Here is a 52,864-nt window from a genome sequence, read left to right as displayed (position 1 = left end):
CGGGCAAGGCGTGTAGCCAATGCTGAAGAAACATTTTTAAACAAGTAGCGCAGGTATTGCCTGCCGCCTTGCTCATCCCGCCTATCGGGTTTCACATGAAAACACCGCCGGAAATCTCCAGCGGTGCTAAAACTGTTTGTGCTTTCAGTACTCAGCTCAGTTTGAGCTGAGCTGTTTGTGCTTTTGCTTGAGAGCATAGAGCGCTTCCTGGGCCTGACGCGGTGTCATATCATCAGGATCAAAGGTCTCCAGCAGTTCAACAAGCTCATTGGAAACAAAGGCTTCCTCTTGCTCTTCCGGTTCCGGAATGGTTTCCAGAGGCTGCGAGAAGGATGCAAAGAGCGGCAGATCATCCAAAAGCGTCTCAGCAGGCTTGTTGGTGTCTTGCTCTTCCAGCTGCGTCAGGATCTTTTGCGCGCGGCTGACAACAGTCTTCGGCAGACCAGCTAGTTTTGCGACCTGAATACCATAGGAACGATCAGCAGCGCCTTCGACGATTTCGTGAAGGAAGACAACATCGCCTTTCCACTCTTTCACACGCACGGTCGCGTTGTTGAGACGCTCCAAACGCTTTGAGAGTGCTGTGATTTCATGATAGTGCGTCGCGAAGAGCGAACGAGAGCGGTTGGTTTCGTGCAGATGCTCAATGGCAGCCCATGCAATGGAAAGACCGTCAAAAGTCGCTGTTCCGCGTCCGATTTCATCCAAAATAACCAGAGAGCGGTCCGTTGCCTGATTGAGAATGGCAGCCGTTTCCACCATCTCAACCATAAAGGTTGAGCGGCCTCTGGCAAGGTCATCAGCCGCGCCAACACGAGAGAACAAGCGATCTACAATGCCAATGTGAGCAGTCGTTGCAGGAACGAAACTACCCATTTGAGCCAGCACTGCGATCAATGCATTCTGGCGCAGGAAGGTTGATTTACCGGCCATGTTGGGACCAGTGATCAGCCAGATCTGGCCGTTTTCATAGGTTTCCTGCGGGCCAAGATTGGCATTGTTTGCCACAAAAGGTTCGCCAGATTTGCGAAGGGCTTGCTCCACCACAGGGTGACGACCGCCTTCAATCGTAAATGCGAGCGAGCCGTCTACAGTTGGACGGATGTAGTTTTCCGCTTCTGCCAAAACCGCAAGAGAGGTTGAAACATCCAGTATGGCGAGAGCTTCAGCTGCTGCTTTGATCTGGCCACCGGCTTCAACAACAGCTTTGGTCAGCTCGTTGAATATTTCCAGTTCAATCGCAAGGGCACGCTCTCCAGCGCTTGCGATTTTGCTTTCCAGATCAGCAAGATCGGTGGTCGTGAAGCGCATGGCGCCAGCCATAGACTGACGGTGAATGAAGCGAGCAGGGTCATCCTTCATCGGATCACACTGCGCGGTCGGCGCTTCCATGAACCAGCCAAGCACGTTGTTGTGCTTGATCTTCAGTGAGCGGATTCCAAGCTCCTCAGCCAGATCCGCCTGCATCTGTGCGATGACTTTTCGGCTCTGATCGCGAAGGGCTTTGAGCTCATCAAGGTCTGGATGATAGTTATGCGCAATGAAACCGCCGTCTCGCTTGAGAAGTGGCGGTTCTTCTGCAATTGCGACGCTAAGCTTTTCACCCAACGCATGCGGTGCCTGCTCCAGCTTTTGCACGGCAAAGCCAACTTCCTGAGGGACGGCGCCGCCAGAGGCCAGCAAACCTGCGATTTCTCGCGCAGATTTCATTGCAGACGCGATGGACTGCAAATCACGCGGGCCACCACGGTCCACTGCAAGACGGGACAGTGCACGAGACATATCCGGCGCGGACTTCAGCAGGCTGCGGATATCCTCACGCTGCATGGTGTCGGACGCAAAAAACGCAATGGTGTCCTGACGATGACGGATTTGTTCCGGATCCGTAAGGGGACCGGACAGACGACTGGCGAGCAGGCGAGAACCCGCTCCGGTCACGGTTTTATCAATGGCGGACAGCAAGCTGCCTCGACGTTCGCCGGACAGCGTACGGGTCAGCTCAAGGTTGGCGCGGGTTGCCGGATCAATCAGCAACTGGCCTGCAGCGGCTTCTTTGACCGGAGGATCCAAAGGAGGGCGCTCGCCGAGCTGAGTTTTGTCGATGTAAGCCAGAATGCCGCTGGCTGCGATCAGTTCAGCCCGGGTGTAGTTGGCGAACCCGTCCAGCGTGCCGACGGAGAAGTAGGTGGAGAGGCGATCCTGAGCGTTTGCGCCATCAAAAAACGTGCGAGGAACAGGAGAAAGGGCAGCGCCAAGTCCTTCGACTGTCGCTCGCAACTCGGTTTCCTGAAGAAGTGCGTCAGCAAGCACCAATTCTGATGGATCAATGCGCGCCAGATCAGCAGCAAGGCGCACATCGTCACTTTCAGCCACGCGGAACATGCCCGTGGACATGTCAATCCAGGCGAGACCATAGAGGTTTCCGTCAGCCGTGCTTCCGCCTTTGACCCGCGCTAACGAGGCAAGGAAGTTGTTTCGTCTGGCATCCAGAAGGCGGTCTTCCGTGATCGTACCCGGTGTCACCAAGCGCACCACATCGCGGCGAACAACAGATTTAGAGCCACGCTTTTTGGCTTCTGCCGGATTTTCCGTCTGCTCACAGACAGAAACGCGGTGGCCAAGGCCGATCAGTTTTTGCAGATAATCATCAGCGGCATGCACGGGAACGCCGCACATGGGAATATCATCACCATTATGCTTGCCACGTTTGGTGAGCGTAATTCCGAGAGATTGGGATGCAACTTCTGCATCTTCAAAAAACAGCTCGTAGAAATCACCCATTCGGTAGAACAGGAGACTGTCCGGATTTGCCGTCTTAATCTCAATATATTGCGCCATCATGGGTGTGACGCGGCCTTTTGCTGGGGAAGGCTTTTCAATATCTGCTGTAGTCATGGCGCAGACACTAGCAAATGGTTCTATGTGTTTCACCCGTGTCAGTTTAGTTCACAGCTTGAGAACGAGATTTTACGGGGATAATGTCGTCCAGTGATATTTGAAAAGAACACTGCGCTTGAGGGTGAGGAATTTTTCGCATGCCAACCACTGATAAAACAGCAAGCTCGCAGGTCAGCTTTACTGACCAAGACGCGTTAGCCTTCCATAACGAAGGCAAACCGGGCAAGCTTGAAATCTCGCCAACCAAGCCAATGGCCACTCAGCGCGACCTGAGCCTGGCCTATTCTCCTGGCGTTGCTGTTCCTGTGCTGGCAATTGCAGAAGACGCAAGCAAGGCATACGACTACACCACCAAAGGCAACATGGTTGCGGTTATCTCCAACGGTACCGCTATTCTTGGCCTCGGAAACCTTGGCGCATTGGCTTCCAAGCCAGTGATGGAAGGCAAATCAGTTCTCTTCAAGCGCTTTGCTGATGTGGATTCCATTGACCTTGAAGTGGACACTTCCGACGTTGAGGAGTTCATCGACTCTGTAAAGCACCTCGGCCCTTCCTTCGGTGGCATCAACCTTGAAGACATCAAGGCGCCGGATTGCTTTATCATCGAGCAGCGCCTTCGTGAGATCATGGACATTCCGGTGTTCCATGATGATCAGCACGGCACAGCTATTATCGCTGCTGCAGGCTTGATCAACGCAGTTCATATGACAGATCGCGACATCAAAGATGTGAAAGTGGTCTGTAATGGCGCGGGCGCGGCTGGCATTGCTTGTATCGAGCTTGTTAAAGCGATGGGTGTTCCGCATGAGAACGTTCTTCTCTGCGATACAAAAGGTGTGATTTATCAGGGTCGTGAAGCTGGGATGAACCAGTGGAAGAGCGCCCATGCTGTGAAGACAGACAAGCGCACCCTTGAGGACGCGCTGGATGGTGCCGATGTGTTCTTTGGTGTTTCCGTCAAGGGTGCTTTGACACCTGACATGGTGAAGACCATGGCGCCGGACCCAATTATCTTTGCGATGGCGAATCCGGATCCTGAGATTACGCCGGAAGAAGCCAAGGAAGTTCGCCCGGATGCGATTGTTGCAACGGGTCGTTCTGATTACCCGAATCAGGTGAACAACGTTCTTGGGTTCCCGTATATCTTCCGCGGTGCGTTGGACGTTCATGCAACAACCATTAATGATGAGATGAAAGTTGCCTGCGCTCAGGCGCTTGCTGAGCTGGCTCGCGAAGATGTTCCTGATGAAGTGGCAGCAGCTTATCGTGGCAGCCGTCCTCGTTTCGGTCCCGAATACATCATTCCGGTTCCGTTCGATCCGCGCCTGATTTCCCGTATTCCTCAAGCAGTTGCACAGGCTGCGATGGATAGCGGCGTGGCACGTCGCCCGATCGTGGACATGGATGCTTATGGTGCGCAGCTACAGGGTCGCCGAGATCCGATTGCCGGTACTTTGCAGCGGATCATCTCCAAAGTGCGTCAAAATCCGAAGCGCATTGTGTTTGCGGAAGGGGAAGAGCCAGCGGTTATTCGTGCAGCTTCCGCCTTTGTTGCACAAGGGTTGGGTGAGGCTATCCTTGTTGGCCGTGAAGATGAGATCCGCGCCAATGCGACATCTGCCGGTATTGATGTGAACCGCCCAGGCATTCGCCTTGAAAGTGCGCGATCCTCCACCCGCAATGCAGATTACGCGGAATATCTGTACTCTCGCCTGCAACGTAAAGGCTACCTGCAACGTGATTGTCAGCGTCTCGTCAACAATGACCGTAACTACTGGGCGTCCATTATGGTTGCGCGCGGTGATGCTGATGGCGTTGTAACGGGAACAACACGAAACTATTCCGTTGCGCTGGAAACCGTCAGCCGCTGTATCGATACCAAACCGGGGCACCGCGTGATTGGCGTTTCACTTGTTGTGACACCGGGCAAAACCGTTCTTGTGGCCGATACGGCTGTTCATGACATGCCGACCTCAGAGGAACTGGCGGATATTGCGGAAGAAGCAGCGCATGTTGCCCGCCGTCTTGGGTCCGAGCCTCGCGTTGCTATGCTGGCGTACTCCACATTTGGTCACCCGAAAGGTGAGCGAACAGAGCGTCTTCAGGAAGCCGTTAAGATCCTTGATCGTCGCCGGGTAGACTTTGAGTATGATGGTGAGATGGGTGCAGATATTGCACTTAACATGGAGAAGATGGCGGCTTATCCGTTCTGCCGCCTGAATGGACCTGCAAACGTGCTCATTATGCCTGCGTTCCACTCCGCTTCCATCGCGACGAAATTGCTGGAAGAGCTTGGCGGATCAACACTTATTGGCCCACTTCTGGTTGGTATGGACAAGCCGGTTCAGATTGTACCGATGGGTGCCAAGGATAGCGAGATCTTCAATATGGCAGCTATTGCGGCCTACAACATCACTTAGGTCTGACGGAATTGTGAGATCAGAAAAAGCGCCGCTTCTGCGGCGCTTTTTTATTCCCTAAGCCTCTGATGAAACTACACTTCTATCTGAAAGAAATTATATTAATTACAGATCTCTCAAAAATGGCCAAACAGTCTCAAACCTCTCTTCACCTTGCTATCTAAATGCATGCGAATTGGGTCCGTGTTTATAGATATTGTTGGCCTCAACATTGATAGCCTTAAGGGCCTGGGAAAGTTGGGAGTCGATCTATGGTTAAAGGTACGCTCGAAGTTACTGAGTACCAATGGGCGCAGAAGGTTTACAAGCAAAACTCATGGCCGTTCGATGCATATGACGGCGACCCCACTCCTGCTTCGATTGAGGCTCACTGCAAAAGTCGTTCTGCTCAATACAAAGCAGAACTTAAGAGTTACAAGGCGCTAAAACCCACTCTCCAAACAGACGCTCAAATGCAAACGTTTGATAGTCTTTGCGAGCAAACTCAAAGTCGCATGAAGAATGCAGACTATCTATTGCAAACTGGCGATTTTCTTGATGCGGATAGCACACTGGATGACATCGCAGCACTCGTTGATGGTATCGGAATTTTAGTAGGGAAGAGTCGGGCTTCCGAGCCGCAGAAAAATGGCATCGATGGCAAGCAAACCGCTGAAAGCGCAGCACCGCACGTTGATCCACTTAAAGCTCTGCAACAACGTGCAACAGAATTTTCAGCAAAGTTGAAAGGATACAAGGCTGAGCGAAAAATACTCGTTTCAAAAGATCAAAAAACCCTGTTCGATCAACTCTTCAAGCAAGCTGCTTCGACAATGACATACGTCACCAACCTGGTAAAAAGCGGAGATACGGCGGGCGCTGATCAGAGGCTTTTTGATGCGGAAGCGCAATTACAAGGCGTCCAGCAAGTACTTGAAATACAGAAACAGATTGTTCGCGAAACTGAAAATATTAAAACGGCTATTAAAGACACTAATACCCGTCTTTCGGAAGCCAACGGGCTGCGCAAAACCATTAAATCCCCACAGGAGCAAAAAGCATTCTCCGATTCTTCAAAGCGAGTAAAAGTACAAATTAAGCAAGTTGAGGGCTTGCTTAAACGACATGAACTTGATGCCTGTCAGACAGAGTTGAAGGTCCTCGGTAATCTGGTTGAGAAAGTAGAGAGCTACGTCAAATTTGTTCCCGTTGATCCAAGCCTTAGCAAGCAATTGAAAACGACACGGATTGAAATCCAATCTTGCTATCAGCAGGTAAATGAAGTTCCTGACAAAGCCCTCAAACGGGATTTTGAAAAGAACTATCAAGTTGCTATCAGCTTGCTAGCGGAGACAGAGGATCTCATTGAAGGTCATGGTCGTTCCTCTGAAGAAGCTATTGCAGCCAATTTAGCGACGCTTAAGAACTTAACTGAAGCATTGATAGGTTGCGTGGTCAGCGCAAAGGAAGCTGCAACACAACAAGCAACTAATCAACCGACAGGAAGACGGTCGCGGCCAAACTCAGCTTCGAAGAATGCAGCTCAAAATGCGCTAAATAAAGCTCTTTCCGATTGCACAGGATCTTTGGATGTGGCTCAAGCAAATCTCAACGAGCTTTTGAGGTCTGGGTCCGAGATCAAAGATGCTGCTCTTGCCAGCAGCTTTGCTCAGTATAACAGTGCGGCGCAGACCTATATCACCGAAGGCAAGCAGTATGTAGAGGATCGGAAACTTCAGGAAGCACGAGGCAAACTTGCTACTTGTGAGGATGCAATCAACTCAATGCGGTTCTTCTTAGAATCCGCTCAAGGTTCTCCCGATTTGCAGGCGCCAGAGCAGCAACCATCGCCTCACGATCAAACTGCCTCACCCAGTCAATCCGATCCCATAGCTTCACACCAAGAAGCTCAGCTTAATGAAGAACGTCTTTTAGAAGAAACAAGGCAAAGAGCTAGCTCTATTCGCAACGCATTGAAAGAAGCAAGAAAGAGGGAAAAGCGTCTGAAGCAGCAACAGGCATCGATCACTGACCAGCAGCTAATGGCACAATTTGTCTCGATGATTGAGCAAGCAGACAAAACAATCCGAGATGTAGGCGTTATGCTTTCTTCAAGACGTGACGGTCGTATCGAATACTCTGAGCAACGCTTACCCTTGATTGATCAGCTCTATCAAAAAGCCCAGGAAATCCTTGATCTGAATAATACTCCTCAACAACACCCCAAAACGCAGGGTGCTCAAAAAACTAGTGATGATGGAGCAAAACAGGCCTTAACTGATCAACTGAAACAGTTAAAAAATGTGATTGCAGTCTCGGTAGCGAATGAATCCACGATTTCAGATCCAAAAATCCTGGATGAAATTGCAACCTATAAAATGCTTTCTGATCAGATGGTTAGTCAGATTGAATTGTACCTGGAAAACAATGACACAAAAGCTGCCCGAGATACTCTGCAGCAACTTCAAGATGTCAGCAAAAACCTTCAGGCCTGTGTAAAGCAGCAGCCGGGATCGGCACAAGAAGAAAAGCGCGCAGAACCAGAACCCATCACTACTCCAAATATCGCTGAGGCCAAAAAATGGGCAAAATCCTTGAAGGGGTTGAAAGCAAGCATACCTAATGAAGACAAAATCCCAGTTTTTGAGAACTGCCAACTGTTGAGTTCAGAATTGATACCGATGATTGAACGTTCAATTAGATCAGGTAACATGGCAGAAGCAGAGGCTCTCCTTGAGCAAGTTGCTGGCTTAATGCGTGAAGTTCAAGAAATAATGTCGGAAAAGAAGTATATTCTTGTACCTTACAAGCATGCAGCCCCGGGCATTCTGAACAACGTCGACTCTCGCAAAACGCCTAGCGGCCCTAATCCAGAACTCTACTGCGAGGAACAAGACGGTAAGTTTTGTCTGAAGCATGCTCTTAATGCGTGTTTGGGTTTTGGAGCAGTATCTCCGCAAGACATGGAAGATGCTCTTTTACAAAATACCTGTGAAGGTTACAAAAACCAGTCCGATATCATAACTTTTGGGGAAGTACGCGAGTATTATCCTGGCTTAACAATCGAAGAGATGCGCCGTCAGATTTCAGAAGACGCTGATGGCTTTTTCCTTAAATCCGCAAAAAAGCAATTCGAGTTGCTCTACGAGGGAATGACACCTGAAGACTATATTCGAGAACGTGGAGCAGATCCTCATACTGGTATGGCCATAATAAAATCAAAACAACAACAACTCGGAGTGCCTAACCTAAAGGATACCCATCTTGATAAGCCTAACTCAGAAGCAGACCTTCAAGCTAATGTGAAGAAAGTCACAGACCTTACGAAAGACGGCACCGTAGATCGATTGATTGTAGGAGCAGGAGCTCATTTTATTGCTCTTCGAAGGAATACTGAAGGTGAGTGGTTTGAAGTGGATAGTAAATCCCCCACGGCGAGAAAAGTTGAACTAGAAGAATATGTTAGACTGAAAGCTAAGCAACACAAGGATGAAGCAATCACAATTATGCACTTTGATGGGGATGTGAACGCTGATGCCACCAAGGGAGCTTCTCAACCTAAAAGATAAGCTGAGAAGCTGACAAGGAAGAGTGAGTGCGTCGGTCAGACGCGCCGCATGTAGCCTTTGTAGACCCAGCCGATTTGTTCGGAGGTTTGGGCGTCGCGGATGCCTAGCCAGTTGCCTTTGCAGTCGGCGATGTTGATTGCCTGATTGGGGATGAGGCGGCCGATGACGTTGTAATTGGTTCCGGGGCCGGTACGGAGGTTAAGCACGCCTGACTTCAATGGCTTAACTGCATACGTGCCAGCGCATGCCTGATCAAACCCGATGGGCACTTGTGGCTGGTGCTGGTAGACTGTCTGTGCTGGGGAGCTGCTTGCAAAAGCAACGAGTGCTCCACATATACCAAGGGTCATCAGATGACCGCGATAAACTACAGATATTCTCATTGGTCCCGTCCAGTTGAGGTTCCATAAATGACCAGAACAGGGTGACAAACCCCGATAATTTTGGTCTAACGGTCATTCTGGTATTGCTTGAACACGGTGCAAATATGGTCTCTTCCGCTATGATAAAAATCTGCGGCATCTCTACAAAGGAAACTGCGGACGCGGTTACGAAAGAACAAGTCGATATGATCGGATTTGTCTTTTTTCCGAAAAGTCCGCGTTATGTTCCGATGGCTAAAGCCAAAGAGCTGGCAGACCATGTGCGCGGCAAAACGCAGATTGTTGCGCTTACTGTGAATATGGATGATGCAGGCCTGAAGGAAATTGTCGACACTATCTCACCAGATGTTTTGCAGCTGCACGGGAGTGAAAGCCCTGAGCGCTGTGCCGAAATTCGGGAGATTTTTGGTCTGCCTGTGATGAAAGCCTGCGGGATTTCATCTGCAGAAGACGTGGAGGCACTTGCGCCCTATGTTCCGCATGTAGATCGATTTCTTCTTGATGCAAAGCCACCAAAAAATTCCGATATTCCGGGAGGAAATGGTGTCAGCTTTGACTGGAAACTGCTACAAGGCCTAGAACTTGGAAAGCCTATCATGCTTTCTGGCGGCTTAAGCCCTGAAAACGTCCGCGAAGCTTTGGCAATCTCCGGAGTGAGTGATGTCGATGTTTCATCCGGCGTCGAACGCGAGAAGGGCGTTAAAGACATCGAGTTGATTGAGGCTTTTGTGCGTGAAGCGCGCAGCGTTGCCGAGTGAATTTGGGAAGAATTAATGAACCAGCAAGCCAACACATTGCGTTCCGGTCCGGATGATCGCGGCCACTTTGGTGATTTTGGGGGTCGTTTCGTAGCTGAAACGCTCATGCCTTTGATCCTGGATCTGGAAAAGGCTTACAGTGACGCGAAGGCTGACCCAGCATATGCGGCAGAGCTGGAAAACCTGAACACCCACTATACTGGTCGCCCATCTGCGCTTTATTTCGCTGAACGCCTGACAGAAGAGCTGGGCGGCGCGAAGATTTACTTTAAGCGCGATGAGCTGAACCACACAGGGTCCCACAAGATCAACAACTGTATTGGTCAGATCCTGCTGGCTAAACGTATGGGTAAAACCCGCATCATCGCGGAAACCGGTGCTGGTCAACATGGTGTTGCGACCGCAACAGTTTGTGCGCGCTTTGGTTTGCCATGCGTTGTTTACATGGGTGCAACTGACGTTGAGCGTCAGAAGCCGAACGTGTTCCGCATGAAACTGCTGGGGGCTGAAATTGTTCCCGTTACTGCGGGTGCTGGTACGCTCAAGGACGCGATGAATGAAGCGCTACGTGACTGGGTAACCAACGTGGATGACACGTATTACCTGATCGGTACAGCTGCTGGCCCGCATCCTTATCCAGAGATGGTTCGTGACTTCCAGTCTGTGATTGGGGAAGAAACCAAAGAACAGTTGATGAAAGCAGAAGGCAAATTGCCAGATGCTCTCGTTGCTGCAGTTGGTGGTGGCTCTAACGCGATTGGTCTGTTCCACCCGTTCCTTGATGATCCATCCGTTGAGATTTACGGCGTTGAAGCTGGTGGTAAAGGCCTTCAGGGTGAAGAGCACTGTGCCTCGCTGAACGCAGGTAAGCCGGGCGTACTGCATGGTAACCGCACCTATCTGCTGCAGGATGATGACGGACAGATCCTTGAAGGACATTCCGTGTCAGCAGGTCTGGATTATCCTGGTATCGGCCCTGAGCACTCCTGGCTGAAGGATACAGGCCGTGTGAACTACGTGCCTGCAACCGATGAGGAAGCTCTGGATGCATTCCAGATGCTGACCCGCGTTGAAGGTATCATTCCAGCTCTGGAGCCAAGCCATGCGCTTGCTCAGGTGATCAAGATGGCGCCTAAGATGGACAAAGACAAAGTGATCGTCATGAACCTTTGTGGTCGTGGTGACAAGGACGTCTTCACTGTTGGCAAGATCCTTGGATTTGACCTGTAAGTCATTTGATTTTCAAATGAAAAAGGCGGGCCTTGTGCTCGCCTTTTTTGTTGCCTGATATTGAAACGGACGTGAAACGATTAGCCCGTGGCAGCAATGCCATCCAGAACGCCGGAAACGCCAGCTTCCCAGCCCAAAATGGCGCGCTTACGAGTGATGCCCCAGTGGTAGCCACACATATTGCCCTTTGCCCCGAGGACGCGGTGACACGGAACGACGAAGGACAGCGGGTTCTTTCCGACGGCTGTTCCAACAGCACGAGAGGCTTTGGGATTACCGAGGTTATTCGCGATCTCCGAATATGTGGTAGCCTTGCCTAAAGGAATTTTCAGAAGTGTTTGCCAAACGCGGATTTCAAAGTCCGTACCAATGAAGACAACACGAAGCGGCTGATCTTCCTTCCATTTATTTGGTTCGAAGATGCGGGAGACGTAAGGAGCGGTGAGTTGCTGGTTCTCTTCAAACTCAGCAGCTGGCCAGCGTTCGCTCATGTCAGTAAGTGCTTTTGCCTCTTCACCAGCATCAGCAAAGGCAAGACCTGCCAGACCACGCTCTGTTACCATCAGCAGGACAATCCCAAACGGGCAGGGGTGAAAGCCCCAACTGATTTTTACGCCTGCACCACGCCGTTTGTAGTCGCCGGGCGTCATCGCCTCATGGGTCACAAACAAGTCATGCAAACGGGCAGGGCCTGAGAGGCCAACTTCGAGCGAGGCTTCCAGAATACTGGCAGAATCTTGCAAAAGAGCGCGTGCGTGATCGATGGTGATGGCTTGCAGGAACTGTTTAGGAGTAATGCCTGCCCATCTTGAAAACACCCGTTGAAGCTGAATTGGCTGAAGGCCAACGCTGTAGGCAAGCTCTTCAAGGGAGGGTTGTTCCCTCCAATTCTCGGAGATGCCTTGAAGGGTTTTCTGGACGACACGATAGTCCTCAAGAGCAGAACTGTCTTCTACAAACGTGCCATTTGCGAGATTGGCTGCATTAAACATCTTGATTCACGGCTCTTAGATTTCGTTTCTCATTAGGTAAAATCTAGATGATCCTCAGCCTGAGAGCCACCCGAAACGCGAGTACATGGAAACAGAGTATTTCAGGCTCAGGCGTGATCAAACCCACGATTGCGCGCGGAGTGGATTGCCTGAGAAAACGCAGAGGCGAAGCTTGTCCGGTCATCCGGGTTCAAAAACGCACCAACAATGAGGAAAAGTTGATCAGAACGCACCAAAATGCGCGTAACTCCAACATCATCATCCCGTTCGATATGGAGTTTCATGTGAAACGGATTGAGCACATACTCCTGCACGTCGCCTTTGTACGTGACGTGTTTCAATCTAACCTCAAGCGGGGAAACGCTGATTTCCTCATAGGTTTCGGCCGTCGCAAAGTTGTGCCTGAACGCGAGCCAGAGAAAGAGAACAGGTAATGATAGGAGGATAGGCGCGGGCCATAATCCCATCAGAACAAGCACGAGCGAATAAAAGCCAGCAATCAAGCCAGCGCACCAAAGAACGATGTTCACGCCCCGGCGGGACAGTGAGCGGTGCGGGGTTAGAACAGCCTGAAAGAAAGGGGGATAAGGCTCCCGCTTTTGAAGATCATGGGGCATTGGTGCTATTTCGCACTCTGTTTCATTGCTACTCTTTATCGCTTAAGAGTATAGAGCTTTCATAGCCTACGCAAAGTCACTTATTTCCTTCGAGAGTCCTATGGTTGACGCTACCAAAACAAAGAAGGTTGCATCTTCTTCCAGTACACGCAAAAAGCCGGTTTCCAGATCAAGGTATTCTAAAGCCGAGATCTACGAAATCTTTGCGGCATTTGAAAAAGACAATCCAGAACCGGAAGGGGAGCTTAATCATTCCAACGAGTTCACGCTGCTGGTTGCTGTTGTGCTTTCCGCTCAAGCAACAGATGCCGGAGTGAACAAAGCGACAAAACATCTCTTCCAGATTGCAGATACGCCAGAGAAGATGGTTGCTCTTGGAGAAGATAAGATCCGTGAAGAGATCCGCACAATCGGGCTCTATAAAAACAAAGCAAAGAACACGTTTTTGCTCTCTCAAATGCTGATTGAGCATCATGGTGGGCAGGTTCCGCAAACCCGTGAGGAGCTGGAAGCTTTGCCGGGTGTTGGCCGTAAAACAGCTAATGTGGTGTTGAATATCGCTTTTGGGCAGCCGACGATTGCGGTAGACACGCATCTCTTCAGGATTGCAAACAGGTTAGGGCTTGCCCCCGGCAAAACACCGCTGGATGTTGAGTTGAAACTGGAAAAGATAATACCGCAAGATTTTATGCAGCACGCACACCACTGGCTGATCCTACATGGCCGTTACATCTGTAAGGCGCGCAAGCCGGCGTGCGATCGCTGCATCATCTATGATCTTTGCAAAAGCAAAGAGAAAATCTTGAAAGAAGTTGCCTGAGAAAAAGCAGAGGCTCTTAATGCATCTGCTTTTTACGGAGACGAACAACCACTTCCACGCGGGAAATTTCCATTCCTTCAGGTGGGACTGGCAAGTTGTCTAGTGTCAGGCCACTGTCTGGAATGTCGATTACACGGTTCTCATCTTCCAGGAAGAAATGGTGATGCTCAGAAGTGTTGGTGTCGAAGTAAGTCTTTGTTCCTTCAACAGCAACTTCACGCAGCAAACCAACTTCAGTGAACTGATGAAGTGTGTTGTAAACTGTCGCCAGAGAGACGGGCACATTCGCAAGGATAGCTTCTTCGTGAAGGACTTCCGCCGAGATGTGGCGATTACCCTGAGAATAAAGAAGCTCAGCCAGTGCCACGCGCTGACGTGTAGGGCGCAGACCTGCGTCTCTTAGCATCCCTGTTACATCTTGATGTTCGTTAGCAATCTGCGAGCTCATTTTTTCCTACTTTAGTTCTTTAGGGTGCTGATGTTTTAACACCTACGCACCAATTCTACCAGCATTAGATTAAAAGCAACCTATTGACCTGCACCAAAGCACTCTCAATATAAGGGAGCATAACCCTTGATACATCAAGCTAAAACCAAGCAGGATTAACCGGACTGCTTATAACAATAATAAGAATAGTATAAGTTTAACACAACTGCGTACATTGAGCACACGCAAACTCACATACATCGCTCTTTCGATATTCGGGCTCGTGTGCTAGGAAGGCCCGAACAGTTAATACTTAGAACCATCGTTACGTTTAGGTAAGGTGAACCCTACGTTTTTCTGGCCTCAAACAAACGACAAATTATGCGGGAATAGAATGCACGAGAAGCGTTCAAGCTACGATAAAGAAGCTCTGCTGGCCTGTGGTCGCGGTGAGCTGTTTGGCCAAGGCAATGCACAGCTGCCACTTCCTCCTATGCTGATGTTTGATCGCGTCACCGAAATTTCTGAGGAAGGCGGCGAGTACGGCAAAGGCGTAATTCGTTCTGAATTCGACATTAATCCAGATCTCTGGTTCTTCGAATGTCACTTCCAGGGCGATCCTGTTATGCCTGGCTGTCTTGGTTTGGACGCTCTGTGGCAGATGACTGGCTTCTATCTTGGCTGGCTCGGCGAGCCAGGTCGTGGTCGTGCACTTTCTACCGGTGAAGTTAAATTCACAGGTCAGGTTACTCCTGACGTAAAAATGCTGGAATTCGGTGTTGATATGAAGCGCGTTATGCGCTCCCGCCTGAAACTGGCAATTGCTGATGGCTGGGTAAAAGCTGACGGCGAGACTATTTTTGTTGCGAAAGACCTGCGCGTTGGTCTGTTTCAAGACGAAGCAAAATAAGTAATCAAATTATGCGAGGGTTTGTCATGTGGAATGACGAACCCTTTTTTGGAATTGGGTCCGATTGGACCGCTTAACCCACGGGAGACCTTAGATGAGGCGTGTGGTTGTTACTGGTATGGGTATTGTTTCTCCTCTTGGCAACAATGCTGAAGAAGTGAAAGCAAGCCTTTACGAAGGTAAGTCCGGTATTGTTGCAGCTGAAGACTACGAGAAGCTCGGCTTCCGTTGTCAGGTTCATGGCGCACCTACCTTGGATCCATTGGAAAAACTTGGCCGTCGTACCTCTCGCTTTATGGGTGAAGGCGCTGCATGGAATTACATTGCCATGGAGCAGGCCATTGAAGATGCTGGTCTTTCCGAAGATCTGGTTACCAATGACCGCACAGGCCTGATCATGGGTTCTGGTGGACCATCCACCAAAGCGATCGTTGAAGCTGCGGATATCACCCGTGAAAAAGGCCCACGCCGCATCGGGCCGACCGCTGTTCCGAAAGCTATGAGCTCTACGAACTCAGCAACGCTTGCAACACCATTTAAAATTCACGGCGTCAACTACTCCATTTCCGCAGCTTGTGCGACAACCAATATCTGTATTGGTAATGCCTATGAGCTGATCCAATGGGGTAAACAAGACGTGGTATTTGCGGGCGGTGGCGAAGAACTGGACTGGACACTCTCCAACCTGTTTGATGCTATGGGCGCAATGTCTTCCAAGTACAATGACACTCCTTCTACTGCTTCTCGTCCATATGACAAGAACCGTGATGGCTTTGTTATTGCTGGCGGCGGCGGCGTGCTGGTTCTTGAAGAACTTGAACATGCAAAAGCACGTGGCGCAAAGATCTACGCAGAAATCGTTGGTTACGGCCAGACTTCTGATGGTCACGACATGGTTGCACCAAGTGGTGAAGGCGCAGCTCGCTGCATGAAGATTGCGCTTAAAGACGTTGATTGTGACATTGACTACATCAATCCACATGCAACCTCTACGCCTGTTGGTGACATCAAAGAAATTGAAGCGATCCGCGCCGTGTTCGGCGACAAGGTTCCGCCAATTTCTGCGACTAAAGCGCTTTCTGGCCACTCTTTGGGTGCTGCCGGCGTTCATGAAGCGATCTACTCTTTGCTTATGATGGAAGGCAATTTCATTGCGGCTTCTGCTCATATTGAAGAATTAGATCCGGATTTTGAGGATATGCCAATCGTAAGAGAACGCGTAGATAATGCAGAATTGAATTGCGTTCTTTCAAACGGCTTTGGATTTGGCGGCACCAACGCGACCGTCGTGTTTAAGCGATACAAAGACTGAGTTTGAGGTCCTGAGCTTGCTCAGCTCCTTTAGCTTTTGATTAAAGGAGTTTTCTATGAGCAAGCTTATGCAAGGCAAGCGTGGTCTGATTATGGGCGTTGCCAATGACCACAGCATTGCCTGGAGCATAGCCAAAACTCTTGCTGAACAGGGTGCAGAAATGGCGTTTACCTACCAAGGTGACGCCTTCGCCCGACGCGTAAAACCACTGGCAGACAGTGTTGGCTGCGACATGCTTCTTCCATGCGATGTGGAAGACATTGATAGCGTGGACAAGGTTTTCTCTCAGCTCCAGGAAAAATGGGGCTCCATCGATTTCCTCGTGCACGCGATCGCGTTTTCAGACAAATCTGAGCTGCGTGGCCGTTATGCAGACACTACCCGCGATAATTTTGCCCGCACCATGCAGATCTCCTGTTTCTCCTTCACAGAGATTGCAAAGCGAGCGGCTGATTTGATGCCGAACGGCGGTTCCATCCTGACACTAACGTATGGCGGCGCGACAAGCGTGATGCCAAACTATAACGTTATGGGCGTTGCCAAGGCAGCGTTAGAAGCATCTGTACGTTATCTGGCTATGGACTTTGGCGAGCAGGGCATCCGCGTGAATGCAATATCTGCAGGGCCAGTTCGCACACTTGCTGGCGCAGGCATCTCAGATGCCCGGTTGATGTTCAATTTCCAGCAGGCAAACTCTCCTCTGAAGCAGACTGTCACAACCGAACAGCTTGGCGGTTCTGGTCTCTACCTTCTGTCAGAACTGTCTGGTGGGGTGACTGGTGAGGTTCACTTTGTGGATTCTGGTTACAACATCGTTTCCATGCCACGCATGAAAGAGTTGAAGACTGCCGACAAGCTGATGCGCGCAAAGGAAACTGTCTAAGTTTCTTTTGATTGTTCAGGTGAAAAACAAAAAATGCCTCCAAGTTTCCTCAGAGGCTTTTTCTTTGATCTGTTATTAGTGCCGAGGTCAGTTGTTGATTGTCTCGTTCTTATAAACACCAAACAATCTGCTCTGATCAATCCAGCCTTCAAAATCTTTGCCAGAAACGCGGCAGTAGCCATCTGTGCATTCAACAACACCAGCAAGAACCAAAGGCTCAAGAAACGCGATGATCTCTTCATTCGGGCCAGGCCGCTTACGGAGAGGGGTGGTTTCAACGGTGTTTTCCAGCCAAGGCGTTACCAGTGCAGAGCGGTAGCCAGTCAGCAAGGTTTTGAAAACCCAACCGTCTTTGCCTTCCCAATCGCGAATGCGGCGCCAGTCGTCATATTCCTGAATGACTTCAACCGGCAGCCTGCTGCGAACGAAAGTCCAACCAATGTCGTGGTTTCTGCTTGGACCTTTGCGAACGTTCACTCTGTCAGATTTAAGACTGACAAAACGCGGAACTGGAAGACCAGATACACCAGAACCTGCAGACTGGGCCTGAGCGGTGATTACGAATGGGGAAACAAAAAGGAATAATAGAAAAGTAGCTGCAAGGGCACTAAGAGTACGAAAGCTTTTATTTTTCATAGTGATACCAAAACTTCCCGTAGGCTAATCCGTAATTTTCACTAAAATCGAGACACAAGTATCATACCTTAGATCTCGCGATTTCCGATAGTGGCTGCTATTAGATGTAGACGTGTTTGACAAGTCTTGTTTTCACCGGAACATTTGGTAATGAAACTTTGACAGCCTGTAAGACCTTTGAGTCATTGACTCATATGGTGATTAGGGCAGGGTTAAAAAACTTCGAATTTTTGACAGAAGGCGGGGACGATGCCAAAAAAGAAGCCTATTGTGGTTGTGACGCGGAAACTGCCGGATGTTGTTGAAACACGCATGCGCGAGCTTTTCGACACACGGTTGAATGAGCAAGATAAGCCGTTCACACAGGCAGAGCTTGTGGAAGCCGTCAAAATTGCTGATGTTCTTGTCCCCACTGTTACAGACCGCATTGACGCTTCGGTTTTGGCTCAGGCTGGCCCTAATCTGAAAATGATTGCCAACTTTGGTAACGGCGTCGACAATATCGACGTAATCTCTGCCAACAATCGCGGTATTGCAGTTACCAATACAGCTGGTGTGATGACCGAAGACACCGCAGACATGACCATGGCGCTTATTCTTGCCGTTCCGCGTCGTCTTTCTGAAGGCATGAAGAAGATTGAGAACAAGGAATGGGACGGCTGGTCTCCAACCTGGATGCTTGGTCGCCGTATCTGGGGCAAACGTCTCGGTATCATCGGCATGGGCAGGATCGGTCAGGCGGTCGCCAGACGCGCAAAAGCGTTTGGTATGTCTATCCATTACCACAATCGAATTCGCGAGCCTCTGGAGCTTGAAGAGCAGTTGGAAGCTACTTTCTGGGAGAGCCTGGATCAGATGCTTGCGCGCATGGATGTCGTCTCCATCCATTGTCCGCATACGCCGGGTACCTACCACTTGCTTTCCGCACGCCGTTTGAAGCTGATGAAGCCTGATGCGTACATCGTGAACACCGCTCGCGGTGAGATCGTGGATGAAAACGCGCTGATCCGTCAGATTGAGTCAGGTGAACTTGCAGGGGCGGCGCTGGACGTGTTTGAGCACGAGCCTGCGATCAACCCGAAGCTTGTGGCATCCGACAAGGTGGTTGTGTTGCCTCACATGGGTTCAGCAACAATCGAAGGGCGTATTGATATGGGTGAGAAGGTCATCATCAATATCAAAGCCTTTATGGACGGACATCGTCCACCGGATCGCGTTTTGCCATCTATGCTCTGATAACAGTTTGAAGCGCTTCAGAAATCTGGAGCGCTTTTTGTTTGAAACCTACTTCAGATACTTGTTCCAGGCAGGGTCAGATTTCATTCCAGCAAGGAATTTGGCGTGTGCCTCAATTTCTTCCTCTGACAGGTAAGGGGAGAGAGGGTTTAGGCGTTGCTTGGCTGCGACGCGCTTTTTGGGCTCATCATTGAGTTTATCTAGATCGATCGCTTCATCGTCTGGCACCAGACCAAGATTTTTCTGCTTACCGCCATTCATCTCCAGATAAACTTCAGCCAGCAGTTCCGCATCGAGCAACGCGCCGTGGTATACGCGCTTTGTGTTATCCACGCTGTAGCGCGAACACAAAGCATCCAGAGACACCGATCCGGTCGGGAACTTTCTGCGTGCGAGCTTTAGAGTATCCAGCACCTGCGTATTGGGAATTTTTGGTTTATTACAACGCCCAAGCTCCATGTTGATGAAGCCCATATCGAATGGAGCGTTGTGAATGACCAGACGAGAATCTCCTACAAAATCAAGAAATTCGTCAGCTACATCGACAAATAGCGGTTTGTCTGAAAGGAACTCAGCAGAGAGGCCGTGAATACGGAACGCTTCTTCTGGCATATCTCGTTGCGGGTTGACGTAGAGATGACAGGTGCGGCCCGTTGGAATGAAATTTATGAGTTCCACTCCGCCGATTTCAACCAGCCTATCCCCATCAAGCGGATTCAGGCCTGTGGTTTCAGTATCGAAGGAGATTTCGCGCATAATTACACCGTTCTAGAAGCGATAGAAGACACAGCGCGCATAATGGCACCCACTGCACGACGGGCCGGCTCAACGCCTCGGCCAGTGTCGACAATAAAATGCGCTTTTTTGCGTTTTTCTGCGTCGTTTAACTGTTTTGCGTAGATAGCCTCAAATTTCTCTTCTGTCATGTCTGGTCTTTCAAGAACACGCTGACGCTGCACATCATATGGTGCAGAAACCACGACGACTGCATCAACAGCCTTGTGTTTGCCGACCTCGAAGAGGAGAGGGACGTCGAGAACAACGACCTTACGACGGTCTAGTTTTGCTTGGTGCAGAAACTCAGTTTCAACTTCCTGAACGAGCGGGTGGATGAGGCTTTCCAGAAGCATCATCTTTGCTTTGTCGTGAAGGACGATTTTACCGAGGGCTTCGCGGTCAATCCGTCCATCTTTAGCAGTACCGGGAAAGGCGCTGCCAACAGGTTCAACAGCTTTGCCAGTGTAAAGCGCATGGACGGCAGCATCTGCGTCATAAACAGCAGCTCCAGCCTCTGCAAAGAGCTTTGAGGTGGTTGATTTCCCCATTCCAATCGAGCCAGTCAGACCGAGAATAACCATTCAGGTAAGTCCCATTTCTCTCAGGATCATCTCACGAAGCTCGTCAGTAACTTTCGGACGAACTCCAAACCATTTTTCAAAACCCGGTACAGCTTGGTGAAGTAGCATTCCCAGACCATCAACCGTCGAATTGCCACGCTGAGCAGCATTGCGAAGCAGTTTGGTTTGTAACGGAGAGTAAACTATATCCGTCACAACTGCTGATTTCGACAGGTTATCAAGATCAATGTTTAATTCTGGTTGTCCAGACATACCAAGAGAGGTCGTGTTCACCAGAAAATCCGCTTCTCCAAGCTTTTCCCCCAGACTATCCCATTCAATTGCGATGGTATTTGGGCCAAAATGATCTGCAAGTTTCTGCGCTTTTTCTAGTGTTCTGTTGGCGATATACACTTCTGTGTATTCTCTGGACAGCAACGCCCAAATAATCGCCCGGGAGGCGCCGCCAGCCCCCAGAACAACGGCTTTATTCCCGTTGTTATCCCAGTTTGGCAGCATCTGGTCGAGATTTCCCAGAAAGCCAAGACCGTCGGTGTTTGAGCCATTCAAGACACCTTCATCATCCAACCAAAGCGTGTTTACAGCCCCAATCATTTTGGCTGCATCATCCAACTTCTCAGCAGATTTATACGCATGCTCTTTGTTTGGAATTGTCACGTTACAGCCAACAAACCCATGCTCAGCCAATGCGCTGTAAAAGCTTTCGGCAGTCTCAGGAGGCACATCCTGTGCGATGTAGCTGCCTTCTATGCCGTGCTGTTTGAGCCAATAACCATGTATCAGAGGGGATTTTGAGTGACCAATAGGATGTCCTGTGACAGCTGCGTTCCTCATTTTTTCAAAACCTCAATCTCGCGCAAGAAAGAGAGGAGGCTCAGGAGAGGCAGGCCCAACACTGTGAAGTAATCGCCCTCAATCTTATCAAAGAGCTGCACGCCTTCAGCTTCCAACTGATACGCACCAACGCTGGAGAGAATTTCGGATCCGGTTCGCTCAATGTACCAATCCAGAAAATCTTCAGATAACTCACGCACATTCAGAATTGCCGTCGAAATACCTTCCCAGACAACTTCACCATCTTTAACAACACATGCTGCAGAATGAAGCGCGTGGCTTTTGCCGGAAAAGCTCATGAGTTGCTTGCGGGCTGCGTTCAGATCTTCTGGCTTAACGAGACGCTTTCCTTCGAATGCCAGGATCTGATCAGCGCCAACGACATAAGCACCATGATTTCGGGCGGAAACTTCTTTCGCTTTCGCAACGGATAATTTTGCTGCAATCACTTCTGGATCCACACCAGTGGAAAGCAATGGCTCTTCTATCTGTCGCTCATCAACATTTGCTGGAATACGATCAAAAATTAAGCCTGCATTTTCTAAGAGAGTCGCGCGAATTTTACTTCCGCTCGCTAAAATCAGTCGAGTCATACTCTGCTTTCTCAATCTGAGGATTTCTTGTGCTGTTTATTGGGATAAAGCGCGATGCTTCTCAATATTCTTCTGTCTCTTTTTGCTCATTTTTATGTTTTCGGAGCAAATCCATGATCTCGGCTGCTGTTTCTTCGATAGAGCGACGCGTTACATCGATGAGCGGCCAACCATTTTCAGCACACAACCGTTTCGACATCGCAATCTCCTGAGCAATTGATTTGCGATCAACGTAGGTGTCGTTGTCTGTTTTGGCATCCAGCGACAAAATGCGGTTCTGGCGGATATCCCGAATACGTTCGGCCGTGGCCATCAGACCAACCACGAGAGGTCTTTTGGCTTTCAGGAGCTGACGGGGAGGGCGCATATTGGGAATGAGCGGGATGTTAGCCGCCTTAATACCTCTATTTGCCAGATAGATAGAGGTTGGCGTCTTAGAGGTTCGGCTAATGCCGACGAGAATAACGTCTGCTTCGTCCAAAGCTCCAGCGATTTGGCCATCATCATGCAGCATGGTGTAGTTCATCGCTTCCATGCGCTGGAAGTATTCCTCATCCATCACGTGCTGTCCGCCCACACGCCACGTTTCTGTGACGTTCAGATAGCTATGGAAGACCTGATAAACGGGCTTGAGAACATTAACGCATGGAAGACCCAAATCCTGACATTTACGCTCCAGACGGCGGGCATAGGATTGTTCCACAAGGGTGTAGAGAACAATTCCTGGTGCAGATTCAATCTCTTCCAGGACTCTACTCAACTGCTTGTCATGCCGGATCAGCGGGTAAACATGCTCGATGGGCTGAATATTCTCATATTGCGCGGTCGCAGCACGCACAATTGTCATCAAAGTTTCGCCCGTTGAGTCCGAAACCATGTGTAAATGGAAGTAGTTAGAGTGGTTACCCAAGGTATCATCCTCAACATTCCTAAGAGACTTGGAAAAACTAGCCAAATCTCACTGTGCTTTCAAATTAATGCCCGCTGACCCTAATCCGTCAACAATTCCATATTTTGAGAATACTGATTTCGAAACGACTTGGATAAACGGGATTGCACATTGCCCACGCAAAAGATTCACAGCACAGCATACGGGATAAACTGTGATCTGTGGTTATTTTCCAGATTGTAACCTATTGAATCTTTAGAAAAAACAATTTGTTTTCGACTCCTGTTGCGAGTCTTGCTTGTTTTTGATCTGTGACTTTTCCTATTAGGGTTTTCTCAGTTAGGAATTGTGGAATTAAATTGATCCCTGCTATTCACTCACTAATAGAAATAGAAACTTCCAAATAAGAAGATTCTTTTTAAGCAGGCTTGGGAAAAAGAGGCGATTTATGGAATCTCATGAAAGAGCGGTAATGCGCGTTTTGGCAGGCGAGAAACTAGAGCGCCCACCAATCTGGATGATGCGCCAGGCAGGACGGTATTTGCCTGAGTACAGAGCTGTACGAGCTCAAGCACCGAATTTTCTCGACTTCTGCTACAATACCGATCTTGCGACAGAAGTTACTCTCCAACCCATTCGCCGGTATGGCTTTGATGCTGCCATCCTATTTTCTGACATCTTCGTTGTTCCAGATGCGCTTGGCTACCCTGTAAATTTTGAGGAGGGTCGAGGACCAGTTCTCGAACCACTTTCGACAGAACTCGTTGATAAGCTTGATCAAGCTAGGACGATGGAGCATTTGGCTCCTGTTATCGCCACAGTCGAGCGTTTGAGAGCGGAGTTACCGACTGAAACCACCCTTCTGGGCTTCTGCGGAGCCCCGTGGACGGTCGCTTGCTATTCTGTGGCTGGTCATACCACCCAGGACCAGTTTGCCGCTCGTATCGGCTCCTATCAGGATCCTGAGCTTCTGACTGCTTTCATTGATCAGCTGGTTGAAGCTTCGATCACGTACCTGGTGGCTCAGTTTGATGGTGGTGCAGATGCATTGCAGATCTTTGACACCTGGGCAGGTGTTCTGGATGACATCGGTTTTGAGCAGTGGTCTGTTGGTCCGACCCGCAAGATCGTTGATGGTGTGAAAGCTCAGCGTCCAAACGCAAAGATCATCGGTTTCCCGAAAGCATCAGCTGCTCGCTTGAAGCGCTATGTTGAAGCTACTGGTGTTGATGCAGTTGGTCTGGACTGGACTGTTCCGGCAGAAGTGGCGCAGGAAATTCAGAAAATTGTTCCTGTACAGGGCAATATGGATCCAATGCGCCTTGTTGCTGGTGGACGTGCGCTGGAAACTGGAATAGATCACGCTCTCGAAGTTTTGGGTAATGGTCCGCACATCTTTAACCTTGGTCATGGCGTTGTTCCGCAAACTCCGCCAGAACATGTTGCTGAGATGGTGAAGCGGGTTAAAGGCCTGTAAGCAGGCACTGCGAATTAGATAAGGCGCGGATCATGGATGATGCATATTCCTGGGCGAAGTCCCTCCACATAATCTCTGTGATTGCCTGGATGGCGGGATTGTTCTACTTGCCGCGCCTTTTCGTTTATCACACGAACGCTGAAATCGGTTCTGATAAGAGCGAGACCTTCAAGATCATGGAGCGCCGATTGTTTAAGGCGATTATGGCTCCATCCATGATGGCCACCTGGATTTTTGGCTTGTGGTTGGTTTATCTGCTTGATGCTTATTTTGATCTTTGGTTTATGCTGAAGTTTTCACTGGTTATACTGATGACGATATATCACGTGATGCTTTCACGTCATGTCACCAAGTTTGCGCAGGATCAAAATAAGAATAGTGAGCGCTACTTTAGAATTATTAATGAACTACCGACACTATTAATGGTTGCAATTGTGTTCCTAGTGATCTTTAAACCCTAGGTGATCCGAACATTCGAATTTTAATATTGGAAAATTAGGAGAATTAGTGGGCAATAAGCACTTGCCGAATTCAATTCGATTAGTTATTGTCCCCGCAACTTCACGATGTAGCTTATGTGATCGCTGATCTCCTAGCGATTTTCGAAGGTCGATAAATATCGTATCTAGATGAGCTGCTATTCCCCCCTAACGTTTTGTGTTCGAAAGTTCTTGATCCTTCTAAAGCTAAATCAAGTCCAGAACCCATAGTAAAGACGATCCCTATTGATGCGGGAAATGAAACTCAGAGACCTGAAAACTAAGAGCGCAACTGAACTCCTCGCTTTTGCTGAGGAACATGACGTTGAAAATGCAAGCACCATGCGCAAACAGGAACTTATGTTTGCGATTTTGAAGAGACTTGCAGAGCAAGATATTGAGATCATCGGCGAAGGTGTCGTAGAGGTCCTCCAAGATGGATTTGGATTCCTCCGCTCTCCTGATGCGAACTACTTGCCAGGCCCAGACGATATTTACGTTTCACCTTCACAGATCCGTCGCTTTTCTCTGCGCACCGGTGATACTGTTGAAGGCCAGATCCGTAGTCCTAAAGAAGGTGAGCGTTATTTCGCCCTTCTAAAAGTCAACAAAATCAACTTTGAAGACCCTGAAAAGGCGAGACATAAGGTTCACTTTGATAACCTGACACCGCTTTATCCAGATGAGCGCTTCAATCTTGAAATCGAGAATTCTACCTCCAAGGATATTTCTTCTCGCATTATTGATCTTGTAGCTCCGCTCGGCAAAGGCCAGCGTGCTTTGATCACTGCGCCTCCTCGGACAGGTAAAACAGTATTCCTTCAGAATATTGCGAAATCTATTACCACCAATCATCCTGAATGTTACCTCATCGTTCTGTTGATCGATGAACGTCCGGAAGAAGTAACGGATATGCAACGTACAGTTGATGGTGAAGTTGTATCTTCTACCTTTGATGAGCCAGCTACTCGTCACGTTCAGGTTGCTGAGATGGTTATTGAGAAGGCAAAGCGTTTGACCGAACATGGTCGCGACGTTGTTATCCTTCTGGATTCCATTACTCGCCTTGGCCGTGCTTACAACACCGTTGTTCCTTCCTCCGGTAAGGTTCTGACCGGTGGTGTTGATGCGAACGCCCTGCAGCGCCCTAAGCGCTTCTTCGGTGCTGCGCGTAACATTGAAGAGGGTGGTTCTTTGACCATCATCGCAACGGCGCTGATTGATACCGGTAGCCGTATGGATGAAGTTATCTTCGAAGAATTCAAGGGTACCGGTAACTCCGAAATCATCCTTGATCGTAAGATCTCTGATAAGCGCGTCTTCCCAGCAGTTGATATTCAACGCTCTGGTACTCGTAAGGAAGAACTTCTTGTTCCTGCTGATAAGCTCAAGAAGACTTTCGTTCTGCGCCGTATTCTCAGCCAGATGGGTACTGTTGATGCTGTTGAGTTCCTGCTCGACAAGCTGCGTCAGACCAAGTCCAATGATGACTTCTTCGACTCTATGAATACCTAGGTTTACTGCCTACCGAATTTTTCAGCCCCGCTCGTCAATTCGGTGAGCGGGGCTTTTTTATTTTTTAAGCCAATGTATTTGAATAAAAATGTCTACTGATGAAGCATCTGCAACTTCTGGGAAGGGTACAATGCTTAATATCTTTTGCAAATGTGGTTGTGTTCTCAGAGAGATGCGGTTTTTTATCTGAGGACCTTGGCAGCAAGATTAGATGAGACACTCATGAAAGTAGTAGCTTTGGATAAATGTCCGCGGATTGAAACTGATCGACTTGTTTTGCGGAAATGGGAGCCACGGGATTTAGATGGTCTCTATCGCCTAAATACCGATCCCAAGGTGGGAGAGTTTTTCCGCACACTAAACTCTCCTGAAGAAACACCTTTGCTGCTGGAAGTACATTTGCTCAAACAACAGAAAGATGGCTTCTGCTTTCCTGTGATCGAAGATAGAGCCACAGGAGCTTTTCTCGGGTTCTGCGGGTTTAACGTCCCTCTTTACCAAGAGCTGATGTTTTTTGAGCCGTGCATTGAAATGGGTTGGTGTCTTATCCCTGAAGCCTGGGGGAAGGGGATTGCAGTCGAGGCAGCTAACATCTGGCTTAAATTCGGATTTGAAACTCTTCAGTTAGAAGAGATTGTATCTTTTACTGTTGTTCAAAATCATCGATCGCGACGTGTAATGGATAAGCTCGGTATGGTTCATGATCCAGCTGAAGATTTTGACTTTCCCGGTGTTGAAACAGATGATCCGTTATGCCGACATGCTTTGTACCGACTTTCTAAAGAACGATATTTTAGGCGATTGAATGACAGAGATATTGATAGAGAGATGTCCTCGGGTTGAAACCGAGAGGCTTGTTCTTCGTAAGTGGGAAGAGCGGGATCTGGAGGGGCTGATCCGCATGAATGGTGATCCGAGAGTAATGGAGTTTTTTCCATCTCTTCAATCTTCGGAGGAAGCCAAGCGGTATCTTGAGATTAGTATTCGGCAACAAGAGAAACATGGTTTTTGTTTTCCTGTGGTAGAGGACAAAGAGACAGGCACTTTTCTGGGTTTTTGCGGGCTCAACGTTCCTGGCTACAGTGGGCCCTGCGTTGAAATTGGCTGGCGACTTATCCCTGAGGCATGGGGAAAGGGTATCGCTGTAGAAGCGGCTAAGTTCTGGCTTGGATTCGGATTCGAAACACTTCAACTCGATGAAATTGTCGCCATCGTGGTCGTTCAAAATCATAAGTCGCGACGCGTCATGGAGAAGCTTGGTATGATGCATGATCCCGCCGAGGATTTTGACTTTCCGAATGTGCCCGTTGATGATCCCTTATGCCGACATGCGTTGTACAGGCTCTCTGCTAATCGGTTCCGCGAGCAAGCTAATGGCTGAGGTCGTGATTGATCGGTGTCCGCGTATTGAGACTGAGCGACTTGTATTGCGGAAGTGGGAAGAGCGAGATCTGGATGGTGACCCGAGAGTGATGGAGTTTTTTCGCTCTCTGAATACGCCAGATGAATCAAGGCAGTTTCTTGAGATCATGATGAGATAGGAGGAAAAGCACGGCTTTTGTTTTCATGTGGTGGAAGACAAAGAGACTGATGCTTTTCTTGGATTTTGTGGTCTCAACGTTCCTAGTTACAGCGGGCCGTTGCCATGTGAGCCGTGCGTTGAAATCGGTTGGCGGCTTACCCCAGAGACATGGGGAAAGGGGATTGCTGTCGAAGCGGCTAAGTTCTGGCTTGGATTCGGATTCGAAACACTTCAGCTGGACGAAATTGTTGCCATCACGGTCGTGCAAAATCACAAGTTCCGGAGAGTGATGGAGAAGCTTGGCATGACACATGATCCCGCTGAGGACTTTGATTTTCCGAATGTTCCGGTTGACCATCCTTTATGCCGACATGTTTTACATCGTCTTTCAAAGCAAAGTTTTTTGGAGCTAAATAATGATTGAGACATTGATTGATAGGTGCCCACGTTTAGAGACGGAACGGCTTGTTTTGCGGAAATGTGAGCCAAGGGATCTCGATGGATTTATTAGGCTGAATACTGATCAAAGAGTTTATGAATTCTTCCGTTCAAATCCGTCCCTAGAAGACTGTGAAAAAGGGTTTCAATTGGGGATGAAAAAGCAGAGGAAGGATGGTTTTGGCTTTGCTGTGATGGAGGACCGTGAAACAGGTTCATTCCTTGGCTTTTGTGGACTAGAAATTCCTTCTTATGATGCTGGATCGTTGCCGTTTGAGCCATGTGTTGAAATTGGTTGGCGGCTTCTTCCTGAGGTCTGGGGGAGAGGGATTACAGGAGAAGCCTCACGTCGGTGGCTCAGGTTCGGGTTTGAAATTCTCAAACTTGATGAAGTTGTGGCCTACACTGTTGTGCAAAATCACAAGTCCCGGAGAGTGATGGAGAAGCTTGGCATGACACACGATCCTGCTGAGGATTTCGATTTTCCAAACGTAGATCAAGATCACCCTTTATGCCGGCATGTTTTGTATAGGCTCTCTGCAGATAAGTTCCATGAGCAAGCCAGTGACTGAGATTGATCGGTGTCCACGCATTGAGACAGAACGGTTGGTTCTGCGGAAATGGGAAGAGCGAGATCTGGATGGGCTTGCGGAGCTGAATGCAGATCCGCGAGTGATGGAGTTTTATCCATCGGTGTTGTCGCGTGCTGAGAGTGAGAAGATGTTGGCGCGTTATATGGATGCGCAGCAGCAGTATGGTTTTTGCTTTTCGGTGATCACTCAGAAGGGAAGTGGGCGGTTTCTTGGATATTGCGGGCTGAAGGTTCCGGGGTATCAGCAGCATCTTTCATTTGCGCCCTGTGTTGAGATCGGCTGGCGGCTCTTACACTGTGAGTGGGGAAAAGGAATTGCCACGGAAGCTGCACAAATGTGGCTTAGATTCGGACTCGAAACTCTACAACTCAATGAGATTGTCAGCTTTACGCCCGTGCAGAATTCTCCCTCAGAGAAATTGATGCAGCGTCTGGGTATGGTTTGCGTTGAAGAGTTTGAGCACCCTATGCTTGAGGATGGCCATCGGCTCAAACGGCAAGTGCTCTACAAGATGACACGACAACGGTATTTGGGGCAGGGCTATGATTGAAGATGTCATCGACAAATGTCCGCGTATTGAGACTGAACGGTTGGTGTTGCGGAAGTGGGAAGTGCGGGATCTGGAGGGACTTGTTCAGATGAATGCAGATCCGCTGGTGATGGAGTTCTTTCCGGCGGTGATGTCTCAGCAGGACAGTGAGCGGATGTTTGAGCGGCTCATTGTGAAGCAGGTGAAGTATGGGTTTGGTACTCCAGTTGTTGAAGAACGGGCCTCAGGGAGGTTTCTAGGGCTTTGTGGGCTGGGTATACCGACCTATCCAGAACCGCTTCCTTTCGATCCGTGTGTGGAAATTGGGTGGCGGTTGTTACCTGATGCGTGGGGGAGGGGAATTGCTCAGGAAGCCTCGCATGTCTGGCTTAGATTCGGATTCGAAACTCTTTGTTTAAATGAGGTTGTGAGTTTCACTTCTGCTGTCAATCGGCGTTCTGAGAAGGTTATGCAGAAGTTGGGAATGGTGAGGGGTGCTTCAGAGGACTTTGATCATCCTTTGATTGAAGAGGGGCATCCATTGAGGCGACACGTTTTGTATCGCCTTTCTAAAGAGAAGTATTTGGAACGGGAAGATGGTTGAGACATTAATTGATAAGTGCCCACGTATTGAAACCGAGCGGCTTGTATTGCGGAAGTGGGAAGAGCGGGATCTGGACGGCATAGTTGAGATGAATGCGGATCCACGTGTGATGGAGTTTTTTCCGGATGTGATGTCTCACGATGAGAGTGCTCACATGCTTGCGCGTTTGATGGCTAAACAGGACGAGCTGGGGTTCGCATGTCCAGTTGTCGAGGATCGGGCTTCTGGAAGGTTCCTTGGCTTTTGTGGTTTGAACATTCCGACTTATCCAATACCACTCCCGTTTGATCCGTGTGTGGAGATTGGTTGGCGGCTTATCCCGGATGCCTGGGGGAAGGGGATAGCGCAGGAAGCAGCTCGTATCTGGCTTGGATTCGGATTCGAAACTCTTGAGATTGATGAGATTGTGAGCTTCACAACGGAGACGAACTTACGTTCTCAAAAGCTCATGCAACGGCTGGGTATGACGAGGAATTCAGCTGATGATTTCAATCATCAAATGTTGGAGGATGATCACCCGTTGGTGCGTCATGTGCTTTACCGTTTAACGAAGGATCGTTTTGAAAGCGTATCCAAGAGCTGAACTTAATTGAATACTCGAACATGGGTGATCTGTGAATTATGTGATGTTTCACGTGAATCACCCATGTTTTCAAAAGTATATTTATGAGCGCTGACCCACGTGAAACTGTGAGTCAGCGTTTAATTTATTTGCAGATCAGATCTGCTCTTTCACCTGTTCAGGTGTTGTCGCTGGCAGAGAGCATCCTTTTTCTGAGCAGATGAAGACAGTGGTTTCATCCGTGTTCCAGGACGAGTTTTCCAACTCCATCGGCTTAGCTTCACCAGCAGGAATAACATCTACATAGAGGGCAGGATCAGCTTGAGAATGCAGAGCCTGCATTATTGGATTCGCGTCCGAACCAGTTCCCAAAACCACAAGCGCTTTCTTGAATCGGGTGCGAGTATCGAGTGCTGTGAGTAATGATGCCGTGCCGAAGATGTTGTTTGGAACATCGGCTGCAAATGCATTCAAAGTTCCATCTGCAACATCACGGGAAGATGTGTCACCTGTCAGGATCCAATGTTCAGAGAAGGCGAGAGCGGCTACGGCGTTGTAGTTTGGTGTTGCTTCATCATAGGCGTGATAGGGGCGGAGGATGAGGTCGTCGGCATCCTTATCCGTCATGTAAAAAGCGCCATTAGAGTGTGCAAAACGCTCCTTCAGAATCTTCAGGAACTCTTCTGCCTGTTCTAGGTAGCGCTGCTTCTCAAGCGGATTTGGTTCCGATCTGTACAAAGCGAGAGCTGCTCTTGCACACCATGCGTAGTCAGAAGCAAAGCCAACTTCCAGTCGCTGACCCTGTCGCCAGGAATGGCTGAGCTTTCCATCTTGGAACATATGCTCTGTGATGAACGCAAATGCCTCCTTGGCGGAAGTGCGCATAGATTCACGTGAAACAAGAGAACTTGCTTTTACGAGTGCACAGACGAGCATAGCGTTCCAGTCTGCTAACACCTTGTCGTCTTTGTGAGGTGGAACGCGTGTCGCTCTGTGCTCAAGCAGGATTGCTCTGCAGGTTGCCAGGGCTTCCTCTTCAGCTGCTTCCAGAAGAGCAGGGGAGTGGCGCCGGTTGAGGATGATGTTGCCTTCCCAGTTTCCATCTGGGGTGACGTCGTAGACATTAGAGAACAGTTCGAAGTGTTCTGTTGGGATGAGGTTCTTCAACTCATCATAAGTCCAGACATAGAACTTGCCTTCAACTCCTTCACTGTCTGCATCCATGGAAGATGCGAAGCCACCTTCGGGAAGCTTCATGTCACGCTCTAGCCAATCGACGACTTCCTGGATTCGGATGTGAAACAGTTCATCACCCGTTTCCTGATAGGCCCAGCACAGGTGTTCGATAAACTGTGCGTTGTCGTAGAGCATCTTTTCGAAATGAGGGACTAGCCAAATAGAGTCGACTGCGTAACGAGCCAGGCCACCTCCCACATGATCGTAGATACCACCTTGTGAAATTGCTCGTGTAGTTTTCAAAAACTGCTCACGCATGAAGGTGTTTTTTTGCGCCGTGGCGGTTCTGAAGATAAGCTCCTGAACGGAGGCTTGAGGGAACTTTGGTGCACCCTTCATGCCGCCTTCTTCCTCGTCTTGCATGTTGAAGAGTTGTTTGCCGGCAGCGGTGATCAGGAAGCCAGAAAGAGGGGAGGCCTCTGATGGCGGCTTGTTGAGAGCTTGGCTGATGGCTTGCCGGTTCTCTTCAATGGTGTCGCGATCAGCAATGAAGCTTTGTGAAATTGCGGTCAGAATATCCTTGAAGGCAGGAGAGCCGTGCCGTGCTTCATTCGGGAAATAGGTACCACCCCAGAATGGATCACCCTCTGGCGTGAGGAACATGGTCAGTGGCCAGCCACCCTGTTGACCAAGCATATGGAGTGCCTGCATATAGATCTGGTCAATGTCAGGACGCTCTTCGCGGTCTACCTTGATGTTGACGAAATGCTCATTCATGAGAGCGGCTGTTGCTTCATCCTCAAAACTTTCATGGGCCATGACGTGGCACCAATGGCAAGCGGAGTAGCCAACAGACAGCAGAATTGGCTTGTTTGTTTTTTGCGCTTCTTCCAGTGCTTCCTTGCTCCATTCCCACCAGTGGACAGGGTTATTTTGGTGTTGAAGAAGGTAAGGGCTTGAAGCGTTCGTTAAGCGATTTCTGCTCATAAAGAGGTGATCCTGAGTTCAAGGTATTGCTTGGCGTAAAGGCTAGGTTTAACGCAGTTCATACGAGATCATACAGTTAAAGAACCGGACGTGGAATGAATACACAACAGGAAACCATCTACGCAGTTTCTAGCGGCGCACTTCCTTCAGGCGTTGCTGTTATCCGTTTATCAGGTCCACAGTCCGGGCCAATCCTGAGAAAGCTGATTAAGGGTAAATTCCCCGTTTCACGTGAATCATGCCTTAAGAAATTATGGGACCCTGTAGATGGTTCTGTTCTGGATCATGCGTTGATTTTGTGGTTCGAAGGCCCGGGAAGCTTTACTGGCGAGGACACTGTTGAGCTGCATTGTCATGGTGGCCGTGCTGTTGTTGCGGCGGTGCTGCGTGCACTTTCCACCTTTGAAAAGACACGGCCAGCTGAGCAGGGTGAGTTCACACGCCGGGCATTTCATAATAACAAACTCGACCTGACTGAGGTTGAGGGTCTCGCTGATCTGATTGATGCAGAGACAGATGCGCAGCGTCGGCAGGCTCAGCGTCAGATGGATGGGGCGCTTGGTGACCTCTATTCGCAGTGGCGCGAAACACTGATCCGCAGCCGTGCGATGATTGAAGCTGAGCTCGACTTCTCCGATGAAGATGACATTCCAGATTCTGTGGCTGATGAAATCTGGGTGGAGCTGGCGAAGCTTCGTGACCAGATTGTTGCCCACCTTTCTGATGCGCGGAGAGGGGAGCGTCTACGCTCTGGTCTGCAGGTTGTTTTGCTTGGTCCACCGAATGCGGGTAAGTCCAGCTTGATGAATAAACTGGCTCAGCGTGATGTGGCGATTGTGACGCCGGAAGCTGGAACGACCCGCGATGTGCTTGAGGTGCATCTGGACCTTGGTGGTTATCCGGTCACGCTGATTGACACAGCGGGCATTCGTGAGAGTGCTGGCATGATTGAGAAAGAGGGCATTCGCCGTGCTCTCGTTCATGCTGAAAAAGCTGATCTCATTCTCTGGACACATGCGCCGAATGTGACTGCTGAGGAGTTGCCGGAGAGCTTGCTGAAGAATGGTGCAGAGATCTGGCGTCTCAATACCAAGAGTGATCTGGGCCCTGATACTGATCATGACTCCTTCGAAACGACAGAAGAGATCAATGTCTCCGTTCGTGAAGAGGGCGGCATGAACGCGCTGCTATCAAGCCTCGAGTCGTTTGCGGAACGAAATATCGGATTGATCGAAAACCCGCTTATCACTCGTGAACGTCATCGTTCTCATCTGACCCAATGTGTGGAAGATCTGAACCACGGTATTCAAGCGGAGGGCTTTCCGATTGAATTGAGAGGTGAGGATTTGAGACGAGCAGCTGATCAGCTGGGGCGTATCACAGGTCGAATCGACGTTGAAGATTTGCTCGATGTCATCTTCCGCGACTTCTGCGTTGGTAAATAAAAGATGTAGAAGTGCCATGTTTCACGTGAAACATTTATTGAAAATCGTGAGTAAGTGGGGAAAAGCTAGTGAGTCACGTGGATAACTAATGCTGCGGCATTGGCGACTCACTGCGCTGTTTTCTTTGACCCAGCGCGTGACCTGTTGTATCAAGTCTTCAAGAAAATAGGTAGTTGCCCTTCTAGTTCCCCCAAGTTTTATCTGCGGCCTTCATATGGTCCAGAGGCTCGCAGAGAGTGTGGCTTGTCCTTTCTCTGCTTTTAGATGGGCGAAATGCAGGACCGAAATGTCTGATAATTTTGATCTTGAGTTTGACGTTGTCGTGATTGGCGGCGGCCATGCAGGCTGTGAAGCCGCGGCTGCGGCTGCGCGCATGGGTGCCCATACAGCGCTTATAACTCATCGCTTTGACACCATTGGTGTGATGTCATGTAACCCAGCTATTGGCGGTTTGGGGAAGGGGCATCTGGTTCGAGAAATCGATGCGCTGGATGGATTGATGGGCCGGGTGGCTGATGCTTCCGGTATTCAATTCCGTATGCTCAATCGCCGCAAAGGGCCAGCTGTGCAAGGGCCGCGCTCTCAGGCTGACCGCAAGCTTTATCGCGAAGCGATGCAGGCTGAGATTAAAGCGATTGATAATCTCGATGTGGTGGAAGGTGAAGCTGACACACTGATCCGTGAGGGTGATATCCTTAAAGGCGTCGTGCTTGGTGATGGTCGTCGGGTTTCGGCCAAGGCGGTTGTGATCACGACCGGCACGTTCCTGCGTGGTCTGATCCATATCGGCGATAAGCAAATTCCTGCGGGTCGTGATGGTGAAGCGCCAGCGCTTGGTTTGTCTGTATCTTTGGAAGATATTGGTCTGCGTCTTGGTCGTTTGAAGACAGGCACTCCGGCACGTCTGGATGGGCGCACGATCAATTGGGATATCCTTCAGCAGCAGCCAGGTGATGAAAAGCCTATTCCATTTTCAACACTGACCGACAAAATCCAGATCCGTCAGGTGCCGTGTTACATCACACGCACGACCCCAGAGACGCATCAGATCATTCGCGACAACATCAAGCGGTCAGCGATGTATTCGGGCGAGATCCAGGGCAGGGGTCCTCGGTATTGTCCGTCTATCGAAGATAAGATTGTTCGCTTCGGTGATCGTGATGGTCATCAGATCTTCCTTGAGCCTGAAGGGCTGGATGATCCAACGGTCTATCCCAATGGTATTTCGACCTCGCTGCCTGAGGATGTTCAGATCCAGTTTCTGCGCACCATTCCGGGTTTGGAGAAGGTTGAGTACTTCAAACCGGCTTATGCGATTGAGTATGATCACATCGACCCGACTGAACTGACAAACACGCTTGAGGTGAAGAAGCAGAAGGGCCTTTACCTCGCGGGTCAGATCAACGGTACGACCGGTTATGAAGAAGCTGGCGCTCAAGGTCTATTGGCGGGCTTGAATGCTGCCAGAACGTCTCAAGACGGCGCTGCAGTGACTGTTGGACGTGCTGACGGGTACATTGGCGTGATGGTGGATGATCTCATCACACGGGGCGTTTCTGAGCCGTATCGCATGTTCACATCCCGCGCTGAGTATCGTCTCACACTACGTGCAGACAATGCGGACCAGCGCCTCACACCACTTGGTCTTGAGTGGGGATGTATTGGTGATACGCGTCGAGTCGCTTTCGAAACGAAGATGGAAAAACTGCGGAAAACCAAGGATTTGATGCAGTCCGTCAAAATTACACCCAACGAGGGGCGTAAGCATGGCTTGCCGATCAATCAGGATGGTGTGAAGCGCTCTGTCTTTGATTTGTTGGCCTATCCAAATATCACTCTTGAAGACCTCATTGAGATCTTTGATGAGATGAAGGATGTCGATATCAAATGTGCCGAACAAGTTTCTATAGATGCGATGTATGCCGTCTATCTGGAACGTCAGGCAGCTGATATTGCCGCTTTGAAACGGGATGAGGACTTGGTTATTCCTGATCGGATTGATTATGCTTCACTGACCGGACTTTCCAACGAGGTGCGCCAGAAGCTTGAAGCTTTGCGCCCTTCAACCATCGGGCAGGCATCGCGCATGGATGGGATTACCCCAGCGGCGCTGACTTTGCTGCTTGCGTATATTCGCCGCTCAGGCAAAAACATTGCTGGTGCTGTTTAGTATGTCATTCGAAAAAAGGGCTGATTACAGCCAGATTACACCTGTCATGCGTATGTATGAGGATGTTTCACGTGAAACGTTTGAACGTCTAAGTATCTACGTGGACCTCGTTCTCAAGTGGCAACCTGCACAGAATCTGATTGCACCATCTACGATGAATGATATCTGGATGCGGCATGTGGCCGATTCTATTCAGATTCAGCGTAGTTTGCCGGATGCACGTTCCTGGATTGATTTCGGAAGCGGTGCAGGTTTCCCTGGATTGGTGACTGCGATGTTGCTGAGGCAAGAAGGGGGAGAAGGCATTGTGCATATGGTTGAGAGCAACCAGCGCAAAGCAGCTTTCCTTCGGACTGTGGCACGTGAGACTGGCTGTAACGTCAAAGTTCATGCGGGTAGAATCGAAGCCGTTACGAAAGACTGGCAGGCTCCGATTGAGGGTGTTTCGGCGCGTGCACTAGCTTCTTTACAGGTTCTCTGCGGGTTTTCTTCGCAATTTGTACAGCGTGGCGCGACTGCTGTTTTCCACAAAGGTCAAGATTTTCGCCGCGAAATTGAAGAAGCATCTGCCGATTGGTCAATTGATCTGGTAGAAAAAGTAAGTCTAGTAGATCCGCTAAGTCGCGTTTTGGTTCTATCTAAAATTGACCCGAAAACCGCTAACTAGGGTGCTGTCGGATGAGCTTACTGCCGCAATCTCCACGTGTATTGACTATCGCCAACCAGAAGGGTGGCGTAGGCAAGACGACAACAGCCATTAATCTTGGCACAGCGCTTGCCGCAATTGGCGAACGCGTCCTGATTATTGACCTGGATCCGCAAGGCAATGCGTCGACGGGGTTAGGGATTGATCGCGTCGATCGTGAATATTCTACCTATGATGTCTTGAGCGGAGATTCGACGCTAGAGCAAACTGTTCTGGAAACCGCTGTTCCGCGTTTATGGATTGCTCCATCAACTATGGATTTGCTGGGTGTTGAGTTGGAGATTTCTTCTGCACCTGACCGGACATTCCGATTACGGAATGCAATTTCAGGTATGGCGCAGGCAGCTGAGATGGGTAGGGCACAAGGGTATTCATATATTCTAGTGGACTGTCCGCCGTCGTTAAACCTCTTGACTATCAATGCCTTATCGGCATCTCACAGCATTCTTGTACCGTTGCAGTGCGAGTTTTTTGCTCTGGAAGGTCTAAGCCAGCTGCTTAGCACCGTTGAGCAGGTGAAGCAGTCTCTCAATTCAGAGCTGAGCATCCATGGCATTGTGTTGACCATGTATGACAGCCGTAACAATCTCTCCAGTCAGGTTGTACAGGATGTGCGTGAGACGATGGGTGATGCAGTCTATGAGACTGTGATTCCACGGAACGTACGTGTTTCCGAGGCTCCATCTTATGGCAAGCCTGCTTTGCTTTATGATTTGAAGTGTTCCGGTTCGCAGGCTTATTTACGACTCGCTTCCGAAATTATTCAGCGAGAGCGTGACATGCGGATGGCGGCTGCCTGATCTGGCTGCCGCTTCTACTTTAAAGAGATTTGTTATTTGACCCGCAGAGCGTGCGGGAAGGGGCTACCGACTCCCGAGCTCCTAGAATGTAGATAGGTGGAATTGAAATGGCGAAAACTGAGGAAGCAGGGCGTACCAATAAGCGACTAGGGCGCGGCCTTGCAACGCTGTTGGGTGACGTAAACTCAGAGCCAGCTGTCTCCACTCCAGAACGTAACCGTGATGTACGGAAGGTGCCGATTGAGTACCTTCAGCCGAACCCACGTAACCCACGCAAATCATTTGTAGAAGATGATCTGAACAACCTGACCGAATCCGTTCGTCAGAAGGGGATTGTACAGCCAATTCTGGTGCGTCCTCGTCCGAATAAGCCGGGTCATTTCGAGATCATTGCTGGTGAGCGTCGTTGGCGCGCAGCTCAGAAGGCTGGTTTGCATGATGCGCCTGTTGTCATCCGTGAGGTGACTGATCAGGAAGCGCTGGAACTTGCGATCATCGAAAATGTTCAGCGTGCAGACCTGAATCCTATCGAAGAAGCGTTGGGTTATGATCAGCTGATCGAAGAGTTTTCTTACAGCCAGGTTGAACTCTCCAAGGTTATCGGTAAGAGCCGGAGCCATGTGGCCAACACACTGCGTTTGCTGAAACTGCCAAACTCTGTGAAGGACTATCTTGCAGAAGGGCTTCTCACTGCTGGTCATGCACGTGCATTGATCACTGCAGAAGATCCTGCGGCTTTGGCTGAGCTGATCGTGGAGAAGGGGCTCACAGTTCGTGATGCAGAGCGTCTGGCTCAGAACCCGGATTTGTTCCAGAAGAAAGAAGCTGCTCCGAAGCCTGAAAAGGATGCGGATACACGCGCTTTAGAGAAGCGTCTGGCCGATGGTCTGGGTCTTAAGGTGGCTATTGCTCACAAGACTGATAAGGGCACTGGTGAGCTTAAGATCAAGTACAAGAATGTAGAGCAATTGGACGAAGTCTGCCGCTTGCTGGGCATTCAGAACTGATTGTTTCTGTTTTCGGAAATTTAGAAAAGGCCGCGTCTCTTAACTGAGGCGCGGCCTTTTTAGATTCGGAAAAGAAATGATTTTTTTGACCAGCAGACTTAGCCTACGACTGGAAGCAGTTTTTCGATGCGTGCACTGACTTCTGCTCTCTTTTTCTCAGCCATATTGCGACGGCCGAACATCAAACCCAGGCAAATGAAGTACCAACGGAAAACCCAATAAGCCAAGAGGATTAGTGCGGGCAGGCCTATGATCAGATTTATGACTGATCCCAGTACCGCGTAGTTCTGCATGAGGTAGCCGATTAAGACACCAAAGCTGAGCAATGGCGGGAAAATCCAGGCCCACAATGATGCTGCTCCAAAAAGCGACAATTGAGGGCGTAGGAGTGCGAAGTTGATTGCCCAAAGTTCGTGTTGAGCGAACTTCAGCCTGATCCAGTGGATGAGTGAGTGAGACATAGGAGTGCCTGTGACTTCGCTTTGCGCGAATATTGTTGTTGTTTGTGAGGAAGGTGGCGACCCACCTTCCGCGTGTTTATCGTCGTCTGTTTGAGGCTTTTGCTACCTGAGCAATTGCCAAAAGGGTACGAGACACAATCGCAGTTGAGAGATTGGCGTTGAAGCGGGCCTCTTTGACAGCATCGTTGAGACGGGTCAGAGCGCGTTCCAGAAAGTCTTCATTCCAGATCTCAACTTGTCTGACAATCTTCGAGCGACGCTTCCAGAAGATTGGAGGACGCACGCCGCCAATAACATCTTCTACAGCAATGCGTTGATTGGCTTTTAAGCGGCACAGGTGGAGCATTTGGAAATGTCTGAGGGCTTGAGAGGCTATCACGCCAACGTCCGTCCCTGAGGCTGAGAGGCGCTCCAGGCCATGGTCCAATGTGATCGTATCACCCAAAGCTGCAGCATCGATTAGTTCATCCATGGCGAAGGCAGAAGCATCGCCGATGATCTCTTCGACATGATGGACCTCGATGCGATTGTCATTCATCGCGTAGAGGCACAGCTTCTTGAGTTCTCCGCGGCTTGCAATGCGGTCAGCGCCAAGCAGAGTGTGAAGCGCCATACGGGCTTCTTTGCTGATTTGCAGATTTGCTGACTGGGTTTCTTCATCAATCAGACGATCTACATCGCGTGCTGTGTCTGCAAAGCAGGGGATGGCGACAGCGGTTTTGCTGGCTTCGATCTTTTTGCGCAGGCCTGCTGTCTTCTTCAGGTCTCCGGCTTCAATCACGATGAAGGCAGAAAAGTCGTTGTTTTTGAGGAGTGGTTCGACGGCTGGCAGCACGCTCTTGGTGCCGTTTTCGCGGACCCAGATAGTGCGGCGGCCACCAAAGAGGGGAATGGTCAGAGCCTCATCGATCAACCTGCTCGGGTCTGCTGCGATATCAGCAGCGTCCAGTTTGACCTGGGAGAACGGATCATCATTCTCGGAGGCTGCTTTGGAGATGAGTGCTTGCGCTCGCTCATTCACCAACCCGGTGTCTGGCCCATAAACAAGAATGAGGTTTACGGAGTCTGGCGGGTTGGCGATGTACCGGTCAATTTCAGCAGCTTTGAGGGCTACCATAGTGGTCCTATTCTACAGGCTCTACAGGATGAGTTGCAAAGAAGCTTGCTATGCGGGTGTTGATGTCAGCAGCGACAACCTTGGTAGCACGGTCTTCTGCATCTCGTTCTGCTCTCAGGTTTGCAAAGCGCTGACTGGAAAAGTCAAAGGATGCAGAGGCAAAGGAGCGGCCAGTGTAGAGCGTACGATCTGTCTGGATATCTGCCAGAACGAAGCTGGTGTTGACGGTGATGTTGTAAGCGGTTGGCACGTCGGCCAGCTGCTCAACACCCACTTCAGCACGGCGCTTGTCCGTCAGGATTTCCAAACGATACTTTGGCGGCAGAGCATCACCACCACGTGTGAACGCGAAAATCAGCTGATTGCGCAGAACCTGATTGATGCGCTTGATAGACCCTGAATCTCCATAGCTTGGGAACTTCATGGAAATTGCCGCCATTTGAGCCTGGACGGTCTGAGTCTGCTCTGAACCATCGCCTAACAGCGTTGGACTAACGCCATAGAGCGGACGGAACTGGCAGCCAGAAAGAAGAAGGGCACCCGCAACAATTGTTGCCCCGCCGAGTAGAACCCGGCGGGAAGGGCGACCTGATTTAGCAGGGCGATCAAACAACGACATTTACAATCCTCTGAGGTACCACGATGATTTTACGTGGGGCCTTGCCATCCAGAGCTTTCTGAACAGCCTCATGTGCCAGAGTAGCTTCTTCTACCTGCTCTTTGGAAGAGTCTCTTGCTACAGAAAGCTCACCTTTTTTCTTCCCATTGATTTGAATCGGAAGCGTAATGGTGTTTTCTACCAGCAGATCCTCTTGGACAACTGGCCAGTTTGATGTGGATACCAGTCCTTCATTGCCGAGCATGGACCAGCATTCCTCAGAAAGATGAGGCGTGATTGGTTCCATGAGCTGCAGCAGGAAGCCAGTTGCTTCGCGCAGAGCATATGCCATGTCCGGTTTGGACAGGTCTGATTGAAGCGCCTTGCTGATTGCGTTGGTGAACTCATAAAGACGGGCAACAGCACGGTTGAAGCCAAGGCCATCAAAGTCTTTTGTGATGGCAGCCAGAGTTTTATGAGAAGCACGGCGCAGGGCTGTTGCTTCATCACTGAACTCAGCAGGTCTTGCGATGTTGGCTTCGGTCTTTTCTGAGACTTCCCCAATGATACGCCATACGCGCTGTACGTGACGCCATGCACCGATTACGCCATCTTCAGTCCAGATGATGTCACGCTCTGGCGGGCTGTCAGACAGAACGAAGAGACGTGCTGTATCAGCGCCGTAGGTGTCGATGATGTCGGTTGGGTCAACAACGTTCTTCTTCGACTTGGACATCTTCTCGATGGAACCAATGGTGACTGGAGCGCCGGTTTCTGCGTGCACCGCTTTTCTGTCGCCTTCGGTGCTGATGATGTTGATCTCAGCTGGTGTTACCCATTTTCCATCAGGGTCTTTGTAGGTCTCATGGTTCACCATGCCCTGTGTGAAGAGGCCTTTGAACGGCTCTTTCACATCCAGATGCTTGGTGATCTGCATGGCGCGTGCAAAGAAGCGGGAGTAGAGCAAGTGCAGGATCGCATGCTCGATACCGCCGATGTACTGATCAACTGGTAGCCACTCAGAAGCAACCTTTGGATCGGTCGGATTGCTGTTCTTCGGATCGGTGAAGCGTGCAAAGTACCAGGAGGAATCCACGAAGGTGTCCATGGTATCGGTTTCACGCTGAGCATCCTTACCACAGCATGGGCATTTCACATTGCGCCATGTTGGATGACGATCCAGCGGGTTGCCTGGACGGTCGAAAGTGACATCTTCCGGCAGAACGATTGGCAGGCTTTCTTTTGGCGCAGGCTGAACACCACAGTCATCACAGTGGATGACAGGGATCGGACAACCCCAGTAGCGCTGACGGGAGATACCCCAGTCGCGCAGACGGTAGTTGGTTTCGCGGTGCGCCTGTTGCTTGCCTTTGGCTTCTTGCGCTTCCAGCTTGTCAGAAACAGCATTCTTCGCATCCTCGATGGACATGCCGTCCATGAACTCGGAATTAAAGATGGAGCCTTCGCCGGTGTAAGCTTCGGTGCCAACGTCGAATGTGGCCGGATCTTCACCTTCTGGCAGCACAACTGCTTTGACTGGCAGTTTGTACTTGTGAGCGAAGTCCAGGTCGCGCTGGTCGTGCGCAGGACATGCGAAAATAGCGCCTGTGCCGTAATCCATCAGGATGAAGTTTGCCACATAGACTGGCAGTTCCCAAGATGGATTCAGCGGGTGTTTGACGCGCAGGCCAGTGTCGAAGCCAAGCTTTTCTGCGGTTTCGATTGCTTCAGCTGTCGTGCCAATACGGCGACATTCAGCAATGAACTCCTGCAGTTCTGCGTTGTCTTCAGCCAGTTTCTGCGTGATCGGATGATCTGGTGACAGGCCCATGAAGGACGCGCCGTACAGCGTGTCTGGACGGGTCGTGAAGATTTCCAGAGTCTCATCACCGGTTGGAGCGGTTTCGGTGAACTCGAAATTGACCTTCAGACCAACAGATTTGCCGATCCAGTTCTTCTGCATGAGACGAACTTTTTCAGGCCATTCGGTCAGAGTGTCGATTGCCTCTAACAGCTCTTCGGAATGATCAGAGATCTTGAAGAACCACTGGGTCAGGTCTTTCTGCTCAACTTCTGCGCCAGAGCGCCAGCCTTTGCCGTCGATCACCTGTTCGTTTGCCAGAACGGTCATGTCGACCGGGTCCCAGTTTACCTTCGCGTTTTTGCGGTAAACCAAGCCAGCTTCCAGGAAATCCAGGAACAGGGCCTGCTGCTGTGCGTAATAACTTTCATCGCAGGTTGCGAATTCACGGCTCCAGTCGAACGACAGGCCAATTGTTTTCAGCTGGCCGCGCATTGCTGCAATGTTGTCGTAGGTCCAACCCTTTGGGTGTACCTTCTTTTCAGCCGCTGCGTTTTCTGCAGGCATGCCGAATGCATCCCAACCCATCGGGTGCAAAACGTTGTAGCCGCGTGCACGTTTGAAGCGTGCAACCACGTCACCCATGGAGTAGTTGCGCACGTGCCCCATGTGTAGACGACCGGATGGGTAAGGGAACATCTCTAGTACGTAGTATTTTTCGCGCGGATCATCGTTGTCCGTCTCGAAGACGTTCTTTTCGTCCCATACTTTTTGCCAGCGCGCTTCCGTTGCGCGTGCATTATACCTATCCGTAGCCATTTATTCCGCCGTGTGTTTGATTTTTGCCCTGATCAAGCAAATTAGGTTTGCTCGGACTGTCACCAGAAATTGCCAGCTTGGTCAAGCGGTAGACAGAGGAAAAACCAAGAAGATTTGTCAGAAATTTCTCAATGAAGTGCAACTACTCTTGCATTTAGACCTTAGGGAGCGCATTTCATGTCTCCAATATGGATTTTTCGCTGGAGTTAGGAATGAGTGACGCTGCTGCACTTCGCCTTAAAGAGGTTAAGGAAAACATCGGAAAAGCTGAGACGGATGTTGAACGTCCGAACGGCTCTGTAACGTTGATTGCAGTCTCAAAAACATTCGAAGCTTCAGATATTAAGCCGGTTTTAGAAGCTGGACAGCGTGTGTTTGGTGAAAACCGGGTTCAGGAAGCGATGGGCAAATGGCCTGGGCTTCGTGAGGAGTTTGAAGGTGTTGAGTTGCATCTGATCGGCCCGCTTCAGTCTAACAAAGCGAAAGAAGCTATTCAGACCTTTGACGTGATCCACACTGTGGACCGGGATAAGATTGCTAAAGCGCTGAAAGTTGAGATGGATAAGCAAGGCAAAGCGCCAAAGCTGTTCATTCAGGTTAATACCGGGGAAGAAGACCAGAAGGCTGGTATTCCTCCAAAGGAAGCGGATGCGTTTATCGCGAAGTGTCGTGATGAGTATGGGCTGGAGATTGAAGGCCTGATGTGTATTCCGCCAGTTGACGAAGCGCCGGGCATGCATTTCGCGTTGCTTGAGAAAATCGCAAAGCGGAACGGTCTGGAAAAGCTCTCCATGGGAATGTCTTCTGATTACCCAATTGCTGTTCAACACGGCGCAACACATGTACGTGTCGGTTCTGCTGTGTTCGGTGCGCGCGATTATTCGCAATAAGCATTACTGAAAATGTTGAGTTTTGAACGGGCGAGGGATTTCTCGCCCGTTTTTCGTTTGTATTAAAGCAGTTGATCGCTCAGCCATTGGACTGTGGTGGAGACCACGAGATCGTTGTTTTGTGGGCTGATGATGTCGCCTGCGATGACGTGGTTGTTGTCGTCACCTGAGCTTTCGATAAGCAGACGCTGTTTTGGTGCGCCCCATTTGTCATAGGCGATATTGGTGAGTGCTGCGTCGATGGTTTCATCTTTTTCGCTGTAGATGAAGAGGGCAGGTACGCTTGCTTTTGCCGGGTCTTGTTCCTGCAAAACTGAGATTGTGGTTGCCATTGGGAGGAGGGCTACACTTGGGTAGCTGATGGTCCAGCCCATTTGCTCTTCTTTAGATGGCGCCTTGGAAGACGAGCGGGTTTTGCCAATGATCAGAGGGACATAGTGTCTTGCGAACGGCATATCGAGCAAGAACCCGCCAGCGGCTTTGACACCAAAGTTTGGTGAGACAAACACCATTGCGGCCACATCGTCTTTCAGCGGGTGGTCCTGCATCGCGAGCCAAGCTGCAAGTGAGCCACCGGTTGAAGTGGACATGATGATTGTCTTTTCACCAATGCGCCGGCCAATTTCGACCGCTTCAGCGAGGTCGTTGACCCAGTCGTTCAATGAGGCTTCTGCCATCGCTTCACCCGAGCGGCCATGGCCAGTCAGGCGGGTGAAGAAAAGATTGGCGCCCATCTCATTTGCAACGCGGTCCGGTACAGGGCGGATCTCGTGTTTACTGGCGGAAAAGCCGTGGACGTAAATTATTGAAAGAGGTGTTTTGCTGTTCTTCTCACCATTGAACCAGATGATCTCTTTGGCCGTGTCAGAACGAATATCCTGAAACCTGGCCTCACTCTCTGAAAGATACACTTCGAGATCATCACCCATAATTTCGGGTTTGAAGGTGATCTCTGTATCGCGTGGTTCTCTTGGGCCTGTCATGAAGGCAATTGTGCCTCCTACGAGTAAAATCAGTACTACAAAAATAAAATATCGAAAGAGCATATGGGGTGCCTTTGTTCCTTAGCGGCACCAGCTTATTCCAGCTTGGGTTGAAATATCAAATCAGAGCATCAGGAAGTTTTATTGAGAGTAGACAGTGGGTACGCCTCTGGAGCCAAGCCACTCGATGATACCGTTGGAGACGAGGAGGTTGTTTTCCGGATTGATGATGTCGCCTGCGATGACGTGATGATTGCCTGCGGACTCGGTTATGAGGAGGCGGTGCTTTGGTGCGCCCCAGTTTTCGAAGAACTTCGCTGTGGTGTGCTCATCTGAGGTTTCGTCACGGATATCGTAGATGAACATGGTTGGGATGGTTGCGTTTGCTGCATCCAGACTGCCAACGAGTTTGACGGTTTCAGCAAGAGGAAGCAGGGCGGTTGCCGGATAGGCGTTGGTCCACGCGTAGATCTCCTCAAAGTTGGCATTCGGATCAGCAACCCGATAACGGCCTACGATGATTGGGGTATAGTACTCTGCAAGCGGATATGTGAGCAGGGAGGTTCCTGCTGCGGCCAGTTCGAAAACGGGTGAGATGAGGACGATTGCTTCTATGTCCTCCTTTAGAGAATGATCAGTCAGGTCCATCCATGCTGTTAGAGAACCTCCGAATGAGGTGCTGATAATGATGACTTTGTTGCCGATGGCTTTCCCGATTGTGAGCGCTTCTGCCAAAGCATTGAAGTAGTCATCGACATTCGGTTCTCCCATAGCAGCAGGTGTACGGGCGTGACCGGGAAGCCGTGTGTAATAGAGGTTGGCCTGAATGGAGCTGGCGACGAGATCGGGAACGGGTCTGATTTCATCTTTACTGGCAGAAAAGCCGTGCATATAGACGACGGCAAATTCGGTTTTGGCTTTGGTGTCGGGGTTTTGCCAGATGATTTGCTTTTCGAGACCGGGCTTAATGTCTGTAAAGCGGCTTTCTACCCGTGCGATGTATTCTTCGGGGTCTTCGCCAATGTCACTGGGGTTGAATGTGATAGAGGGAGACACATAGGTGTTGGCCCAGTAGAGCAGGAAGCCGATGATCAGGACGATAAGAGACAGCAAAAACAGATAGTTCTTTCGGAACAGCATCGCTACATCGCCTCTTTTTTTGCTGATAGTGAGCCAGCTTGGCAGGAAACCTGGTGCATCTGTGAGTTTTCCTTTTTATCCAAGCTTATACAATCTCCAACAAATGGCGGTTTTGCTTGACTCGGCACCTGTATTCTCGTAGATACCCGACCTAACTCCTTCTATGTGAAGACCGGAGCCACTGACTGGGACCCGAAAAGGTGTAAAGAGATCCCAGAAGTCAACACCCGACAGCGCGTTGCGCCCTCGGGTGATTTTTTGCTATGTGCAATCGATTTGCCGTGGCAATTTTGGCTTGGTGACACCAAATTCACTAGGAACGAGTGTACGGCTCCAGTTGGTTTTCTTCAGGTGTTTGTGCAGAAACGAGATTTTAAAGGAACGACATGTTCGATAATCTGTCAGATCGCCTAGGCGGCATTCTAGATAAGCTCACAAAACGCGGTGCGCTTTCTGAATCCGATGTTAATGAAGCGCTGCGCGAAGTTCGCCGCGCGCTCATTGAGGCTGATGTGGCGCTGCCGATCGTGCGTTCTTTTGTCGACAAGGTGAAACACCGCGCTGTTGGTGCTGAGGTTGTTAAGTCCATTAAGCCGGGTCAGATGGTCGTTAAGATCGTACATGACCAGCTTATTGAGATGCTCGGTGAGGAATCTCATCCGATCGACCTTAATGCGCCGGCTCCGGTTTGCATCATGATGGTTGGTCTGCAGGGTGCGGGTAAAACCACTGCAACCGGCAAGATTGCACGTCGCCTGACACAGCGCGATAAGCGCAAAGTTCTGATGGCTTCTCTTGATACGCGCCGTCCGGCAGCGCAGGAGCAGCTGAAAGTTCTGGGTGAACAGAACGAGATTGACACGCTTCCTATCATTGAAGGGCAGCAGCCGGTTGATATCGCAAAGCGTGCGCTGAATGCAGCGAAGCTTGGCGGTTATGATGTGGTCATGCTCGATACAGCGGGTCGTGGTCACATTGACGAGCCTCTCATGATTGAGATGGAGCAGATCAAAGCTGCGTCCAACCCGCATGAAGTTCTGCTCGTTGCTGATGCTCTGACTGGTCAGGACGCTGTTAATCTGGCGAAGAGCTTTGATGAGCGTTGCGCGATCACAGGTATCATGCTCACCCGTATGGATGGTGACGGTCGTGGTGGTGCGGCGCTTTCCATGCGTGCTGTTACCGGCAAGCCGATCAAGCTGATTGGTACCGGTGAAAAATCTGATGAGCTCGAAGATTTCCATCCAAAGCGTATTGCTGATCGCATCCTTGGAATGGGCGACATTGTTTCGCTCGTTGAAAAGGCTGCTGAAGCGATTGATGCGGAAAAAGCCGCAGAGATGGCTCGGAAGATGCAGAAGGGTCACTTTGACCTGAACGATCTTTCTGAACAGCTGAAGCAGATGGAAAAGATGGGCGGAATGTCCGGCATGATGGGCATGCTTCCAGGTGTTGGTAAAATGAAGAAGCAGCTTGCTTCCGCCAACCTTGATGAGAACATGTTCAAACGCCAGATGGCGATCATCTCCTCTATGACCAAGAAAGAGCGTGCCAAGCCTGAACTGCTTAAAGCAAGCCGTAAGAAGCGTATTGCTGCAGGTTCTGGTGTGCAGGTCGCTGAAGTTAATAAGCTTTTGAAAATGCACCGCCAGATGGCCGATATGATGAAGGCCATGGGTAAGGGCAAAGGCAAGGGCATGCTCGGCAAGATGATGGGCGCTATGGGTGGCGGTATGCCAGGCATGGGCGGCGGAATGCCGAACATCGACCCTAAAGCGCTTGAGCAGATGGCCAAATCCGGTCAGCTGCCGGGCGGCATGGAAATGCCTAAAGGATTACCGGGTGGTGGGCTTCCCGGGGGATTGCCAGGAGCTGGCGGCCCTAAATTGCCCGGTCTTGGTGGAGCATCTGGTTTGCCAGGGCTCGGCAAGGGGAAAAAGTAATTGAGCGAGATCGACAAAACTGAAGAAGCCAAGGCGATCCTTGGTGGACTTCGCTCCAGCATCGACAACATTGACGCTGCTCTGGTGCATATGTTGGCTGAACGATTTCGTTGCACACAGGCTGTTGGGGAGCTGAAGGCAACCCATGGTCTTCCACCGGCTGACCCGGCCCGTGAAAAACTTCAGATTGAGCGTCTGCGCCGTCTCGCGGCTGAGGCCAATCTTGATCCTGACTTTGCTGAAAAATTCCTGAACTTCATCGTGAAGGAAGTCATTCGGCATCATGAAGCTATTGCTGCTGAACACAGCACAGACTGAATACCTAGGAGTAAATAAACAATGGCTACTAAAATTCGCCTCGCACGCGGTGGCACTAAAAAGCGTCCTTTCTACCGTGTCGTAATTGCAGACGTTCGCTCCCCACGCGACGGTCGTTTCATCGAAATCGTTGGTCGTTACAACCCAATGCTTCCTAAAGATGCTGACAACCGCGTTGAGCTGAATGAAGAGCGCATCAAGCATTGGCTTGGTCATGGCGCACAGCCTACTGACCGCGTTCTGCGTTTCCTGGACGCTGCTGGCCTGATGAAGCGTGAGCCACGCAACAACCCAAATAAAGCGAAACTCGGCAAGAAAGCTCAAGAGCGTCTTGACGAGAAGCTGGCTGCAGAAGCTGAAGCAAAAGCTGCTGCTGAAGAAGCAGCTGCTGAAGCACCAGCTTCCGAATAATATAAGCATACCCGATCTGAGAAGGAGACGCCGGCAATGGCAAACAAGCCTGAAGACCGCATTCTAATGGCTCAGATCGGGGCTGCTCACGGCATACGTGGAGAAGTGCGGGTCAAACCATTTGGTGATGACCCGCTTTCTTTTGGCGATTACGGTAAGCTCGAAAATGCTGACGGTAGCCGCAAATTTAAAGTTAAGAAGGCTCGCATTCAAAAAACTGTGGTGGTTACCAAGTTTGAGGGCGTGAATACCCGCAATGAAGCAGAAGTCCTCAATGGGATGAAGCTTTATATTGCTCGCGAAAAACTGCCTGAAACGGAAGACGAAGACGAGTTCTATCACGCTGATCTCATTGGCCTGAAAGCCATTGATGAGAAGGGTGAGGCAATTGGAACTGTGTTGGCTCTTTTGAACTTTGGCGCAGGTGATTTGATTGAAGTTGCCCCGAAGAGCGGCAATTCTCTTATGTTCCCATTCACAAAAGCTGTTGTTCCTACCATTGACCTCAAAGAGGGATATGTGGAGGTCCATGCTCCCGAAGGCTTTTATGATGAAGGTGAAAAAGAACCCGAAGATGGCTCTAAGCCAGAAGCAGGCTGATTTTTCGCATTATCAGATGCAGACATTGCTGAGATCATCAGCGTGATTTTTGCAGTTTGTGCATCAAAATACATTCCAGAGACTGACCTTACTTAAGCAACGGGTATCCTATGGCCTTTCGTGCATCCATCTTGACGCTGTACCCTGAAATGTTTCCGGGAAATCTGGCAATGAGCATGTCTGGACGCGCGTTGGAACGCGGGGATTGGTCTCTTACAGCGAACAACATTCGCGATTACGCGACTGATAAGCATCGCTCTGTTGATGATACGCCTGCTGGCGGTGGTGCTGGCATGGTTCTGCGTCCTGATATTCTTGGCAAAGCTATCGATGATGTGACTGAGGATGAGGATACACGTCCACGGTTGCTCATGAGCCCGCGCGGTAAGCCATTTACGCAGGCAAAGGCTCGTGAACTGGCTGATGGACCGGGTGTGATTATCGTCTGTGGTCGTTTTGAAGGTGTTGATGAGCGCGTCATAGAAGGACGTCAGCTCGAGGAAGTGTCTATTGGCGACTACATTCTCTCAGGAGGAGAAGTTGCTGCTCATGTGGTTTTGGATAGTATTGTCCGTCTTCTTCCCGGTGTTATGGGAAACAAAGAGAGCGGTGAATCTGAAAGCTTTGAGAATGGCTTACTGGAGCACCCACATTATACGCGCCCAGTAGAGTTTGAAGGACAGGAAGTCCCATCTATTCTTAAAAGTGGTAATCATAAACTGATTGATCAGTGGCGCCTTGAGATGTCTGAAAAGATTACTCAAGAAAGACGGCCTGATCTTTGGAAGGATTACCTAGAAAATAGCCGTGGATAGCGGATTTTCTACACTTTTTTCATGACAAACCTTCAAAAATCGGCTAAACCCGCGCCGACTGGAGTGGATTCTGTCTGGCGTTTGCCGCTAGGGTCCTAGTTCCACTTCACTTCCCGGCATAATGCCAAGGTTTGGTGAACACGTCCCGGTGGCTTGACCACTGAGGGACGCTCTGACCAATATTTAAAATGGAAGAAACTGCCATGAATATCATTGAGCAGCTCGACGCCGAAGAAATGGCTCGCATCGAAGAGAAGCGTACGCTTCCTGAGTTCTCTCCAGGTGATACGCTACGTGTTCTCGTACGCGTTACCGAAGGTACTCGTACTCGTGTGCAGGCCTACGAAGGCGTATGCATCGCACGCTCCGGCGGCGGCATCAACGAAAGCTTCACCGTTCGTAAGATTTCTTACGGCGAAGGTGTAGAGCGTGTATTCCCAATCTTCAGCCCAATGCTTGAAGGCGTGGAAATCATTCGCCGCGGTAAAGTCCGTCGTGCGAAGCTTTACTACCTACGTGAGCGTCGCGGTAAGTCCGCACGTATCGTTGAAGCTACCAACGTACGCGCAAAGCGTCTTAACGAAGAAGCTCGTGCGGCTGCTAATGCTGCAAAAGCTGCAAAAGCTGCTGAAAAAGCTGCTGAAGCTAAAGGTTCTGCAGAGTAAGATTTACTCTTCGGCCTCTATGGTTTCTAAAACCCCGCTGAGAAATCAGCGGGGTTTTTTGTGTTCATGCTCGGGTTTTTTGCAGGTTCTGCGGTTTGGTTGGCTTCAGGCATAGCAGCGCCCTCGGTGTCATCCTAAGCGAAGATCCCGAATTTATAGCTGCTTGCTTGTCTTTTTGCTTTTGCCATTCAACTGGATCCCTGTGTGTTTGTTTTGTGCTTGAATGGTAGCGAGGCGGAGGTCGTTGGGTCCCAGATCAGAGCCGAGCACGGCTTTAGATCGTGACGCGGTCAGACCCCGCCTCGCATGTCTTACCAAACCTGAACAGTTGATGGTGGCCGCATCGCGCTACGCTTGTGCTGGATGACGGTGGTGGGGTCTCACCAGCGTATCCTTGCAGCAACACCTTCTTATCATCCTGCAACTTTTCGTTGACAGGTGGTGCGTTCCATTCCACATTCATATGTGAGGCTTCACAACCTCTGAAAAGCGGTAACCGCTCCCGTCAACTAGCGGATTTTTTGTGCCTTTTTTCTGAGGGCGCAAACCCTTTGCTATGAGCGGGAGGGCGGTGAATACAACACCTCTTTCGGGAGGGAATAAACTCGCCTGTCTTTTCCAGGTTGTGAACCTCCCGCTCGCCAGCGGGCCGTCACAAGCTCATTGTCGTGCGGAACTTCAACAGCCAGAAAAGAAGGCTTTGAATATGGACGACTCTGCATGCGCCTGTGGCGCCACAAATACTCTTCAGAATGAAATTGATGACGTGAACTTTGCTGTTTCTGATCTTCAGAACCTTGCTTACATGCAGCATTTGGTGCTGAGCGAGCGGATGAAGAACAGCAGTGAGCGTGACGTTCTCTTCACTTTGCACCATGCATTATCTGACCGCCTAGAGGCACTTGATAAGACCTGCGGAATTTTAACCGATGCGTTGTCCGGCAGATCCTTCCCTAAAGGGTTTTCCGGTCACGCGACACGCAGCGTCGCCTCTCCAACACTGGTCAATACCGATAAGGTGTCTCTTGATTAGATCACTGTGAACGGCACTCCAAGGGCTGCCTCAACTACCCTTGCACAGCCCTTCATGAGTGTCCTGCTGGTCTGCGGCCGGGCGAATTGTGCCCGCAGGCCAGCATCTTCGTGCGTTTGAGTGGAAGCGATTGTGGGTGTGGCTCTGGCTCCCGGATCTGCGCATTGCTTGTCCGGGAGGACGGCGATGGGTGAATTGCGTGAAGAGAAGGTGGTCGGCGTAGTTTTCGGCTGATGCTCATCATCTGCCCGCAGATAAGTGGGCTTACTCTTTAGCCAATTGGTTTCCCCCACTGTCATCCCGGGCGGAGCATAGCGGAGACCCGGGACCCATACTCCCCGTGTTAGAGATTGATTGAGCGCCTCAGTGGAAGATTGAGGCAAGGGGTTATGGATCCCGGCTCGGGGGCCGGGAAGACACCGGTGGGTGGGGTGTTGCAGAAAAACTTATCCCCCTTCTGAATTCCTCCCATACTCTGAACCTATGCCTACGTAACGGGCTGCTGGCGGAGCGACC

General features: G+C 50.1%; 49 protein-coding genes and 1 pseudogene. 32 read left to right on the top strand and 18 right to left on the bottom strand.

From position 1 onward, the window contains the following. Positions 1–156: 156 nt before the first annotated feature. A complete protein-coding gene (mutS, locus tag PsW64_RS13070; RefSeq protein WP_063303886.1) occupies positions 157–2,895 on the bottom strand; it encodes a DNA mismatch repair protein MutS in 2,739 nt (912 codons plus the stop codon). Between the two features lie 140 nt (positions 2,896–3,035). On the opposite strand from mutS, the gene PsW64_RS13065 reads away from it, so the two are divergent. Continuing rightward, on the top strand, positions 3,036–5,318 hold the full coding sequence (locus tag PsW64_RS13065) for an NADP-dependent malic enzyme (RefSeq protein ID WP_063303885.1): 2,283 nt from the start codon (positions 3,036–3,038) through the stop codon (positions 5,316–5,318). A gap of 251 nt (positions 5,319–5,569) precedes the next feature. Next, on the top strand, positions 5,570–8,866 hold the full coding sequence (locus PsW64_RS13060; protein WP_063303884.1) for a hypothetical protein: 3,297 nt from the start codon (positions 5,570–5,572) through the stop codon (positions 8,864–8,866). A gap of 35 nt (positions 8,867–8,901) precedes the next feature. Here the strand turns inward: PsW64_RS13060 and PsW64_RS27925 are convergent, their stop codons facing one another. Further along, positions 8,902–9,249, bottom strand: coding sequence for an SH3 domain-containing protein (locus PsW64_RS27925; RefSeq protein ID WP_208980766.1), 348 nt, complete (start codon positions 9,247–9,249; stop codon positions 8,902–8,904). A gap of 41 nt (positions 9,250–9,290) precedes the next feature. On the opposite strand from PsW64_RS27925, the gene PsW64_RS13050 reads away from it, so the two are divergent. Together PsW64_RS13050 and trpB are read left to right on the top strand one after the other, a co-directional pair. After that, positions 9,291–10,007 carry a phosphoribosylanthranilate isomerase gene (locus PsW64_RS13050; RefSeq protein WP_063303882.1) on the top strand — a complete coding sequence of 239 codons (717 nt, stop codon included), beginning with the start codon at positions 9,291–9,293 and terminating at the stop codon, positions 10,005–10,007. A 15-nt stretch (positions 10,008–10,022) separates the two neighbouring features. Continuing rightward, the gene (gene trpB / locus PsW64_RS13045; RefSeq protein WP_057463198.1) at positions 10,023–11,237 is read left to right on the top strand and encodes a tryptophan synthase subunit beta; all 1,215 of its coding nucleotides are present in this window, start codon (positions 10,023–10,025) and stop codon (positions 11,235–11,237) included. A gap of 80 nt (positions 11,238–11,317) precedes the next feature. Here trpB and PsW64_RS13040 read toward each other — a convergent pair whose 3' ends face one another. Continuing rightward, positions 11,318–12,229, bottom strand: a complete 912-nt coding sequence (locus PsW64_RS13040; protein WP_063291214.1) for a methylated-DNA--[protein]-cysteine S-methyltransferase — start codon at positions 12,227–12,229, stop codon at positions 11,318–11,320. 107 nt (positions 12,230–12,336) lie between these two features. Further along, on the bottom strand, positions 12,337–12,846 hold the full coding sequence (locus PsW64_RS13035; RefSeq protein ID WP_208980764.1) for a DUF2244 domain-containing protein: 510 nt from the start codon (positions 12,844–12,846) through the stop codon (positions 12,337–12,339). 100 nt (positions 12,847–12,946) lie between these two features. On the opposite strand from PsW64_RS13035, the gene nth reads away from it, so the two are divergent. Further along, positions 12,947–13,666, top strand: coding sequence for an endonuclease III (gene nth, locus PsW64_RS13030; protein WP_063286235.1), 720 nt, complete (start codon positions 12,947–12,949; stop codon positions 13,664–13,666). A 16-nt stretch (positions 13,667–13,682) separates the two neighbouring features. On the opposite strand, the gene irrA is transcribed toward nth, so the two are convergent. Then, positions 13,683–14,114 (bottom strand): iron response transcriptional regulator IrrA, encoded by a 432-nt coding sequence (gene irrA / locus PsW64_RS13025; RefSeq protein ID WP_057463201.1) that lies wholly within the window; start codon positions 14,112–14,114, stop codon positions 13,683–13,685. 373 nt (positions 14,115–14,487) lie between these two features. Between irrA and fabA the strand changes: the two genes are divergently transcribed. The 3 genes from fabA (at position 14,488) to fabI (ending at position 17,198) form a co-directional block, all read left to right on the top strand. Continuing rightward, positions 14,488–15,003, top strand: coding sequence for a 3-hydroxyacyl-[acyl-carrier-protein] dehydratase FabA (gene fabA / locus PsW64_RS13020; RefSeq protein WP_057463202.1), 516 nt, complete (start codon positions 14,488–14,490; stop codon positions 15,001–15,003). A gap of 94 nt (positions 15,004–15,097) precedes the next feature. Next, entirely contained in the window at positions 15,098–16,315 is a 1,218-nt protein-coding gene (gene fabB / locus PsW64_RS13015; RefSeq protein ID WP_063286233.1) for a beta-ketoacyl-ACP synthase I, read from the top strand. A gap of 55 nt (positions 16,316–16,370) precedes the next feature. Continuing rightward, complete coding sequence (gene fabI / locus PsW64_RS13010) at positions 16,371–17,198, top strand: enoyl-ACP reductase FabI (protein WP_063303881.1); 828 nt, start codon at positions 16,371–16,373, stop codon at positions 17,196–17,198. Positions 17,199–17,285: 87 nt separating this feature from the next. Here fabI and PsW64_RS13005 read toward each other — a convergent pair whose 3' ends face one another. Next, entirely contained in the window at positions 17,286–17,834 is a 549-nt protein-coding gene (locus PsW64_RS13005) for an SH3 domain-containing protein (RefSeq protein ID WP_063286232.1), read from the bottom strand. A gap of 249 nt (positions 17,835–18,083) precedes the next feature. Between PsW64_RS13005 and PsW64_RS13000 the strand changes: the two genes are divergently transcribed. Then, positions 18,084–19,070 (top strand): 2-hydroxyacid dehydrogenase, encoded by a 987-nt coding sequence (locus tag PsW64_RS13000; RefSeq protein WP_057463206.1) that lies wholly within the window; start codon positions 18,084–18,086, stop codon positions 19,068–19,070. Positions 19,071–19,118: 48 nt separating this feature from the next. Here PsW64_RS13000 and dnaQ read toward each other — a convergent pair whose 3' ends face one another. The 5 genes from dnaQ to PsW64_RS12975 all read right to left on the bottom strand — a co-directional run bounded on the left by dnaQ (position 19,119) and on the right by PsW64_RS12975 (position 22,765). Beyond that, the gene (dnaQ, locus tag PsW64_RS12995) at positions 19,119–19,826 is read right to left on the bottom strand and encodes a DNA polymerase III subunit epsilon (protein WP_063303880.1); all 708 of its coding nucleotides are present in this window, start codon (positions 19,824–19,826) and stop codon (positions 19,119–19,121) included. Between the two features lie 2 nt (positions 19,827–19,828). Then, on the bottom strand, positions 19,829–20,428 hold the full coding sequence (coaE, locus tag PsW64_RS12990; RefSeq protein ID WP_063300551.1) for a dephospho-CoA kinase: 600 nt from the start codon (positions 20,426–20,428) through the stop codon (positions 19,829–19,831). Next, the gene (locus PsW64_RS12985) at positions 20,429–21,262 is read right to left on the bottom strand and encodes a shikimate dehydrogenase (protein ID WP_063303879.1); all 834 of its coding nucleotides are present in this window, start codon (positions 21,260–21,262) and stop codon (positions 20,429–20,431) included. After that, positions 21,259–21,855, bottom strand: a complete 597-nt coding sequence (locus PsW64_RS12980; protein ID WP_057463210.1) for a Maf family protein — start codon at positions 21,853–21,855, stop codon at positions 21,259–21,261. The genes PsW64_RS12985 and PsW64_RS12980 overlap by 4 nt, the downstream gene beginning before the upstream one ends. 61 nt (positions 21,856–21,916) lie before the next feature. Then, a complete protein-coding gene (locus PsW64_RS12975; protein WP_082596851.1) occupies positions 21,917–22,765 on the bottom strand; it encodes a pyruvate, water dikinase regulatory protein in 849 nt (282 codons plus the stop codon). 427 nt (positions 22,766–23,192) lie between these two features. Between PsW64_RS12975 and hemE the strand changes: the two genes are divergently transcribed. From hemE to PsW64_RS12925, 10 genes and pseudogenes are all read left to right on the top strand, one after another. After that, positions 23,193–24,221 carry a uroporphyrinogen decarboxylase gene (gene hemE / locus PsW64_RS12970; protein ID WP_057463211.1) on the top strand — a complete coding sequence of 343 codons (1,029 nt, stop codon included), beginning with the start codon at positions 23,193–23,195 and terminating at the stop codon, positions 24,219–24,221. A gap of 32 nt (positions 24,222–24,253) precedes the next feature. Then, entirely contained in the window at positions 24,254–24,682 is a 429-nt protein-coding gene (hemJ, locus tag PsW64_RS12965; RefSeq protein WP_063303878.1) for a protoporphyrinogen oxidase HemJ, read from the top strand. Positions 24,683–24,949: 267 nt separating this feature from the next. Further along, on the top strand, positions 24,950–26,215 hold the full coding sequence (rho, locus tag PsW64_RS12960; protein WP_057463213.1) for a transcription termination factor Rho: 1,266 nt from the start codon (positions 24,950–24,952) through the stop codon (positions 26,213–26,215). A gap of 222 nt (positions 26,216–26,437) precedes the next feature. Next, positions 26,438–27,058 carry a GNAT family N-acetyltransferase gene (locus PsW64_RS12955; protein WP_063303938.1) on the top strand — a complete coding sequence of 207 codons (621 nt, stop codon included), beginning with the start codon at positions 26,438–26,440 and terminating at the stop codon, positions 27,056–27,058. After that, a complete protein-coding gene (locus PsW64_RS12950) occupies positions 27,021–27,596 on the top strand; it encodes a GNAT family N-acetyltransferase (RefSeq protein ID WP_063303877.1) in 576 nt (191 codons plus the stop codon). The genes PsW64_RS12955 and PsW64_RS12950 overlap by 38 nt, the downstream gene beginning before the upstream one ends. Next, a pseudogene (locus tag PsW64_RS12945) lies at positions 27,589–28,161 on the top strand (GNAT family N-acetyltransferase). The gene PsW64_RS12950 and the pseudogene PsW64_RS12945 overlap by 8 nt, the downstream one beginning before the upstream one ends. Continuing rightward, positions 28,154–28,747, top strand: a complete 594-nt coding sequence (locus PsW64_RS12940) for a GNAT family N-acetyltransferase (RefSeq protein ID WP_082831105.1) — start codon at positions 28,154–28,156, stop codon at positions 28,745–28,747. The pseudogene PsW64_RS12945 and the gene PsW64_RS12940 overlap by 8 nt, the downstream one beginning before the upstream one ends. Next, positions 28,728–29,318 carry a GNAT family N-acetyltransferase gene (locus PsW64_RS12935; protein ID WP_208980763.1) on the top strand — a complete coding sequence of 197 codons (591 nt, stop codon included), beginning with the start codon at positions 28,728–28,730 and terminating at the stop codon, positions 29,316–29,318. Before PsW64_RS12940 ends, PsW64_RS12935 begins: the two co-directional genes overlap by 20 nt. Beyond that, positions 29,311–29,901: a GNAT family N-acetyltransferase gene (locus tag PsW64_RS12930; RefSeq protein ID WP_063303876.1), complete on the top strand. Its 591-nt coding sequence runs from the start codon at positions 29,311–29,313 to the stop codon at positions 29,899–29,901. The genes PsW64_RS12935 and PsW64_RS12930 overlap by 8 nt, the downstream gene beginning before the upstream one ends. Next, positions 29,894–30,484 carry a GNAT family N-acetyltransferase gene (locus PsW64_RS12925; RefSeq protein ID WP_063303875.1) on the top strand — a complete coding sequence of 197 codons (591 nt, stop codon included), beginning with the start codon at positions 29,894–29,896 and terminating at the stop codon, positions 30,482–30,484. Before PsW64_RS12930 ends, PsW64_RS12925 begins: the two co-directional genes overlap by 8 nt. 135 nt (positions 30,485–30,619) lie before the next feature. Here the strand turns inward: PsW64_RS12925 and PsW64_RS12920 are convergent, their stop codons facing one another. Beyond that, positions 30,620–32,626 (bottom strand): thioredoxin domain-containing protein, encoded by a 2,007-nt coding sequence (locus tag PsW64_RS12920; protein ID WP_063303874.1) that lies wholly within the window; start codon positions 32,624–32,626, stop codon positions 30,620–30,622. Positions 32,627–32,721: 95 nt separating this feature from the next. Here PsW64_RS12920 and mnmE point away from each other — a divergent pair, with 95 nt between their 5' ends. The 5 genes from mnmE to PsW64_RS12895 all read left to right on the top strand — a co-directional run bounded on the left by mnmE (position 32,722) and on the right by PsW64_RS12895 (position 38,754). After that, the gene (gene mnmE, locus PsW64_RS12915; protein WP_063303873.1) at positions 32,722–34,071 is read left to right on the top strand and encodes a tRNA uridine-5-carboxymethylaminomethyl(34) synthesis GTPase MnmE; all 1,350 of its coding nucleotides are present in this window, start codon (positions 32,722–32,724) and stop codon (positions 34,069–34,071) included. Between the two features lie 286 nt (positions 34,072–34,357). Continuing rightward, complete coding sequence (gene mnmG, locus PsW64_RS12910; RefSeq protein WP_063303872.1) at positions 34,358–36,241, top strand: tRNA uridine-5-carboxymethylaminomethyl(34) synthesis enzyme MnmG; 1,884 nt, start codon at positions 34,358–34,360, stop codon at positions 36,239–36,241. Position 36,242: 1 nt separating this feature from the next. Continuing rightward, on the top strand, positions 36,243–36,908 hold the full coding sequence (gene rsmG / locus PsW64_RS12905) for a 16S rRNA (guanine(527)-N(7))-methyltransferase RsmG (protein WP_342633493.1): 666 nt from the start codon (positions 36,243–36,245) through the stop codon (positions 36,906–36,908). Positions 36,909–36,919: 11 nt separating this feature from the next. Beyond that, positions 36,920–37,747, top strand: a complete 828-nt coding sequence (locus PsW64_RS12900) for a ParA family protein (RefSeq protein ID WP_063286220.1) — start codon at positions 36,920–36,922, stop codon at positions 37,745–37,747. A 107-nt stretch (positions 37,748–37,854) separates the two neighbouring features. After that, positions 37,855–38,754, top strand: a complete 900-nt coding sequence (locus PsW64_RS12895) for a ParB/RepB/Spo0J family partition protein (protein WP_057463221.1) — start codon at positions 37,855–37,857, stop codon at positions 38,752–38,754. A gap of 98 nt (positions 38,755–38,852) precedes the next feature. Here PsW64_RS12895 and PsW64_RS12890 read toward each other — a convergent pair whose 3' ends face one another. From PsW64_RS12890 to leuS, 4 genes are all read right to left on the bottom strand, one after another. Beyond that, a complete protein-coding gene (locus PsW64_RS12890) occupies positions 38,853–39,215 on the bottom strand; it encodes a hypothetical protein (protein ID WP_063286219.1) in 363 nt (120 codons plus the stop codon). A 76-nt stretch (positions 39,216–39,291) separates the two neighbouring features. After that, positions 39,292–40,332 (bottom strand): DNA polymerase III subunit delta, encoded by a 1,041-nt coding sequence (holA, locus tag PsW64_RS12885; RefSeq protein WP_063303871.1) that lies wholly within the window; start codon positions 40,330–40,332, stop codon positions 39,292–39,294. Positions 40,333–40,339: 7 nt separating this feature from the next. Continuing rightward, positions 40,340–40,951, bottom strand: a complete 612-nt coding sequence (gene lptE, locus PsW64_RS12880; protein WP_057463224.1) for an LPS assembly lipoprotein LptE — start codon at positions 40,949–40,951, stop codon at positions 40,340–40,342. Beyond that, positions 40,938–43,550 (bottom strand): leucine--tRNA ligase, encoded by a 2,613-nt coding sequence (gene leuS / locus PsW64_RS12875; protein ID WP_063303870.1) that lies wholly within the window; start codon positions 43,548–43,550, stop codon positions 40,938–40,940. Before leuS ends, lptE begins: the two co-directional genes overlap by 14 nt. A gap of 212 nt (positions 43,551–43,762) precedes the next feature. On the opposite strand from leuS, the gene PsW64_RS12870 reads away from it, so the two are divergent. After that, positions 43,763–44,440: a YggS family pyridoxal phosphate-dependent enzyme gene (locus PsW64_RS12870; protein ID WP_057463226.1), complete on the top strand. Its 678-nt coding sequence runs from the start codon at positions 43,763–43,765 to the stop codon at positions 44,438–44,440. 62 nt (positions 44,441–44,502) lie between these two features. On the opposite strand, the gene PsW64_RS12865 is transcribed toward PsW64_RS12870, so the two are convergent. Together PsW64_RS12865 and PsW64_RS12860 are read right to left on the bottom strand one after the other, a co-directional pair. Beyond that, positions 44,503–45,423, bottom strand: coding sequence for an alpha/beta hydrolase (locus PsW64_RS12865; RefSeq protein WP_208980762.1), 921 nt, complete (start codon positions 45,421–45,423; stop codon positions 44,503–44,505). A 141-nt stretch (positions 45,424–45,564) separates the two neighbouring features. Continuing rightward, positions 45,565–46,563 carry an alpha/beta hydrolase gene (locus tag PsW64_RS12860; protein ID WP_063303868.1) on the bottom strand — a complete coding sequence of 333 codons (999 nt, stop codon included), beginning with the start codon at positions 46,561–46,563 and terminating at the stop codon, positions 45,565–45,567. A gap of 386 nt (positions 46,564–46,949) precedes the next feature. Here PsW64_RS12860 and ffh point away from each other — a divergent pair, with 386 nt between their 5' ends. From ffh to PsW64_RS12820, 7 genes are all read left to right on the top strand, one after another. Then, a complete protein-coding gene (ffh, locus tag PsW64_RS12855; RefSeq protein ID WP_063294623.1) occupies positions 46,950–48,506 on the top strand; it encodes a signal recognition particle protein in 1,557 nt (518 codons plus the stop codon). Further along, complete coding sequence (locus tag PsW64_RS12850) at positions 48,507–48,824, top strand: chorismate mutase (RefSeq protein WP_063303867.1); 318 nt, start codon at positions 48,507–48,509, stop codon at positions 48,822–48,824. Positions 48,825–48,845: 21 nt separating this feature from the next. Further along, positions 48,846–49,235 carry a 30S ribosomal protein S16 gene (gene rpsP / locus PsW64_RS12845; RefSeq protein WP_063291231.1) on the top strand — a complete coding sequence of 130 codons (390 nt, stop codon included), beginning with the start codon at positions 48,846–48,848 and terminating at the stop codon, positions 49,233–49,235. 36 nt (positions 49,236–49,271) lie between these two features. Further along, the gene (gene rimM, locus PsW64_RS12840; protein WP_063286211.1) at positions 49,272–49,835 is read left to right on the top strand and encodes a ribosome maturation factor RimM; all 564 of its coding nucleotides are present in this window, start codon (positions 49,272–49,274) and stop codon (positions 49,833–49,835) included. A gap of 110 nt (positions 49,836–49,945) precedes the next feature. Beyond that, on the top strand, positions 49,946–50,650 hold the full coding sequence (gene trmD / locus PsW64_RS12835; protein WP_057463234.1) for a tRNA (guanosine(37)-N1)-methyltransferase TrmD: 705 nt from the start codon (positions 49,946–49,948) through the stop codon (positions 50,648–50,650). Positions 50,651–50,853: 203 nt separating this feature from the next. Beyond that, complete coding sequence (gene rplS, locus PsW64_RS12830; protein WP_063286463.1) at positions 50,854–51,315, top strand: 50S ribosomal protein L19; 462 nt, start codon at positions 50,854–50,856, stop codon at positions 51,313–51,315. 706 nt (positions 51,316–52,021) lie between these two features. Then, positions 52,022–52,348, top strand: a complete 327-nt coding sequence (locus PsW64_RS12820; RefSeq protein WP_063286209.1) for a hypothetical protein — start codon at positions 52,022–52,024, stop codon at positions 52,346–52,348. The last annotated feature ends 516 nt before the right edge of the window (positions 52,349–52,864 follow it).

It is taken from the genome of Pseudovibrio sp. W64 (assembly GCF_001623145.1).
GTDB lineage: Bacteria > Pseudomonadota > Alphaproteobacteria > Rhizobiales > Stappiaceae > Pseudovibrio.
This window is presented reverse-complemented; position numbering and strand designations above follow the sequence as displayed.

Excerpts from the sequence above, each read along its gene's own strand:
- PsW64_RS13065 (WP_063303885.1), top strand. The coding sequence starts at position 3,036 with ATGCCAACCACTGATAAAACAGCAAGCTCGCAGGTCAGCTTTACTGAC.
- PsW64_RS12985 (WP_063303879.1), bottom strand. The coding sequence starts at position 21,262 with ATGAGGAACGCAGCTGTCACAGGACATCCTATTGGTCACTCAAAATCC.
- PsW64_RS13035 (WP_208980764.1), bottom strand. The coding sequence starts at position 12,846 with ATGCCCCATGATCTTCAAAAGCGGGAGCCTTATCCCCCTTTCTTTCAG.
- trmD (WP_057463234.1), top strand. The coding sequence starts at position 49,946 with ATGGCCTTTCGTGCATCCATCTTGACGCTGTACCCTGAAATGTTTCCG.
- PsW64_RS12920 (WP_063303874.1), bottom strand. The coding sequence starts at position 32,626 with ATGAGCAGAAATCGCTTAACGAACGCTTCAAGCCCTTACCTTCTTCAA.
- ffh (WP_063294623.1), top strand. The coding sequence starts at position 46,950 with ATGTTCGATAATCTGTCAGATCGCCTAGGCGGCATTCTAGATAAGCTC.
- PsW64_RS12820 (WP_063286209.1), top strand. The coding sequence starts at position 52,022 with ATGGACGACTCTGCATGCGCCTGTGGCGCCACAAATACTCTTCAGAAT.
- mnmE (WP_063303873.1), top strand. The coding sequence starts at position 32,722 with ATGAATACACAACAGGAAACCATCTACGCAGTTTCTAGCGGCGCACTT.
- fabB (WP_063286233.1), top strand. The coding sequence starts at position 15,098 with ATGAGGCGTGTGGTTGTTACTGGTATGGGTATTGTTTCTCCTCTTGGC.
- leuS (WP_063303870.1), bottom strand. The coding sequence starts at position 43,550 with ATGGCTACGGATAGGTATAATGCACGCGCAACGGAAGCGCGCTGGCAA.
- dnaQ (WP_063303880.1), bottom strand. The coding sequence starts at position 19,826 with ATGCGCGAAATCTCCTTCGATACTGAAACCACAGGCCTGAATCCGCTT.
- PsW64_RS12900 (WP_063286220.1), top strand. The coding sequence starts at position 36,920 with ATGAGCTTACTGCCGCAATCTCCACGTGTATTGACTATCGCCAACCAG.
- PsW64_RS27925 (WP_208980766.1), bottom strand. The coding sequence starts at position 9,249 with ATGAGAATATCTGTAGTTTATCGCGGTCATCTGATGACCCTTGGTATA.
- PsW64_RS12870 (WP_057463226.1), top strand. The coding sequence starts at position 43,763 with ATGAGTGACGCTGCTGCACTTCGCCTTAAAGAGGTTAAGGAAAACATC.
- holA (WP_063303871.1), bottom strand. The coding sequence starts at position 40,332 with ATGGTAGCCCTCAAAGCTGCTGAAATTGACCGGTACATCGCCAACCCG.
- PsW64_RS12925 (WP_063303875.1), top strand. The coding sequence starts at position 29,894 with ATGGTTGAGACATTAATTGATAAGTGCCCACGTATTGAAACCGAGCGG.
- rimM (WP_063286211.1), top strand. The coding sequence starts at position 49,272 with ATGGCAAACAAGCCTGAAGACCGCATTCTAATGGCTCAGATCGGGGCT.
- PsW64_RS12860 (WP_063303868.1), bottom strand. The coding sequence starts at position 46,563 with ATGCTGTTCCGAAAGAACTATCTGTTTTTGCTGTCTCTTATCGTCCTG.
- mnmG (WP_063303872.1), top strand. The coding sequence starts at position 34,358 with ATGTCTGATAATTTTGATCTTGAGTTTGACGTTGTCGTGATTGGCGGC.
- PsW64_RS12930 (WP_063303876.1), top strand. The coding sequence starts at position 29,311 with ATGATTGAAGATGTCATCGACAAATGTCCGCGTATTGAGACTGAACGG.
- irrA (WP_057463201.1), bottom strand. The coding sequence starts at position 14,114 with ATGAGCTCGCAGATTGCTAACGAACATCAAGATGTAACAGGGATGCTA.
- PsW64_RS13060 (WP_063303884.1), top strand. The coding sequence starts at position 5,570 with ATGGTTAAAGGTACGCTCGAAGTTACTGAGTACCAATGGGCGCAGAAG.
- rpsP (WP_063291231.1), top strand. The coding sequence starts at position 48,846 with ATGGCTACTAAAATTCGCCTCGCACGCGGTGGCACTAAAAAGCGTCCT.
- rplS (WP_063286463.1), top strand. The coding sequence starts at position 50,854 with ATGAATATCATTGAGCAGCTCGACGCCGAAGAAATGGCTCGCATCGAA.
- PsW64_RS12890 (WP_063286219.1), bottom strand. The coding sequence starts at position 39,215 with ATGTCTCACTCACTCATCCACTGGATCAGGCTGAAGTTCGCTCAACAC.
- PsW64_RS13005 (WP_063286232.1), bottom strand. The coding sequence starts at position 17,834 with ATGAAAAATAAAAGCTTTCGTACTCTTAGTGCCCTTGCAGCTACTTTT.
- rsmG (WP_342633493.1), top strand. The coding sequence starts at position 36,243 with ATGTCATTCGAAAAAAGGGCTGATTACAGCCAGATTACACCTGTCATG.
- nth (WP_063286235.1), top strand. The coding sequence starts at position 12,947 with ATGGTTGACGCTACCAAAACAAAGAAGGTTGCATCTTCTTCCAGTACA.
- PsW64_RS12955 (WP_063303938.1), top strand. The coding sequence starts at position 26,438 with ATGAAAGTAGTAGCTTTGGATAAATGTCCGCGGATTGAAACTGATCGA.
- hemJ (WP_063303878.1), top strand. The coding sequence starts at position 24,254 with ATGGATGATGCATATTCCTGGGCGAAGTCCCTCCACATAATCTCTGTG.
- PsW64_RS12940 (WP_082831105.1), top strand. The coding sequence starts at position 28,154 with ATGATTGAGACATTGATTGATAGGTGCCCACGTTTAGAGACGGAACGG.
- PsW64_RS12895 (WP_057463221.1), top strand. The coding sequence starts at position 37,855 with ATGGCGAAAACTGAGGAAGCAGGGCGTACCAATAAGCGACTAGGGCGC.
- PsW64_RS13000 (WP_057463206.1), top strand. The coding sequence starts at position 18,084 with ATGCCAAAAAAGAAGCCTATTGTGGTTGTGACGCGGAAACTGCCGGAT.
- fabI (WP_063303881.1), top strand. The coding sequence starts at position 16,371 with ATGAGCAAGCTTATGCAAGGCAAGCGTGGTCTGATTATGGGCGTTGCC.
- PsW64_RS12980 (WP_057463210.1), bottom strand. The coding sequence starts at position 21,855 with ATGACTCGACTGATTTTAGCGAGCGGAAGTAAAATTCGCGCGACTCTC.
- coaE (WP_063300551.1), bottom strand. The coding sequence starts at position 20,428 with ATGGTTATTCTCGGTCTGACTGGCTCGATTGGAATGGGGAAATCAACC.
- PsW64_RS12950 (WP_063303877.1), top strand. The coding sequence starts at position 27,021 with ATGACAGAGATATTGATAGAGAGATGTCCTCGGGTTGAAACCGAGAGG.
- trpB (WP_057463198.1), top strand. The coding sequence starts at position 10,023 with ATGAACCAGCAAGCCAACACATTGCGTTCCGGTCCGGATGATCGCGGC.
- PsW64_RS13040 (WP_063291214.1), bottom strand. The coding sequence starts at position 12,229 with ATGTTTAATGCAGCCAATCTCGCAAATGGCACGTTTGTAGAAGACAGT.
- PsW64_RS12865 (WP_208980762.1), bottom strand. The coding sequence starts at position 45,423 with ATGACAGGCCCAAGAGAACCACGCGATACAGAGATCACCTTCAAACCC.
- mutS (WP_063303886.1), bottom strand. The coding sequence starts at position 2,895 with ATGACTACAGCAGATATTGAAAAGCCTTCCCCAGCAAAAGGCCGCGTC.
- hemE (WP_057463211.1), top strand. The coding sequence starts at position 23,193 with ATGGAATCTCATGAAAGAGCGGTAATGCGCGTTTTGGCAGGCGAGAAA.
- PsW64_RS12935 (WP_208980763.1), top strand. The coding sequence starts at position 28,728 with ATGAGCAAGCCAGTGACTGAGATTGATCGGTGTCCACGCATTGAGACA.
- lptE (WP_057463224.1), bottom strand. The coding sequence starts at position 40,951 with ATGTCGTTGTTTGATCGCCCTGCTAAATCAGGTCGCCCTTCCCGCCGG.
- fabA (WP_057463202.1), top strand. The coding sequence starts at position 14,488 with ATGCACGAGAAGCGTTCAAGCTACGATAAAGAAGCTCTGCTGGCCTGT.
- rho (WP_057463213.1), top strand. The coding sequence starts at position 24,950 with ATGCGGGAAATGAAACTCAGAGACCTGAAAACTAAGAGCGCAACTGAA.